The following is a 55,698-nucleotide window of genomic DNA, read 5'->3' on the forward strand; positions in this document are numbered from 1 at the left end:
TGGCAATTGCCATCGCTTTGTCCTTTCGCTTCTGAAGCCAATTTCGGGCCGGTTTCCCACATAGTGGGGCCAGGTTCACAGCTTCGACAGTACACCAAGAACTCAGAATGCGCTCACGCCAATGACGTTCCGCAACTCGCTGATCGGACGAGCACTCCGCGCCAGCACTGAGCCAATTTTGCCATTGCCGGGGCCGAACCCATCGAGTTCCAAGCAGCCTAATAGGAAAGTCGCAGCGGCTGTCGCTTGTGTCGGCTGGGCTTGTCCCAGGCGGAAGGGCGTCCGATTCCGTGGTACCGAAGCGACAAAACGTTCAAGTCCAACTTCTGAGAGTCCATCGAAAAAAACGTTGAACAAAACGACAAGATTGCGATAAGACAATTTAAAGTTGGTGTTATGCCACATGTACACCCTTACGTCGTATCCAAACAGGGACCGCGTATCTGTCCGATGGAACCTGACCTGCCCCTTGAACTGCTTGTTCGCGGATACCCTGTCAGTCATCAGGCCAAGCGCAAGAAAGCCCTTGAAAATTGGAAAAACGATGTGCGCCGTCAAGCGCGAGCTCAAATGGAGCCCGGTCACTTTGCGCTTCAGCGTCTTTTGAAAGCGACGGTGTACTTCTTTCCTCAAGCTGAACTCGAGCCCGACCTCGACAATGCGACCAAGCCCGTGCTGGATGGCCTTTCCCAGTGCGTATATATTGATGACAGGCAAATCGAGCGGTTGATTATTCAACGGTTTGAGCCTGGGCGGGTGATTCCGCTGTTGGACGACAGTCCTCGTTTCAACGAGGCAGTCGCATCGGACGAGCCCATTATCTACATTCGGCTAGAGGCTTTCGGAGAAGACGCAAGATGAGAACAAGTCACTCTGAACTTGAGCGACTGGCGCTGGATCAACTCGAGCCACAACTCGTGCGTCGCGGCTACCAGTTAATACGGAACCCGTCCAGAGCGGACCTGCCTTCGTTTGTCGAGGGCTATATTCCGGACGCGATTGCGATCGGACGAAATCCAAAGATCGCTTTGGAGATCAAAGGGCGGGGAGGTTTCGATATGGAGCGCAGCCTAGCCACGATACGGAAGCGCTTCGAAGGTCAAGACGATTGGGTTTTTCAAGTCTTCTATTTCAACTCGCTTGAGCCTCTTGTCATGAAGCTTCCTGCCGATACAATCGATGAGCAAGTAAAGAGAGTTGCAGGCTTGGCCAGAACAGATGCTCAGGCGGCATTCGTGCTAGCTTGGTCAGTGTTGGAAGCGAGCGCTCGTGAATCTGGATTACTCGATGATCGTCCTGGCGGGGCGAATAGGATTGTTAGCCTTCTTGCTTCCGAGGGTTATATAGGACGTAGTCAAGTATCGGACTTTCTTGATTTAGCCAATCTCCGCAATCGCATCGTCCACGGCCAGTTAGACATTGAGCCATCTGAAGCCGATGTCGAACGCATTCTAACACTAGTCTCGATAATTAGAACTTCTGATGAAGATAATACCCCACATTGAGTTGTCTTGGCTCAATAAGTTAGTTTCATGTAAAGACACTCGGCGCGAGGATTTGCACGGAATTTCTCGGCAGGGTTTGTAAGATATGCGAGAATTCTGGCTATGGTTGGTTCGACCGCCGCGATCTCGTCATACTCACCCGAGCCGATTTCCCCATCGCTCGTTTGAAGGCCCGGGCGGCGATGGCCGCCGAGGCCGCCATGCCCGACCGGAAATCCATCAGGCGAAGCCATAGCCCGAGCGCATCCAGGAACTGGTTCGGGCTTCCCGAGCGGATGCCGTCCTTCATCTGGTGGAGCAATGGGCGTCCCAATTCTCCCGCGATCCCGCTTTCTTGCGGACGGGAACGGCCGATCTTACGAAGCCGGCTAATGATATAGGGCTTTCGATATACTTCCTCTATGCCGTAGCGGCATCCGAGGAAGCGCGTCAGGATGTGAAGCTCAAGCGGTGTAAGCGCAACGTCCTGCTCGATCCAGAACGCTTCGGACAGGTCCTGAAGCGCCCTGTCCCATAGCTGCTTGCGGGCGGCGATCGCGGCTCGCTGGATCAGGCAGGCGCGGCGCGCCAAGGGCGAGGCCGTCTTGCCGCAGCCGGGATCGAATGCCTGGAGTTCCATGCGGTCCAGCAAGCTCTCGACCAGTATCCTGTCGCTCTCCTTCCAGCGCTGCACTCTCTCACTCTCCTCGTATCGGGCCGCAGCCGGGCCACGTTCCCCGCCATGCTGGCGCTGCAGCAGGACGATCTCGTCGACGCATGCCGCCGGTCCGACTTGCGCCATGTGTAGATGGAAATAGTAATCGACCGACGAGGTGATGGTGCGGTCGAAAGGGAGCATCGCTTCGTAGGCCGTCCTGCGGGCCAGGACGCAGGGATGGCCGGTGATGAAACAATCCTCCATCAGCTTTACCAGAAAGGGGCGCGTATCCTCGCTCGGATAGACCGACTTTTCGCCTTCGGCGATTTCGCCCTCGTCGGTCGCCGTGAACTTGACCAGGTGGCCATAGGAGAAGACGAGATCTGGATCGCGTCGATGAGGTTCGGCCAGGGCGGCAAGCGCGTTCGGAGGAGCGATATCGTCGTCATCCATGATCCAGACGAGATCGCCGCTGGTTTCGGCAAGCGCCCGTTCGATCGCGGCAACCTTGCCCTGGTTCGCCTGATGGAGGTAGCGCAGCCGCGGGCGGTAGCGCTCTATAGCCTCATTTGTCCCGTCGTCGGAACCATCGTCGACGACGATGAAGTCATGGATCGGCGTCGTCTGGGCGAGGACGCTGTCGATGGCGGCCGTGACATAGGCAGCGCGGTTGAACGTCGGCAGGATGACCGATATGCGCGGTTCCGCTACTCGCTCCAGCGGCAGGGGCCGTGGCGCCGGGTCGCCCTGTCCTGTGTTCGCCGGAATCCGTTCGGCTCCACGCCGGCCCTCCCTCGTGCTCATGCCCCTCCCACCCTGATATTCCTGCGCCACCGACACAGGAGGCCGGTCGCCAGCCCCACGGCCCTTGGCAGTTGGCGAAAATTGAGTGCGGCCCAGAAGGCGACGTACAGGATCACGCCGCAGGCGATCAGGATCAGGGCGAGCAGCGGCGCCCCCAGCAGCCCACCCAGGCTTCTGCGCAGGATCTCGATCGACAAGGCCATCGCCACTGCGGGAACGGCGCTGACGGCGGCGATCCGGAATTGCTGCTTCGCGGCGAAGCCCGTGAGGCGCTCGACATAAGCGGCGCCGACCGGCCACGAAATGAAGGCGCGAACCAGCATCGCGGCTGCCACACCCTCAACGCCAACCAAGGCGCCGAGGGGACAAAGCAGCAGACCGAGCAATGCGTTGATGAGGTTCAGGCGCATCCTGAGATCGGCGCGGCCCAACCCCAGGATTATGGCGCCGTTGAAGCCGCTGGCCGACGAGCGGAGCGCGGTCAGCGTCAGGATCTGGACGGTCACCACCGCGCCGACCCAATCCGGACCCAGCAGCAGGGGGACGGCAATCGGCGACACGACGACAAAGCCGAGGATCGCGGGCCATGCGATCGCGGTGGAGGTCGCGATTGCGCGCGCCAGGAGACCACGCAACTGCTCGAGATCGTCCTTGGTTCGTGCCGCGGCGGGAAAGGCAATGGCCACCAGCGGCCCGGTGATGAGGCCTATCGCCTGGTCGAGAAGGCGAGAGGCGACGGCAAAATAACCGAGGGCCTGCGTGCCCAGCATCACCTGGATCACGAGCCGAGGCGTCGCCTGAGCGAGATATTGAAAGAAAGCGCCAAGCAGCCTGGATCTGGCAAAGGTCCAGAGCTCGACGACATCGTGCCGGCGGAACGAAATACCCGGCACCCATTTGGCCGCGATGGCGACGAATAGCAGGCGCAGGCTGCGTCGGGCGATCTCCATCGAAAGGAGGCTCCATATCCCTGCTCCGGCATAGGCGAGCGCCGTGCCCAGGATGAAGGCGGTGAGCCCGGTGGCGGTGTCGATCCGCGCAAGGACGTTGAAATTCATCCCGCGGACGAGCAGATTGGTCGGAACATTGGCCGCAGCCGTCAGCACGATCAGGACCGCGACCGCCGGCATGAGCTCCGCGATGTCGGGGTGGCCCAAAATCGTCGTAATGAGCGGCGCGGCAGCGACCAGCGCGGCAGCGATCGCCACGGCAAGGGACAGGGTCAGCACGAAGGCCGCATTGCGATCCCCGTCGGCGACCGTCGGCTTCTGCACCAGAAAGTCGGTGACATGGCCCCCGACAGCTATCTCGGCCAGGCCGGCGATCAGCATTGTCAACGTGAAGACGCCGTAGACCTCCGGGCCGAGAAGGCGTGCTATGACCGCGATGCTGGCCAACGCGAGAAGCGTTTGCGCCACCTGGCCGGAGAAGGCCCAGGCGTATTGCGTGACAAGCGATCGCCGGGAGAGACGCGCCATGGGATCAGGAACGCGTCACAAGATCCGGACTTTTCGAGCGTCCACTGTTGCGGGCGTGCCGGCTTGCCAGTCGCCCGCTCCACCATTCCAGTGCCGGCAACAGCACTCTGCTGCCGGCTGCGAGCCATTTATGCCGACGGCCGATCAAGGGAACCTTGCGCAAGAGCGGTTCCGCGATGCTCTCATAGTGGCGCCAGCGCAGCATCGACGTCCGCTTGGCGAAATAGGGGTCGTTGGGGAGCTCCCACTTGCGCTGGAAATGCGCGAGGCTGCTGCGCTGCCAGGCGGGGGACCATCGCAGCGCGAAGAACTTCAAGTCGCGGGGCTCGATCGCCCCGGCATGGCCGAGGAAGGTTACGATCGCCGTGGGCTCGAACATGACTCGGCCGCCGGCCTGCCAGACGCTCAGGCAGAAATCGAGGTGCTCCTTGGTGGCCAGCAGCTCGTCGAGTTCGCCGATCTTCGCGAACACATCGCGCCGGACCAGCGCACAATGGAACTCGCAGCACTGCGTCTCGCCGCGCACCAAGCTCACCTCATGAACCTTCTTCCCCTGCAGCAGCTCGACTTCCTTCAAGCGGCGATCTTCGGGACGTGCGGCGAGGAAGGCCTTGACGTCCTCGGTGAACAGACCGCCGGCCTGATGGATTTCACGGTGCAGGGGGATTTTCTGACAGGTCAGGGGGGCAATGACTTCCGCGCCGGTTTCCTCCGCGCATGTGACCATGGCCGAAAGCCACCCCGGTGAAACGACGACGTCATTGTTGAGAAATGCGATGTAGGGCGTCCGCGCGGCGCGTATGCCGAGGTTTCTCGCCTCGTTCGGATTGAGGATCCCCGGGTGGCCGATATAGACGAAGCCATTGTCGGAGCAGATCTTCTTCAACTCGCGGGCAAGAGCGGCAGGCCCACCGGCATCGACATAGATGAGTTCGTAAGGCCGGCCGGTATAGGCGATCACGCTCTTGAAGGACTCCAGTGCGACGCCGAACCGGTCACGCGGCGTGATGACGATGGTGACCTTGGCTTGCGAAGTCTTGTCCATCTCTTCCACTTCCCCCTCGGTGCAAAACGGGCATGCGACCAGGCCCCAACCGACGCCCAGGCTCGCCTCCCCAGGACAGAGCTTTTTCGTAGACATTCAGCAGGCGCTCGTTGGTGACGGCGATCGCGAAGTTCTCCTCGACCCGACTGCGGGATCGGCGCGCGACGGCGTCCCAGCTCTCGGCACCGCCGAGCAGACGGCGCACCGCCTCGGCGAGATCGCCGGGATCGTTCTCGCGGCACAGAGTTCCCGTCTGCCCTTCTTCGACAAGTTCCGGAATTCCACCATGCCGGGTGCCGACGACCAGGACGCCGACTGCCATCGCCTCCTTCACCGTGTTGACGGTAGCATCCTGGCTGCCGTCGGCCGGGGTCAACGAGGTCGCCAGCATGATGTGGCAGTCCTCGAGAATGCCGAGGATTTCGGAATGCGTCCTCGCCCCATGGAAGGTGACGCGGTCGGAGAGCCCGAGAATGCGTGCCTTCCTTTCCAGTTCGAGCCGCATGGGGCCATTGCCGACGACGTCGAACTGGAATTGCATGCCTTCGCGGGACAGCAAGGCGAGCGCGTCAAGCGCGACGTGAACGCCCTTTCGCTCGATCAGCCTGCCGATGCTCACGAACCGGACAGAGTTCTCGCTCACCTTCTTCGCGCCGCGAAACGGGAAATTGGCGAGATCGATACCGGAACCCACGACATCAATGCGTTCGGCCGGGCAGCCCAAGGCAACCGCCTTGCGGCGAAAATGCTCGCAATTGGCTATGAAGTAGTCGGCCGTTGCAAAAAGACGGTCGTAGACATGAGGCCCGCATGTCTGGACGACCTCGGAAATGTCGTAGCCGCGGAAATGAACGACGAGCTTGCCGCTGAGCAGGCCGGCCTGCTTGTGCTTGAGCACGAACTCGCCGAGGGTGGCAAATTGGCAATGGAGGATATCGTAACGGCCGCCATTTTGCAGGATGGCGGCCTGGTACAGGGAAGCCAGATTCTCGATCGAACGGCGATAGACGATCGGATTGAAAGCGCCGAATGCACGCAGGCCGAAATTTCGAAGCGCGAAGGCCAAGGCGCGAGGCGCCGTGACGAGGTGTTCGGATAGCGACGATGGAGTTGCCGCATTCCACGCGCGGCCCTCCAGCCTTGCTTCGGTTGCCGCATCGACGGCGGAACCCGTCGCCTCGCCGCCGCCGAATCCGTAGATGTGGACGAGGTTGCCCTTTTCCTGAAGCGCGCCGGCACTTGTCGCGACGAAAGCTTCGGACATGATCGGAAACTTGTTGACGAAGAACGCAACCTTCAGGCCTCTGACGTTCAAGGAAGTTCGCTCCCTCGCCCTTCAACGCGTGCTTGCAGTCGCGACTGGAATACTGTCTGCAAGAAGAAGCCCGACCTCTCGGGGAAGCCGGGCTCCAGATTTAGGAAGACGTAATCGCCACCTACGCAGACATCACCTACAAGCCCACGCCACTATATCTGGAGTTGCGAGGGTAGCACTTCGGCATAAACGGTGCCTGTAGCCCACCGAAAGCCCTAATGGCCGCGAAGTGTTCTTCTATTTAGCTAAATCGATGCGGCTATCGTTTGTGGCGGTTAAACGATTATCATTGCCAAGTGTCGGACGGTTGTTTGGCGAAAGGCGCCGAGGCCGATCCGCAGCTCGCCGAGAAGATTGAGAGAAGACTCCACGACGTGCTGGTCGGTTCCGGGCGAGTGGGCCTCGTGCCGTGGGAACGCTCCAGCGCAGCGAATACAAGTCGAAACTGATAGAATGGTTACGCCGAAACAGGGAGGACTGCGATGCGAAAACTTCAATCGCAGGGAGTTCATCATATCACGCTGGTTGGCGCCGGCCGGCAAACGTCGATCGATTTCTGGGAAGGCATACTCGGCATGCCCTTCGTCTTCGAGCAGCCGAACCTCGACAAGGCAAGCGAAAGCCATCTCTATTTCGATCCTGGCGACGGGCGCCTCATCACTGTCTTCACCGACGAAACTCGAAAGCCCGATCCCGCACGCACGTCGACCGATGTCGGCTGCGTGCATCACATCGCCTTCGCGGTGTCGCGGGCAACGTTCCAGCAGGCAGTTGCCCGCCTCGACGAACGGAAAATCAAGCACAGCGGCGTCAAGGACCGCGGCTTCATGGATTCGATCTATTTCGAGGACCCGCTCGGACTCCTGATCGAGCTCGCTTCCTATCGCTTCGAGCCGCCGGCCGGCTACGGCCATGCCGACGTGTTGACGGAGGCGCACAAGGTCAGGATCGCGCGCGGCGACTACAACATCGCCGAAGTGCACCTAGCCGACGCCATCGAGGCGCTGGTCGAGCGGAGCCGAACCTCGCTGTCGGAGGACAGGTCACCGAAGAACCCATATTGAAATCTACCGCCAAACGGGAGGAAACAATGTCTGCGATAAAGCTCAACGTCATCAAACCGAGCGTCAACAACATGACGGCGCGCATTTTCGTGCGGGCGGCCGGCCTCGATTTCACCGAGCAGGATGTCTACGGCCAGACTCGGACGGCCGAGTATCTGGCGCGTTGCCCGTCGCATCTGACGCCGATGATCGAGATGGAGGATCTGCCGAAGGGCGCGCTCTGGGAGAGCTGCGCGATCATGCAGTATCTGTGCAACAAGCACGGGCTCGAGGAATTCTATCCGAAGGACCCCGAAAAGCGGGCGATGATCGACAGTGCCATGTTCTATCTGATCGGCACATTCTACCCCTATCTCGCCAGATCCACCTACCCGGCGCTCAATTTCCCGCAATATCCAGGCGAAGTCGGCCACAGTGACGCCGACGCCGAGACCAAGGAACAGGCGCGCCTCGCCGCGGTCGAGGCGCTCGCAGAACCGCTCGAGGTTTTCCGCACATTCTATTTGGGCGAAAAGCCCTTCATAGGCGGAGAGAAGCCGTCGATTGCCGACATCCGGCTCGCGGCGACGCTCGAATTCCTCGCCGCCATCGACTATCCCCTGCCTGACTGGGCCACGACCTATATGGCCAAGTTGGAGAAGACCCTCGGCGACGCCTATACCGAACCTGCGGCCGACGTGCGGGGCTATATCGCTTACGTGAAATCGCAGCGGCAGTAGGGCAGATCGGGTGGTGAGAGGCTGTACGCAATAACCGCTCCAAATCCTTTATAGGGCCGCTCCCTACGATACCCCCTCTGTCCTGCCGGACATCTCCCCCACAGGACTACGAGATTCACACATCCGGCGGAGCGTTCTGGAGCACCCCTCATCCGACCGCGCTTGGCGCGGCCACCTTCTCCCACAAGGGGAGAAGGGGGAGTTTTGCAGAAGCGCTCCTGCCAATCGCAAATGCTGGCGATTGGCAGGAGCGCTGCGGCCGTCTTGCCTTCTCCCCTTGTGGGAGAAGGTGGCCGACAAGCTTGTGACGCGGCCAAGCCGCGGCACAAGCCCCGGAGGTCGGATGAGGGGTGTTCCAGAGACCGCCGACGATCCGTGAGATGTGTGAATGTCGTAGCCTTGTGGGGGAGATGCCCGGCAGGGCAGAGGGGGGTGCCTCGCGCAAACGGTCAATCTTCGACACCCTCGGTGTGGTCCCCTACACCCTTTCCCCAGTCGCCCGATTGAAATAGTAGACCGCTTCTTCCCCGAACAGCACCGGCACCCTGTCGCCGGCGCGCATGGACACCCGGCCCTGAATCTGCGCAACGAGTTGTGCGCCGCCAACCTTGAGGAGGACCTGTGTCTCGGCGCCGGTCGGCTCGACCATCAGAACTTCGAGCGAGGCTCCATCGCCGCCGAGACCAACCTTGTCGGGGCGGATGCCGGCGACCACGGGGCCGTCCGGCACGGATGTCCTGATCCTTATTCCCTCAGGCCCGGTAAAGACGCCGTGCTCCGCCATGCCGTCCAAAAAATTCATGGCCGGGCTGCCGATGAAACCGGCAACGAAGATGTTGGCCGGATTGTCGTAGAGATCGAGCGGCGCGCCGACCTGCTCGATGATGCCGTCGCGCATCACGACGATGCGGTCGGCCATGGTCATGGCCTCGATCTGGTCGTGGGTGACGTAGATGGTGGTGGTCTTCAGCCGCTGGTGCAGCGCCTTGATCTCGGCTCGCATCTGCACGCGAAGCTTGGCGTCGAGATTGGAGAGCGGCTCATCGAACAGGAAGACTTCGGGATCGCGCACGATGGCCCGCCCCATCGCTACGCGCTGACGCTGGCCGCCGGAGAGCTGGCCGGGATAGCGGTCGAGCAGTTTGTCGAGGCCAAGGATGCCGGCCGCCAGCTCGACCTTGGCGCGCATCTCCGGCTTCGGCACGCGGGAGAGCTTGAGCGAGAAGGCCATGTTCTCGGCGACCGTCATGTGCGGATAGAGCGCGTAGTTCTGGAACACCATAGCGATGTTGCGCTCTTTCGGCGCGACATCGTTCACCACCTCGCCGTCGATGACGATGTTGCCGTCGGATATGGTCTCCAGCCCCGCGATCATGCGCAGCAAGGTCGACTTGCCGCAGCCCGACGGCCCGACCAGCACGACGAACTCGCCGTTCTCGATCGCGGTCGAGACCCCGTGCACCACCTCGACGGCGCCGTAACGCTTGACGACCTTCTCGATCTCGACCCTGGCCATGGCCGGACCTATCGCCTCTTGCCGGCTTCGACCGCCGCCCAGTTGTGATAGGGGCGGCGAAAGGTCGGAATGCGCTCGGCAACCTCGGGCAGCTTACCGAAGGGCTTGTGCGGCTCGGCCTGGTACCAGAAGGCGACTGAAGACATGTCGTCGAAGCGGCGGTTGGCATGGCCCCGCTCGAGGGTGACGCGGATGTCCTTGTGGAAGATCACGGGATCCTCGATATGCCAGCGATAGAGCGTCACCGGCTCGGTCCAGTTCGGCCCGCCGGCGGCGATGATGCCATGATAGGGCGCGTCGTAATCCTGCGTCGGGCACCAGGCCGTGTTGAAATAGTCTTCAGTGCCGGTGCCGTGTAGCGTGGGCGGCCAGGCGTCGTTGGCGCCAGGTGCGGATTCCGGCCTGTCCTCGATGAGCGCGGCCTTCGGACCGATGCGAGGATCGGGCTTGCGAACGGCGTCGGGAACGGAAAGGCCGCGCTCGCCGTCGATGAAGATCATGTCGTCACCCTCGCCGTACCAGTCCCACACTTCGGCGCGGCGGCGCGAATAGACGCTGTAGAGCACGCCGACATAATGGCCGTGCCCGGAGGCTTCGAGGATGGTGTAGTTGTCCTTGCCGTCGACATTTTCGCCGCCGAACAGCACTTGCTCGTTGGTAAGCCCGGTCTCGTCGAAGGGCGCGCGGCGTTCTTGCCGGTATTGCGCGTGGAAGCGGCCGAGCCCGCCTTCAAGCGCATCGTGCAGCTCGAGGTCGATATAGTAGTAAAACAGCAGGTCGTGCTCGGCTTCGTTGGTGATGGTGAACTTCATGCCGGAGCCGAAGGGCATCGGGAAATAGCAGTTGAAGGCCTTGCCATCCTCCGGGCTCGCCTGCATGGGCAGGCTGGCATAGTTGCGGGTGAGGCCATGTCCCATGCCGAAGAAATCGCCGATCGGCGCCTCGATAGAGGGCTCGGCCTCGCCGTCCCACCAGGCGCGCAGTACGGCCTTTCTCAGGTAGTTCTCGCTTTGGCATTGGATGGTGACCCAGATATGGGTGACGATGCCGGCACCCCGATACTCGGCAATCGTCACCGTCTGCCCGGGCTCGACATGCAGCCGGTCGTCATTGCCGCCGGTCCGGTCGTAGCTCGAAAAGCGTCGGGTCCTTGCCTGGCGAAGCTTGGCGAGCCCGCGCAGCGGTGAAAGGCCGGCATTGGTCATCTGGTTGTCCCTGGATTGCGTGGTCATTTCAGGCCGCTTGTCTTGATCGAATCCATGATCTGCCGCTGGAAGATCAGGAAGAGCGCGAGGGTGGGGATGGCGACCACGGTGGAGGCCGCCATCATGTAGTTCCATGCGGCCGAATATTCGCTCTTGAAGTTGGCGATGCCGACCTGCACGACCCAGAGCTTCTGGTCGGAGGCGACCGTGAGCGGCCACAGGAAAGCGTTCCAATTGGCGAGGAAGAACAGGATCGCCAGCGCCGACAGGATCGGCTTGCTGAGCGGCAGGATGACACTCCAATAGACGCGCCAGTAGCCGGCGCCGTCGACGACGGCCGCCTCCTCGATCTCGCGCGGGATCGACAGATAGTATTGGCGCAGGAGAAAGATGCCGAAGGCGTTGAAGATCGCCGGCACGATGAGCCCGGCATAGGAATTCAGCATGCCCATCGCCTTCACGATGATGAAGAGCGGCACGATGATGACCGGCAGCGAGACGAGAAGGGTCGAGAAAATGGCCAGGAAAATCAGCTCGCGCCCGGGGAAGCGCAGCCGGGCGAGCGCGTAGCCGGCCATGGAATGGAAGAAGAGCGCGACGACGGTCACGGTGACAGAGACGAACAGGCTGTTCAGCATATACCGCACGAAGGGCACGCCGGTCATGACATAAACGAAGTTCTCCAGCGTCGGCGCGTCGGGCAGCAGGTTTGGCGAAAAGGATTCCTGCTCCGGTTTGAAGGCGATCGATACCATCCAGAGCAGCGGAAAGATCGTCATGGCGGCGAGGATTGCAGCCACCGTCATCCAGATCACGCGAACGAGGGTCACCTGGCCTGCGCTGAAATAGGGCTGGGGTCGCTTCCTGGGCGTCGGCCTATTCATAGTTGAAGCGGCCTCCGCGGGTGAGCAGGAACATAATGCCGGTGAGCAGGATGAGCGTTACGACAAGGATCGACGCCATCGCCGCCGCGTAGCCGAAGGCGCCGAAACCGAAGGCCTGCTGATAGATGTAGATGATCAGCACCGAGGTGGCGTTGGCCGGCCCGCCCCCGGTCATGACCCAGATGATGTCGAAGGCCTGCGAGCCGGCGACGGCAGCCACCATCGAGATCATGACGACAAAGAAGCTGGTGGGCCTGAGCAGCGGCAGGGTGATGTACCAGAAACGCGCGATCGGCCCGGCGCCGTCCATCGTCGCCGCCTCGTAATACATGCGGGGGATGTCCTGCAGGCCGCCGAGGAAGATCAGCATGTAATAACCCATCAGGAACCAGACGCTGACCGCGACGACGGTGAAGAGCGCAAAATCGGGATCGCCGAGGAAGGAGATGCCGCCGAGCCCGATAGCCGGGGCGATGCGGCTCAGCACGCCGATCTTATCGACGACGAGAAACTGCCAGACCAGCGCCACGACGACGAGGCTCACCATATGGGGCGCGAAGAACATCGAACGGATGACGCCGTTGAAGCGGTTTGTCTTCTGCACCAGAAGCGCCAGGCCGAGACCGCAGACATAAAGCAGCGGCACCAGCATGATGGCGTAGAGCGCCGTCACCTTCGCGGACTGCCAGAACAGCGGGTCGTTCATCATCTTGATGTAGTTGGCGAGGCCGACGAAGCGGTAGGAGCCGAAGCCGTCGACCTCATAGAGGCCGAGCACCAGGGAAAGCAGCATGGGCAGGCCGAGAAAGACGGCGAGACCCAGCGCATCGGGCAGCACGAAGAGATAGCCGGCCAGCCATTCGCGGTGCTTGGCCGAGAGCCGGCTGCGCCTTCTTTTCGCGGGAACGGATCGATGGACCATGGAGACTGCCTGCAATCAAATGCCCCGCAGGCGGCCGCGGGGGTGGACGCAACCGCCTGCGGACGAGCGCGGGATCAGAGGATCGGCGCACCGGAATAGGACGCCAGGAAGGCGTCGAGCTGCTTCGACGCGGCGGCCGCCGTCGCCTGCGGATCGGCTCCGCCGAGCTGCGTCTGCTGGATGGCGTCGGAGATGATCTTATAGACCTCCGGCGGCACGCGTGGCTCGGCGCGCGTGCCCGGGTGAATCTCCTTGGCGAATTTGCCGATCATGCCCTCGCTGAAGGCGGCTTCGCGCGCCTTGAGCGCGCTGTTGCGCGGCGGCATGTCGGACTTCCCTTCCGTGCACCATGTCGCGACCCGGTCGATCGAACCCTGCTCGGACGAACCCAGCGCCCAGGCGCAGAACTCGGCCGCCGCATCGGGGTTCTGGCCCTTGGCGTTGGCGACGAAGGCCCAGCCGCCGCCGACGGTGACATATTTGCCGTTGGCCGGCGTCGGCAGGCGGAAGACGCCATAGGGAAAATCCTTGCCCTTGAGCTGCGAGATCGCCCAGATGCCGACATTCTGAATGGCGCAATAGCCGGAGGCGAGATTGGCGACGGCGTCGTTGGCACCGTTGCCGAGCACCTGGCGCGGCGCCACCCCGGAATTGACCGCATCCTGCCAGAATTTCAGGGCCTGCACGGTGGCCGGCGAATCGAAGGCGCTTTTGCCGTCCGCCGTCTGGAACTCGCCGCCGCCCTGCCAGAGGAAGGGATACCAGGTGAAGTTCTGATAATATCCCGGCGCGGTCTGGAACAGCACGCCGTAGCGTTCCGGCGTCGTCAGCTTCTTCGCGACTTCGAGCAACTCTTCCCAGGTCTTGGGAACGTCGTTCTCGTTGAGGCCAGCCTCCTCGAAGGCTTTGACCGAATAGTACATCGCCATCGGCTCGACCTCCATCGGCAGGCCGTAGATCTTGCCGTCGACCATGCGGTTGGCGATCACGCTTTCCGGGAAATCGGCTCTCGCCGCCTCGTCGATATGAGGCGTCAGATCCTGCAGCACGCCGCCATTGTAGTAGCGCAGGAAATCGCCGGGCGAGATGATGAAGATGTCGGGGCCCTGGCCTGATGCGAAGGCCGTCGCGAGCTTGGGGCCGTTGATATATTCCTTGTTCGGAATGAACTCGAGCTCGACCTTCTGCTCGTGGCTGTCGTTCCAGTCGGCAACCGTCTTCTCGAACCAGGCGACCTGCGAGGGCACCTGCCCGCCCGGCGCGTAGAATTGCCAGAATTTCAGCGGGGCGTCCTGAGCGCGCACCGCCATCCTGTTGATGAAGGGGAAGCCGGTGATGCCGCCGAGGGCGCCCGCCGCGGCAAAGCTCGCGCCATTCACAAGGAGCCGCCGGCGGCTGATGCCGAAAGGCTTTCCAGAAGTCTTGTCCGTCCTTTTCATGTGCTCTCCTCCCTGGGTGGATCTCTCGAGACGTCGTCCGGCTCCTCCCGCCGACGCCTCATCAGTTCATGCGGTGTCGAAAGGGTGCAGGATGCAGGGAACGATCTCCGTCCGTGGCTCGCCCTGGTAGCTGCCATTGAGGCGCTCCAGCAGCATCTGCGTCGCGCGGCGCGCCAGCTCCGAGGGGGCGTTGCCCACACGGGTCAAGCGCGGCCTGATATAATCGAGCTGCGGCTGGTCGCCGAACACGGCGACGGCGAGGTCATCGGGAATGCGCAGGCCGCGATCGAAGAACTCCGCCAGCGCACCTGAGGCCATCAGATAGTTGGCAAAGAAGATGACCGAGGGCAGGTCGCGGCCATGGGTCTCGATCAGCCACTCTGCCGCCGCCTTGCCGGACGGCGCTAGATAGCTGCCTTCGAAGCGAAGGCAGGGGTCCGGCGCGCCGTTGTCGGCCAGGCCCTGTTCGAAACCTTCGGCGCGCGACATGGCCTCCGCAAAAAAGGACGGGCCGGTGACATGGGCGACGCGGCGATGGCCCTTGGCGGCGAGATAGGCGCCCATCTGGTAGCCGCCGCCATAGTCGTCGATCTTGACGCTGTCGACGGCGTGATTAGGCAGGTTGCCGATGAAGACCGTCGGTATCTCGAGGCGCAGCAGCGCGTCATGCATGCCGTGCAGCGCGAAGTCGCCGACGATCAGGCCATCGACGCGCTTGTTGGAGATCTGGCGCAGATATTCGCGGCCATGGTCCTGCGAATGGCCGCCCGGCACGTCGGTGTTGAAGATCATCATGTCCAGTCCGACCGCCTCGAGCTCCGACTGGGCGGTCTTGACCAGCTCCGGATAGAAGGGGTTACGGATGTCGGGAATGAGCATGGCCACCACATTTGTGCGGCCGGTGCGAAGGCTCTGCGCCTGCGGGTTCGGCACGTAGCCGAGCTCGTCGATCGCCGCCTGGACGCGCTCGCGCAGGCTCTTCGACACGCGATCGGCATGATTGATCACGTGCGACACCGTCGTCGGCGACACGCCCGCCCTCTTCGCAACCTTTGCAATCGTGCTCATGCCGACATGATGTCCGAATGCAAATGCATTTGCAAATCGATTTTCTTTAAATTTTGCATCCAGCAACGACCAGGGGCCCAGTCGTCAGCCGCGGCGGGATGCCGAGAGGATTCGGCGCACGACCAATACCCCGACAGCGATAGCCGTGGCCGAGAAGGGCATCCACGCCTGGGGATCGCCCATCGTGCGCAAGGTTATGCCGCTCAAGAGCAGCCAGAAGACAGGGATTACGAGCAGAGGCAAAGTGAGTCCGCCACCAGCCGTCAACAAGAAGCCGAGTGCCACGACCGCGGTCGGATCTGGAGCCAGGCCGAAGGTCTCCGCCGATGTCCAGGGCCGGCCGAAGAACGACGGTAGTAGCGGATATGCGAAGATGCCGGCGAGCGCGAGCAGGAGTCCGATCCGAGCGGCTATATCCTTGCGGTCGAAAACGAGGCCGCGCGACCACCCACCGATCGCCAGCATCAGCGCCTGCAGCCCAAAGAGCGGCACGACATAGGTGATCGCCCAGTTGATCGCAGCGAAACGGTGCCACAGGAAGGACCAGGCGACGAAGGCCCAGAGCGCTGCGAGAGCGAAGGCGATCCATGGACCGCTGCCGCGCGGCCGGAAGGACACGAGCATTACCAGGCCAAAGCCGATGGCGAGCGTCAGCACATGCAGCGGCCAGAACGCGGCGTTGTGCAGTTCGAACATGCGCCAATAAACGCGCGGCGAGAAAAGAAGCAGATCCTGCGGCCGATACGTCCACCAGTCGGACATCTAGATGTCCCGGACATAGGCGGCCATGCGCTCGCGCATCGCGGCATCGGGAAGGACGCCGGCCGCGGCCGCGACGTTCTCCCGGACATGGTCGACGCGCGTCGTGGCGGGGATAGCCACGGTGACGGCGGGGTGGGCGAGGATGAATTTCAGGATGAACTGGGCCCAGCTCGCAGCGCCGATATCGGCTGCCCATGGCGGCAGCGCTTCGCCTTCGAGCCGCTGCGTGAGTTCGCCCTGCCGGAACGGCCGGTTGACGATGACGGCCATGCCGCTTTCCGCCGCCAATGGCAGCAGCCGTTTCTCTGCCTCGCGATCGACGATGTTGTAGGTGAGCTGAACGAAGTCGAGCGGATACCTACGCATGATCTTCTCGAAGAGGTCGTGCCTGCGCCCTTCGGAAGTCGTGATGCCGACGTATCGGATCCTTCCCTCCGCCTTCATGGCCGAGAGCGTCTCCATATGCGCCTCCCAGGCGACGAGATTGTGGACCTGGACGAGATCGAAGCGCTCGACGCCCCAGAAGCCGCGCGACCGCTCGATCTGCGCGGGCCCGCCCGCAGCGGAGGACGTCCACACTTTCTCAGCCGAAAACAAGGGTCCGGGCCGGCCGAGCTTATCCAGGCCATATCCGATGACGGGCTGCGACGAGCCATACATGGGCGAGGAATCGATCATGCGCCCGCCCGAGGCGAAAAAGGCCTCCATGACGTCGGCGCATTCGTCGCGCAGCGCCGGGTCGTCGCCGACATTGAAGGTGATCCATGTACCGAGGCCGACCGCCGGCAGCATCTCGCCCGACGAAGGGATCGGCCGCATCAGCAGCGGCGAACTTCCGCCACGGGCGATCGTCGGCAGGGCGGAAGCGACGCCGGAAGCGGCGATGCCTTTCACGAATGTCCTGCGGGTAACCGTCATGCTTTGAGTCATCCTTCAGACACGCTGCCGGCCAGCCGAGCCGCCCGAGAGATTGGCCTGAAGATTTCCGGCCCGGAAGGCCTTCGCAATCAAATATCGATGAGTGCCATGGCGAGGCCGCTTCTCTCCGGCTAAGCTCCTTGTACTTCATGACGTCAGGGATGGGCGTGCTTCCGCTTGTCCGTGTATTTGGCTTGCACCTCGTTCTCGACGGGAGTTGCGCGCATGGGTGTTCTTCGCTCGGATGCGACCACCTTCACCCTGCGGCCATCGCCGCGTAGAGCTCGGGCACGCTTTCCGCCTGCCTGAGCTTCTTCAGCGTGTCGGGCGAGCGAAGCTGGCGGGCGACCGCCGCAAGGACGTTGAGGTGGTCCTTCCCGCCGGCGGAGGGAACGAGCAGAAGGAAGAGAAGATCCACGGGCGTCTCATCGATCGCCTCGAAATCGATCGGTTTCACGAGGCGGGCAAGCAGGCCGAACGGTTTCTCCAGTCCGGCGACGCGCGTGTGCGGGATGGCCGCGCCTTCGCCGATGCCAGTGGAGCCGAGTTTCTCCCGTGCATAAAGCGGTTCGAAGATCGCCTGCTGTGTAATGCCCAGCGTCGTCGCCGCCCGCCGCGACAGGAGTTGCAGCGCCTCCAGCTTCGTCTGGACGTCAAGGTCGACGAACACGTCGCCCGGCTGGAGGAAATCCGCTACCTGCATGTTCTACTCGCTTCTGTCGCCGCGTTTCACGCTCTTGTTTGTCTGTGGACCCAGGCCTTTGCACCGTTCGCGTTGCCCCTCATCGGCCTGCCGGTCACTTCTCCCGGTAAGAAAACGGGGAGAAGGACGCTGTCATCTCCACTTTCGCCTGTCGCCAGTGTTTCGCGACTGGCCTTCGGCCATTCTCACTCCGCCTCGCGGAGCCGGTAACCAACCCCCGTCTCGGTGGTGATGTATTGCGGCTGGTCGGGAGTACGCTCGATCTTCTGGCGAAGCTGACGCACATAGACCCTGAGATATTGCACGTCCGTCGAGCCGCCCCACACCCGGTCGAGCAGGAATTGGTGGGTGAGCACCTTGCCTGAATGCTGCACCAGGAGCCGCAATATGTCGTACTCCTTGGGTGACAGTCTCACTTCCCTGTCGGCGACCTTGACGATGCGCTTGACGAGGTCGACCGACAGATCGCCGGTATGGAAGACCGGCTTCTCGCCTTGCTGCTGCAGCCGATGCCGCAAAGCCACGCGGATGCGCGCCACCAACTCGTTCATGCCGAAAGGTTTCGTCACATAGTCGTCGGCGCCAAGCTCCAGCGCCTTGACGATACCGGCCTCGTCGGTGCGGCTGGAGAGGATCACGACGGGCAGGTCGAGCCCCTCGTCACGCCATTGGCGGAGCAGGTCGTGGCCGGCCATGTCGGGCAGGCCGAGATCGAGCAGGATCAGGTCCGGCCGCTCGCGGATACGTTCGTTGGCCGCCCTGGCATTGCCGGCTTCGTCGATCGCATAACCTTGCGTTCCCAGCCCCACCCGCAGCAGCTTGCGGATGGGCGGCTCGTCGTCGACCACGAGGATCCTGACATTCGAAGTCGTCATGTCGGTTCTTCCAGTTTCGGAGCGCCGGCCGGCACCGGCAGTCGGATCGTGAAGACGGCGCCGGGGCGGTCCGTACGATTGCTCGCAGCGATGGTCCCCCCCATGGCTTCGACGAACCCCCGGCAGATGGAAAGGCCGAGCCCGGTGCCAGCCCGGACATGGTCGCCTTTCCGGACGCGGTAGAAAGTGTCGAAAACCCGCTCGAGGTCGGCGGGCGGAATGCCGGGACCTTCATCCATCACCTGGAGCACCACCCAGCCGTCGTCGCGCCAGCCCTGGATGCGGATGGTGGAGCCCGCCGGCGCATATTTCGCAGCGTTGTCGAAAAGATTGAAGAGCACCTGCTCGAACAGGACGGGATCGAGCCTGAGCATCGGCAAGTCGGGAATATCGACTTCGGTCTTGTGCGCCGCCGTCATCTTGGCGGCACGGCGAAGCGCAGAGCCGACGATGTCGCCGACATCGAGCCAGGCATAATTCGGCTCCATCGCGCCGGATTCGATCTTGGTCATATCGAGCAGGTTGGCGATGAAGCGGCTCAGCCTTTCCGACTCGTCCACCACGGTGGAGAGCAGCTCGGCGCGCCCCTCCTCGGGCAGCGAGGCGCCGAAATCGCGCAGCGTGCCGGCCGCGCCCATGATGCCGGCGAGCGGCGTCTTCAGGTCGTGCGAGATCGAGGTGAGCAGCGCCGAGCGCAGCCGGTCGGCCTCGGCGGCGAGCTTCGCCCGGTCGACATCCGCGACGAGCTCGATGCGTTCGATAGCGACCGCAGCCTGGTCGGCCAGGGCATCGAACAGGCGTTGTTCCTCCGGAGTGAGCAGCGGCCCTTGCTTGTCGTTGTCGAGGCCTATGACGCCGATAGCGGTGCGCGCCGTGCGAAGCGGCAAATAGAGGCGCCGCGCTCCAGGCAGCGTGTCGGCGCCCCGGCCGGCGGGACGGTTGTGCTCCCACGCCCAGCGCGCCGCGGCGATGTCGGCATCGGCCAGCGTGTCGTCCGGCGGATAACCCGCCTTCACCGCGATCGTATCGCCCTCCGGCAGAAGCACCACGACACGCAGCTTGAGCATCGAGGCGATCTGGTAGACAGTCGCCCACAGGACGTCGTCGAGCGTGCCGGTGCCGGCGAGTTTCTTGCTGAAAAGATAGAGATCTTCCGTGGCCCGCGCGCGGGCGCGGGCGCTCGCCGCCTGGCGCTGGACACGAGCCGTAAGATTGGAGGCGATCACCGCCACGACCAGGAAGAAGGCGAGCGCGACCACGCTTTCGGGCTCGCCGATGTCGAGCGTGTAATAGGGCGGCAGGAAGAAGAAATTGAAGGCCGAGGCGCTGAGCACCGAGGCGAAGAGCGCCGGCCACAGGCCGGAGCTCACGGCCGAGGCGAGCACCGCCATCAGGAAGACGAGCGCGATGTTGCGCACGTCGAGGACCTGCTGCAGGAGCATGCCGACGCCCAGAGCGCAAATGACGAAGACCGTCGCCAGCATGTAGGGCCAGGGCTCGAACCGACGCTGCCGGGCCGCCGTCTTGACGCCGCGCGATCCGACGCCAGCCTCCTTCTCGACGCCGGCGGTGACATGAACATTGAGGTTGCCGCCATGGCGGATGAGGTCGTGCGTGACCGAACCCTCGAAGAACTCCCGCCAACGCGGCTTGGTCGGCTTGCCGATGACGATGTGGCTGAAATTGTTGGCCGACGCGTGACGGACGATCTCGCGCGCGACGTCCTGCCCCGGCACGACGATGGCTTCACCGCCGAGTTGTTCGGCCAGGCGCATGGTGGCGGCGAGCCGATCCTTGTCGGCCTCGGACAGGCTCGCCGAATGCGAGGTCTCCACATGGATCGCCGCCCAAGGCGCGCGCTGCCTGTCGGCGAGGCGTCTGGCATAGCGAACAAGCGACGCCCCGCGCGGATGCGCGTCGACCGCCACAAGCACGCGCTCTCCCGCCGCCCAGGGGCCGGGAATGGCGTGGGCCTGCATGTGGCTCAGCAACTGCTCGTCGACACGCTGGGCGGTGCGGCGCAGCGCCAGCTCGCGCAGGGCAGTCAGGTTTCCGGGCGAGAAGTAGTTCTCGATGGCGCGGCGCGCCGTATCGGGTACATAGACCTTGCCTTCGTGCAGCCGGGTGATCAGGTCGTCGGGCGTGAGGTCGATGATCTCGACGTCGTCGGCCCGGTCGATGACCGAATCCGGAACCGTCTCACGCACGCGGATGCGGGTGATCTGGGCGACGACGTCGTTCAGGCTCTCGACATGCTGGATGTTGAGGGTGGTGTAGACGTCGATGCCCTGGCCGAGAAGCTCCAATACGTCCATGTAGCGCTTGGGGTGACGGCTGCCCGGCGCGTTGGTGTGGGCAAGCTCGTCGACCAGCACCAGGGAAGGCCGGCGCTCCAGCACCGCGTCGATGTCCATCTCCTGCAGCCGGCGGCCCTTGTAGTCCGCCTCCTTGCGCGGGATGACCTCGAGTCCCTCGACAAGCGCCTGGGTCTCCTTGCGCCCATGGGTCTCGACGACGCCGATCACCACGTCGCGGCCCTCGGCCTTGCGGGCGCGGCCGGACATCAGCATCTCGTAGGTCTTGCCGACGCCGGGAGCAGCGCCAAGGAAAATCTTCAGCCGGCCCCGCCCCTCGCGCTCGGCATTCTCGAGAAGCGCGTCCGGCGAGGGCCTGACATCGATATCGCGATCGTCATCCGGCATCGGAGCGCCTTTGGGGGAGCGACGTTCTGGCTGACGAGGCCCTATCTGACACCCCCCTCTGTCCTGCCGGACATTTCATCCTCAAAGGGCGAGATTGGCCTTCGTTCTCGCTTTCGCCAATCGCAACAGAATGGGTGCCGTTATCGATGAAAGCTCGAAGAGCGGGACGGTTGCTGGTGCCGGTTCGGCTGCTTCGTCCAACACCGTCGGGCGGCCGGCCGCTCAGGAACGGAATGGATCCTCGGGTCAGCTCGCCCGCTGGCGCGGGCTCACGCCCGAGGATGACGATTCGCGTTGAAGGCTTGCCCAAGGCGCCAACGTTTGTGATTGGCATCGACATAGAAGCTTCGTCATCCTCGGGCCGGCGTCGAGCGAAGCGAAGGCGACGTGACCCGAGGATCCATTCCGTTCCCGAGCGGCCGGCTGCCGCCCGGCGGCGCTGAACGAAGCAGCCAACGCAAGCGATAGCAGCTATCATCCGCTCCTTCCGTGCCGCCCGAGATGCGTGAATCCGGTAGCCTTGAGGGGGAGATGTCCGGCAGGACAGAGGGGGGTGCGAGCGCAACGTCCAGCTCTCTTGTGTCAACGTCACCGACCATAACCTTCCGCTCTTCCCCTGTCAGCGCGTCTCCCCGGCATCGAGCGCCATGTTCAGCGCCAGCACATTGACCACCGCCTCACCGATGAAGCCGAACAGGCGTTCGTCGGTATTGCCGTCGATAAGCCGGCGCAATGTCTCCTCGTCCATGCCACGAGCAGCGGCCACGCGCGGCACCTGGAAATAGGCGGCCTCCGGCGAGACATGCGGGTCGAGGCCGCTGCCGGAGGCGGTGACCAGCTCCATCGGCACAGGCACGCCGGGATTCTCGGCTTTCAGCTTCTCGGTCTCGGCCTTGATCCGGTCTATCAGCTTCGGATTGGTGGGGCCGAGATTCGAACCGCTCGAGGAGGCGGCATTGTAGCCGTCGCCCGCGGCGGAGGGGCGCCCGTGAAAATAGCGCGCGTCGGCGAACGCCTGGCCGATCAGCATGGAGCCGACCACCTTGCCGTCGCGCTCGATCAGGCTGCCATTGGCCTGGGTTGGGAACAGCACCTGCGCCAGACCTGTCATGCCCAGCGGATAGATGAGGCCGGTGATGACCGTCAGGCCGACGATCATGACGATGGCGGGTCGCAATTGTTTGAGCATCGGATTGTTTCCTTAAGCGAGGCCGAGCGCCGTGATGGCGAGGTCGATGGCCTTGATGCCGGCGAAGGGCACGATCACACCGCCCAGGCCGTAGATCAGGAGGTTGCGGGAGAGCAGCGCGCCGGCGCCGACCGGCCGATACTTCACGCCCCTCAGCGCAAGCGGGATCAGCGCGACGATGATCAGTGCGTTGAAGACGATCGCCGACAGGATCGCGCTTTGGGGCGTCGCAAGTCCCATGATGTTGAGCACGCCGAGTTGCGGGTAGAAGGCCAGGAACATCGCCGGGATGATGGCGAAATATTTGGCGATGTCGTTGGCAATCGAGAAGGTGGTGAGCGCCCCGCGCGTCATCAGGAGCTGCTTGCCGATCTCGACGATCTCGATGAGCTTGGTCGGATCGCTGTCGAGATCGACCATGTTGCCGGCCTCGCGGGCGGCCACCGTGCCGGTGTTCATGGCGACGCCGACATCGGCCTGCGCCAAGGCGGGAGCGTCGTTGGTCCCGTCGCCGCACATAGCGACCAGCTTGCCCTTGCCCTGCTCCTCGCGGATCAATGCCAGCTTGTTCTCAGGGGTGGCCTGGGCGAGGAAATCGTCCACGCCGGCTTCCGCGGCGATGGCTGCAGCCGTCATCGGATTGTCGCCGGTGATCATCACGGTGCGGATGCCCATGCGGCGCAGCTCCGCGAAACGCTCGGAAATGCCGCCCTTCACGATATCCTTGAGATGGACGATACCGAGCAGGCGGCCCTCGCGCGCCACGGCGAGAGGGGTGCCGCCGGCTTTGGCGATCTCGTCGGCGATCGCCTGGATCTCGCGCAGCGTGTCACCGGCGGGGCGGGCGCCGGCCGAAGTCGCCGAGGCAGCCGAATTGACATAGGCCAGCACCGCATCGACTGCGCCCTTGCGGATGGAGGAGCCGTCGAAATCGACGCCGCTCATGCGGCTTTGTGCGGTGAAGGGCACGAAGCTGGCGTGCAGCGCGCCCATGTCGCGGGCACGGATGCCGTATTTCTCCTTGGCGAGCACGACGATCGAGCGACCTTCCGGCGTCTCGTCGGCCAACGAAGCAAGTTGCGCGGCGTCCGCGAGCTCCTGCTCGGAGACACCCTTCACCGGACGGAAGTCGGTCGCCTGACGATTGCCCAGTGTGATGGTGCCGGTCTTGTCGAGGAGAAGCGTGTCGACGTCGCCCGCCGCCTCGACCGCGCGGCCGGACATGGCGAGCACGTTGAAGCGCACCAGGCGGTCCATGCCGGCGATGCCGATGGCCGAAAGCAGCGCCCCGATCGTCGTGGGGATCAGCGTCACGAAAAGTGCGACCAGCACGATGACGGGGATCGAGCCGCCGGCATAGGTGGCGAAGCTGGGAATGGTCGCCACGGCCAGCACGAAGATCAGCGTCATGCCGGCAAGCAGGATGTTGAGCGCGATCTCGTTGGGCGTCTTCTGGCGTTCCGCCCCCTCGACCAGCGCGATCATGCGGTCGAGGAAGGTCGAGCCGGGAGCGGCGGTGATACGCACGCGGATCCAGTCGGAGAGCACCTGCGTGCCGCCGGTGACGGCCGAGCGGTCGCCGCCGGATTCGCGGATGACGGGGGCGGATTCGCCGGTGATCGCCGCCTCGTTGACGGAGGCGACACCTTCGATGACCTCGCCGTCGGACGGGATGATATCGCCGGCCTCGACCAGCACGACGTCACCGACCTTCAGGCTGGTGCCCGGCACCATCTTGAAGCGGGTGCGGTCGTCGCCGGAAAGGAGCTTCGCCTGGGTCTCCGTGCGGGTGCGGCGCAGCGAATCCGCCTGCGCCTTGCCGCGCCCCTCCGCGACGGCCTCGGCGAAGTTGGCGAAGAGCACGGTGAACCAGAGCCACAGGATGATCTGGAAGGAAAAGCCGAGGCTTTCACCGCCCGTGACGACGTCCTTGACGAAGAGGATGGTGGTGAGCGCAGAGACCACGGCGACGACGAACATTACCGGGTTTCTCGCGAGGCTGCGCGGATCGAGCTTGCGGAAAGCGTCTCGGGCCGCCGGAACGAGGATGCGGGCATCCATGATGCTCGCGGATCTGGGATGGCTCATATCGAAAACTCCGGCTGTATCAGGCCGTGAAGAAATGGGTGAGCGCGTAAGCGACGAGCACGACGAGGCCCATCACAAGCATGACACCAAGGATGATGTCGGAGGCGCGGATGGGATTGCCGGGCCCCCGCGCCGACCATGCGGCGCGGGGATTGATCTGCTTGCGCAATTCATGGAGCAGGCTGGACATGGCGCACCTCAGAAGGTCTGCCCCAGCAGCATGGCGAGGTGCTCGACAATCGGGCCCACTGCCAGAGCGGGGAAAAAGGTCAGGCCGCCGACGATCAGGATAACGCCCACCAGCAGGCCGACGAAAAGCGGACCGTCCGTGGGAAACGTTCCTGCCGAGGCGGGCACCGTCTTCTTGGCCACCAGCGAGCCCGCTATGGCGAGCGCGGGGATGATCACCAGAAAGCGCCCCATCAGCATGGCGAGCCCGATGGTGATGTTGTACCAGGGGGTGTTGCCGGTAAGCCCGCCGAAGGCCGAGCCGTTATTGGCGGCCCCGGACGTGTAGGCGTAGAGGATCTCCGAGAAGCCATGCGGCCCGGGATTGCCGATCGAGGCGACGCCGGTCGGCAGAAGCACGGCGATAGCCGTGAAGCCCAGCATGGCGAGCGGGAGACACAGGATGGCCAATACAGCCATCTTGACCTCCTTCGCCTCGATCTTCTTGCCGATATATTCCGGCGTGCGGCCGACCATCAGGCCGGCGACGAAGATGGCGATGACGACGAAGAGCAGGATGCCGTAGAAACCGGCGCCGACACCGCCCACGATCACCTCGCCAAGTTCCATGTTGATGAGCGGGATCATGCCGCCAAGCGCGGTGAAGGAGCCATGCATTGCGTTGACGGCGCCGCAGGAGGCCGCGGTCGTAACGACCGCGAAGAGCGAGGAAAGCACAATGCCGAACCGTGCCTCCTTGCCTTCCATATTGCCGCCTTCCAGGCCAAGCGCATGGACAATCGGATTGCCGGCGGCTTCAGCCCAATAGGTCACGGCGACACCCGCCACGAACAGCACGCCCATCGTGGCGAAGATCGCCCAGCCCTGGCGCTGGTTGTCGACCATGCGGCCGAACACATTGGTCATGGCCGCGCCGATCGCCAAGATCGAGACCATTTGGAGAAGGTTCGAGAAGGCGCCCGGGTTCTCGAAGGGATGGGCAGAGTTGGCGTTGAAGAAACCGCCGCCATTGGTGCCAAGCATCTTGATGGCGAGCTGCGAGGCGACGGGGCCGAGCGCGATCGTCTGCTTTGCGCCTTCCAGCGTATCGGCCTCGGCATAGGCGCCGAGCGTCTGCGGCACGCCAAGATAGACATAAGCGAGTGTCAGGAGGACACAGAGCGGCAGGAGCACATAGAGAGTGCCGCGGGTGAGATCGACCCAGAAATTGCCGACGGTGCGGCCGGAGGCACGCGCGAGCCCGCGGATCAGCGCCATGGCGATGGCGATGCCGGTGGCCGCCGAGACGAAGTTCTGCACGGTCAATCCGGCCATCTGCACGAGGTAGGACATGGTGCTTTCGCCGCCGTAGTTCTGCCAATTGGTGTTGGTCATGAAGCTGGCGGCGGTGTTGAAGGAGAGCTCGGGCGGGACGGCGCCCATGCCCGCGGGATTGAAGGGCAACACGCCCTGCAGCCGCTGCATCGCATAAAGAAGCAGGAAGCCGGCCAGATTGAAGAGCAGCATGCCCACGGCATAGGTCGTCCAGTGCTGTTCTTCGCGCTCGCTGGTGCCCGCCAGCCGGTAAAGGCCGCGTTCGACGGGAACGAAAAGCGGCGACAGGAAGGTGCGCTCGCCCGAGAAGACGCGCGTCATGTAGCCGCCGAGCGGCTTCACGAGCAGAATGATGATCCCGCAGAAAAGGAGGATCTGAAGCCAACCATAAAGTGTCATGGGAAAAGACTTTCCGAACCGCGCGATCAGAAACGCTCGGGGCGAACCAGCGCGTAGGTGAGATAGACAAGAAGGAAGAGCGTCACCGCCCCGCCGAGGAAATAGTCGAGAAGCATCGCGCGATCCTTTCAGAGGCTATCGCAGGCTTTGACGTAGGCGAGGCTCAGCGCGAAGAAGACGACGCCGATCGCTAGAATGACGATATCCATCGTTACGGCTCCTTTGTTCTGCCGGTGACGCACGACGATCCGCCGCCGTGATCGACGGCGGCGCTTCATTTTCGAATCCAGGTGGGAATATGCGCCCGCCTCCCATAAAGGTTCGAGAGAGGGCGGCGCGGAAAGATATAAGAATCCTATAGGAATTTCTGGGTCTCGAAGCCGCGAGGCGCCTCACCCAGGAAGCGAGGCGCCTGTCGGCCCCGCCGAAGCTAGGCGGCGGGGCGGAGTCTCGCCCTGGCAGACACCGGCTCGACAACGGGATCGGACAGCGCGCCGTCAGGCACGCAAGAGACCGCGCCAGGCACGTAGTCGCTCTCGAACATGGCGAAGCGGACCGCCGATGCGCGGTCGGCGAAGAGGCCCCCGACGAGACCCATTTCGTCGCGCACGATCCAGCGCCCCCGACGATCGCGCCCCACCATGAAACGGCCGGTATGAGTGGGACAAAACGGGAAACGGCTCATCGCAATACTCCTGGCCCAATCGGATCGCGGATCATGCGCCGGCCGAAAGGACGACGGCGGTCATGACCGTCACGGCCGCAACGACGGCGGAAAGCCTGAGCAGCATGGCAACTTCCCGGGGAAAGCGTGGGACGCTGACTGCGTGAGGGATGCGGCGTGCGCTCATAGACGAGCGGATCGCGGGAAACGGGCCGAAACGGTCGACGCCCTGGCGAGGAAACATAGCATTGATCCTTTCCTGTCACGTGCGGCGCGGGGCGACACATGACGGAACCTATCGCTGGACGCATAGGCTTTCGATTGAGAGGCCAGCGCAAAGAAATAGGAAAGTCATAATCAGGTGGGCCGGGCAGGCCGAAAAGGCGTCTTTATTTCTTTAGCCGGATTCCCGTCTCGAAATCCTATGCCCGCGGGCCCTATCTCCCTGGCGAGAACAAGGCTTGCGTCGGAGGCGACGCCTTCATGACCATAGCATCCCTCGACGAATTGGCCGGCGCGCTGGCCAGGAACCGCATCGCCGGCGACGTCGGCGACCTGCCGATGTCGCTCCTGCAATCCTCCGACCAGGCGGAAGACGTGCAGACGGCGGCACTCGATGCGTTCGACAGCGATTTTCGCGGCTATGCGCTGGTCGGCACCAGTCGGCAGGCGCGCAGCACGCTCGGGCTGGAGCAGCCGATCTTCTCGGCCATTCCCAAGAAGAGCTTCCATGAGGGCAAGCATCGCTTCAGGCTTCCCAACGGCATGATCGGCGCGCAGTGTGAGTTGGTCTTGACGATCGGAAGGACCTATCCCGCCATGGGCGAGAAGATCGACCGCCTGTCGGCAAGCGCCGCCGTGATTGCTTGCCAGCCCGCGATCGGTCTGATCGGCCGGCGCGCACGGCCGGGCGCGGACATCAGGCTCGCTGCAATCGCCGATTTCGCCTTCCATGTCGCCACCCTCTGCGGGCATTCGGCTCGGCATGTCGACCCGCTGGAGCTGGACGGGATCGGGATCGTCGCTCGGATCGACGACAGGCCGATCGCTTCGGGTCGTACCAACCTTGTTCTCGGCCACCCACTGGAGGCCGTCGTCTGGCTGGCGGAGCGCCTTGCCGCTCAAGGCAAGACGCTGAATGCCGACGATGTCGTGGCCACGGGGTCGTGCACCCCCATCCTCCAGGTGCTGCCCAGCCAGCTCCTCATGGTCGATTTCGGGCAGCTTGGAACCGTGGGCTGCGCATTCGACTGAACGCCGCCGCGTCCGCGAGCGCGCCGGCGTCCAGAGCTGCCAGTGCCCGTCCGATCGCTTCTCCGGTCCTCCCTTCGACCGGCACCATGGGCAGGCGCAAATCGGGCGAGACGCCGCATGACAGATGGAGCGCATGCTTGACCGGCGCGGGGTTGGTCTCGAGCTCCAATGCCGAGACCAACGGGCGGAGCCGATGATTGAGCACCCGCGCCGTGCGGATGTCGCCGCTGCGCAACGCGCCCTGCATCTCGACCATAAGGCGCGGCGCGACATTCGCGACCACGGAGATCGTCCCGCTTCCGCCCATGGTGTTGAACCCGAAGGCCGTTGCGTCATGGCCGGAAAACTGGAGGAGGCGATCGCCGAGAGCCGCAGCCAGCGCCATCGGCCGCGAGAGGTCGCCGGTCGCATCCTTGATGCCGATGACGGAAGGGATGGCTGCCAGCCGGGCGATGGTCGCAGGCGTCAGGTCGACGCCGGTGCGCGACGGTACGTCGTAGACGATCAGGGGAATGTCGACCTTGGCGGCCACCGCCTCGAAATGCCTGGCAATGCCTTCCTGGCTGGGTCGGTTGTAATAGGGCACCACGACAAGCGCCGCATCGGCGCCGAAGGCGCGCGCCGCTTCGGTGAAGGCGATCGTGGCTTCGGTATTGTTCGTGCCCGTGCCCGCAATGACGGGGATGCGCCCCGCCGCCCGCTCGATGCAGCTTCGGATCACGCCGATGCGCTCCTCCCAGGTAAGAGTCGGCGCTTCGCCGGTCGTTCCGCAAGGTACGAGCGCCTCGATACCCTGGCCGATCTGCCAGTCGATAAGGGAGGTCAAGGCAGGGTAATCGACCTCTCCGTTCCTGAAAGGCGTGACGAGTGCGGTCATCGCGCCCTTCAATCGGCGGCGTAGTTGGTCGAGGCTCATATCGGACTCCGTTCCATCAGGATGCAGATAGAGCCAGGTAGAACGATGCCGCATATGGATTCGAGATGGCCGGCCGCACGGTTTTATAAGAGCATCATGTTCGGTGCACTTTGCACGCGTCGCTACCGTCCAGACGGCCCACATCGTACCGGCGCCGCTTTCAGCTGCGCTTGTCAAGAATGGACCGCCGGTCCTAGAACTTACATTGTATGAACGACAAATTCGCCCTGACGCTGTTCACCGGCGCCAGCCGGAAGCGCAACCTTTTCGCCCAGGTTGTCGAGGAATTGGGGATTCGTATCGTCGGCGGGGACCTTAAGCCCGACGAACCGTTTCCCAAGGAAGCCGATCTTGAGCGCGAATATGGCGTTAGCCGCTCGGTGATCCGCGAAGCCGTGAAGACGCTTGCCGCCAAAGGCCTGCTCGAATCGAAGACGCGCACCGGCATACGCGCCCTGCCGCCCGTCCATTGGAACCTGCTCGACGCGGAAGTGCTGAGCTGGCGCTATGGCGCCATGCCGCCCGTGCAGTTCTTCGCCGAGTTGTTCGAGGTGCGCAAGATGATCGAGCCGGAGGCGGCGGCGCTCGCCGCTATGCGCGCAACCGGGGCAGACATCGAGGAGATCGAGACGGCGTATGCCGCCATGGTGAAGGCGAGCCAGGCGACCGTGCCCGGCATCGGAGCGGATCTGCGTTTCCACCGAGGCATCCTTGCCGCCGGGGGCAACCCGCTGCTCCTCCAGATGGGCAATCTGATCGGTGTCGGACTGCTCATCAGCCATCGCTTTTCGCACGAAGCCTTCGTCATTTTCCTGCCCGGGCACCATGCCGTGATGAACGCGATCAAGGCGGGCGATGCGGAAGGAGCGCGCGCTTCGATGCAGCGGCTGCTCTGCGAGACATTCGACTACATGAAGGGTCATATCCGCAATGATTGAGCGGCCAATCCTGACCGCCGAGTGCCTCGATCCCGGACACAAACGAGGCGCCGCCGGCGCGCTTTCACACGCCGGCGGCAACATTCGCACCCGACCTGGCTAGCGCACACGCCCAGCTGATGCCACGCGAAGCGCCGGTGACAAGCACCACCTTCCCCGCAGGTCGAATCTCGGTGGCCACGGGCTTGGAGGCATCGTGATCTCCGAGCACGCCCCAATCATCAACTTATCATATTATATGAACTTCTCAAGAGTTGTAACGGATATACTTCGATACTGAGGCCTTACTGTATCAATGCCTGTATTCGACGTCGCATCCGAAGCAACGGACCGGCGAGCTCGATGCCGGCCGGGGTCAGCCAATGCGGATTGCTAAATTACGGAAGCTCACGCGACCGGTCGCTCACCGCTTGTCGACGCTCTCCAGGAAACGGGCGAAGATCGGATCGAACTTCTCCGGCGCGTCCCAGAACGGCGCGTGGCCGGAATTCTCGATCAGGTGGGCTTTGCCCTCCCACAGATTGGCATAACGCGCCGCCGCCACGAAGTCGGTGTTCACGAACGGCTCGTCGGCGCCATTGAGGACAGCCAGCGGAATCGATGCGGTTGCGACGATCTCGGCCTGGTTCCCGCCGCTGCCGGACACGAACTTCTCGAACATCAGCCGACGCGCCCTGCCGTCGGTGCGCGCGACGGTGGTGTGCAGTCCGGCGTCGTAAGGCTCGCCGCAGGTGCTGCGGGCATAGGCCTCGACATCCTCGGGGGTGAAATGTTCCTTTGCCGCCAGCCCCATATGCGGGCTCGGCCGGAAGCCTTCGCCCACCGTCTCGATGGAAACTGGCGGCGTGCCGGTGATCATCAGCCCGAGCATGCCGGGGACGCGATCGATCATCTCGAGGCCGATATGACCGCCGAGCGACCAGCCGAACACGATCACCCTGTCGACGCCGAGCAGGCGCAGCACCTCCGTCATGACATCCGCGTAACCCTCCATCGAGTAGCTGCGCTCCGGATCGAGCGCGTCCGCGGATTCACCATGACCGGGCAGGTCGGGCGCGATCATTCTGTAGCGCTGCCCGAGCGCACCGTTCATCTGGTTGCGGAAAACAGAGCCGTTGCTGGAATTGCCATGGATCAACAGGACCGGCGTGCCGGGGCCCGCCGTCTCCCGAATCGCGATCAGGCCATGGCTCGTCTCGATCGCTCTCTGCCTCGTCGCCATACCTTCCCCCTCGCGGCCAATTATCCAAGCTCGTGACTATCCAGGCCGTCCCGCTTCGTGAAGGTCATGGGCCGCGCTTTTTCTGATCAAGAGCGAGAAGCCTCCGGGGAAACCCTCGCACAGAAGGGCCAAGTCTCGTTTAGCGCGACGATATGTCGCTATCATCGGTCGAAATGACGCGCTTCGTCGGCGCGGCGACGTACTGGCGTTCTACTTCAAGTTCACGCATGATGGGAACCGGCATTCCCCAACGGAAACACAAACATTTCCGAAGGGCAAGCCGGGAGGAACGAAGCATGGCCATGGCGCTTGTACTCGTTCTTGTTGTCGTGGGCTCGGTTCTCTTCCACGCCCTGAGCCCATGGTGGTGGACGCCTATTGCATCCAATTGGGATTATATAGACCACACCCTCGTCATCACCTTCTGGATCACCGGCATCGTCTTTTCGGCCGTTGTCCTGTTCATGGCCTATTGCGTATGGCGCTTCCGCCACCGGGAAGGCGCCGAGGCGGCCTATGAACCGGAAAGCCGCCGGCTCGAATGGTGGCTGACGGTCGTCACCGCGGTCGGCGTGGCGGCCATGCTGGCGCCCGGCCTTTACGTCTGGGCGCAGTTCATCAGCGTGCCCAAGGACGCCACCGAGGTGGAAGTGATCGCTCAGCAGTGGCAATGGAGCTACAGGCTGCCCGGCAAGGACGGCAAGCTCGGCACGTCGAACAGCACGCTCATCAGCCCCGAAAATCCGCTGGGCGTCAGTCCCGACGATCCCAATGGCCAGGACGACCTCGTCATCGAGGCGGCCGACCTGCACCTGCCGATGGGCAAGCCGGTCAAGATGGTGCTGCGCTCGATCGACGTGCTGCACGATTTCTACGTGCCGGAGTTTCGCGGCAAGATGGACATGATCCCCGGCTCGGTCACCTATTTCTGGTTCACGCCGACGCGGACGGGGAGCTTCGAGGTGCTCTGCGCCGAGCTTTGCGGTGTCGGACACGGCTTCATGCGCGGCGTCGTCGCGGTCGATTCCGAGGAGGACTATCAGGCCTGGCTGCAGGAGCAGTCGACCTTCGCGCAATTGTCCGCGCCCGACCAGGTCGGAACGGCGGAGGCGCCTCGGAAATGAGGGAGGCGGCGACTTAGGAGACGCATCTGGACGGAGACCGGGCCGCCCCGGGCTCCGCCGGCAGGAACAGAAAGGTGAAGCGATGGTCGATATCACGCCGCGTGGGCCCGAAGCCATTCCGCCCGCCGAAGTCCCCGATGTCGAGCTCTATCATCCGCATAGCTGGTGGACGACCTACGTCTTCTCGCAGGACGCCAAGGTCATCGCCATCCAGTATGCCGGCACGGCGATGGCGATCGGCCTGGTGGCGCTCGTGCTTTCCTGGCTGATGCGCCTGCAGCTCGGCTTTCCCGGGATCTTCTCCTTCATCACGCCCGAAGCCTATTACCAGTTCGTGACCATGCACGGCATGATCATGGTCATCTATCTCCTGACCGCCTTGTTCCTCGGTGGTTTCGGCAACTACCTCATCCCGCTGATGGTGGGCGCCCGAGACATGGTGTTCCCCTATGTGAACATGCTGAGCTACTGGATCTATCTTGTGGCGGTGCTGGTGCTGGTGGCGAGCTTCTTCGCGCCCGGGGGCCCGACCGGCGCGGGCTGGACGCTCTACCCGCCGCAGGCGATCCTGTCGGGCACGCCCGGCGGCCAGCAGACGGGCATCATCCTGATGCTCGCCTCGCTGATCCTGTTCATCATCGGCTTCACCATGGGCGGCCTCAACTATGTGGTCACCGTGCTCCAGGGCCGCACCCGCGGCATGACCCTGATGCGCATGCCACTGACGGTCTGGGGCATCTTCACGGCGACCGTGATGGCGTTGCTCGCCTTCCCAGCGCTCTTCGTGGCCTGCGTCATGATGATGTTCGACCGCCTGCTCGGCACCAGCTTCTTCATGCCGGCGCTGGTCGAGATGGGCGAGCAGCTCAACTATGGCGGCGGCAGCCCGATCCTGTTCCAGCATCTCTTCTGGTTCTTCGGCCATCCGGAGGTCTATATCGTCGCCCTGCCCGCTTTCGGCATCGTGTCCGACCTGATCAGCACCCATGCCCGCAAGAACATCTTCGGCTACCGCATGATGGTGTGGGCCATCGTCGGCATCGGCGCGCTGAGCTTCGTGGTCTGGGCACACCATATGTATGTCAGCGGCATGCATCCCCTGTTCGGCTTCTTCTTCGCCACCACGACGCTGATCATCGCCGTACCCACGGCGATCAAGGTCTACAACTGGGTGCTGACGCTCTGGCGCGGCGACATCCACCTGACCCTGCCGATGCTGTTCGCGCTCGCCTTCATCGTCACCTTCGTCAATGGCGGGCTGACCGGCCTGTTCCTCGGCAATGTGGTGGTCGACGTGCCGCTCTCCGACACGATGTTCGTGGTCGCGCATTTCCATATGGTCATGGGCGTTGCCCCTATCCTCGTGATCTTCGGCGCCATCTATCACTGGTATCCCAAGATCACGGGGCGCATGCTCAACCAGGCGATGGGCCAGTTCCATTTCTGGGTTACCTTCGTCGGCGCCTACGCCATCTTCTTCCCGATGCACTATGTCGGGCTGGTCGGTGTGCCGCGCCGTTATCCCGAACTCGGCGAGACGGCCTTTATCCCCGATTCCGTGCACACGCTGAATGCCTTCATCACCGTCGCCGCACTCGTCGTCGGCGTCGCCCAGATGGTGTTCCTGTTCAACCTCTTCTGGAGCCTGCGCTACGGTAAGGATGCCGGCGGCAATCCGTGGCGGGCGACGACGCTGGAATGGCAGACGCCCACGACGCCGCCGCCGCACGGCAACTGGGGCAACGAACTGCCGGTAGTCTATCGCTGGGCCTATGACTACAGCGTGCCCGGCGCGAAGGAAGACTTCATCCCGCAGAACGACCCCGGGCCGGTCGGCATGAGGGCTGGCGCATGAGCGTCATCCTGGTCTTCCTGCTCGTCATTGCCGGCGTCTCCTTCTGGTGGCTGGCCCAGCAGCGGCTGATGTCGAAGCCCTGGCTCGAGCATGGAGCGCCGCTTCCGGGCCTCGAAGACACAGGCGTGCCGACGACCAAGCTCGGGCTCGCCGTTTTCCTCGCGGTGGTCGGCGCTCTCTTCGCCCTGTTCGCCAGCGCCTATGTCATGCGCATGGCGCTGTCCGACTGGCAGGCGCCGCCCATCCCGCGCCTGCTCTGGCTCAACACCGGCATACTCTGCCTGAGCAGCGTCGCCCTGCAATGCGCGGTTTCCGCGGCACGCCGGTCCCAGGCCGAAACGATGAAGCTTGCGCTGGTCACGGGCGGGCTGACGGCGCTCGTCTTTCTCGGTGGACAATTGCTGGCGTGGCGAGAGCTCTCAGCCAGAGGCTTTCTGCTCGATTCCAATCCTGCCAACAGCTTCTTCTATCTGCTGACCGGCATGCACGGACTCCATATCGCGGGCGGCCTCCTGGCGCTCGGCGCAACGACGGCCCGAGCCTTTGCCGGCGAGGGCCAGGAGCGGCTGCGCAACAGCGTCGAGCTCTGCGCCATGTACTGGCACTTCCTGCTCTTCATCTGGCTCGGCCTCTTCGTGCTCATGGCCGGCTGGGCCAACGACTTCATCGATATCTGCCGGCAATTGCTGAGTTGAGGACAAGCTCCATGGCCGAGGCGACGCTCCACACGACAGAAACGAGACCGGGAGGGCTGCAAGGGGTCGCCGCCGATTGGTCGTCCGACCAGCGCGCGTTCAAGAACGTGTCCTGGGGCAAGGCCATGATGTGGATCTTCCTGCTTTCGGACACCTTCATCTTCGGCTGCTTCCTGCTCTCCTACATGACGGCACGCATGTCGACCACGGTACCCTGGCCCAATCCAAGCGAAGTCTTCGCGCTTCATATGTTCGGGCAGGACATCCCGCTCATCCTGATCGCCATCATGACCTTCGTGCTGATCTCGAGCAGCGGCACGATGGCGTTGGCGGTCAATTACGGATACCGGCGCGACCGCACGAAAACCGCCGTGCTGATGCTGCTGACCGCCGCGTTGGGCGCGACCTTCGTGGGCATGCAGGCCTTCGAATGGACAAAGCTGATCACGGAAGGCGTGCGGCCCTGGGGCAATCCTTGGGGTGCGGCGCAGTTCGGCTCCACCTTCTTCATGATCACCGGCTTCCACGGCACCCATGTCACGATCGGCGTGATCTTCCTCCTGATCATCGCGCGCAAGGTGTGGCGTGGCGACTACGATCGGGGCGCGCGGGGCTTCTTCACGAGCCGGCGCGGCCACTACGAAAGCGTCGAGATCATGGGCCTCTACTGGCACTTCGTCGATCTCGTCTGGGTTTTCATCTTCGCGTTCTTCTATCTGTGGTGAGGAAGGAACATGGCTGAAGCAGTGGTTCACGGGGACAGTCATGCGCATCAGGCGCATGCGACCGTCTCCACGGAGGTCCACCAGCAGCATCCGCTGAAGGTCTATTTCGTGGTCTGGGGCTGGCTGTTCGTGCTCAGCGCCTTCTCCTACCTGGTCGACTATATCGGCATCCAGGGTCATCTGCGCTGGTCGCTGATCCTGCTCTTCATGATGCTGAAGGCAGGGCTGATCGTAGCTGTGTTCATGCATATGGCATGGGAGCGGCTGGCGCTCGCCTACGCCATCCTGCTGCCGCCGCTCGCCATCCTGGTCTTTGTAGGAATCATGGTTGCGGAGTCCGATTATACGCTGCTCAGCCGCCTGACATTCTTCGCGCAATAACCGACGCCCTTCGGCGGTCCATCCCCCTCTGTCCGGCCGGACAGTGGGGGATGCGGCCCGACGGAGACGGACATCGACGCCGTCAGGCGCCCACTCCGCAAATCACCGAAGCCAAGGCGGAAACCGTGGTTCGCGCTGAGGGGGGACAGGTGCCCGGCGGTTCTTCTTGCCGGCCGGGATCTCCACCACCTTGCGATAGAGATGCCAGGTGCCGTGGCCGAGTACGGGAATGACCACCGCGAGACCGGCCAGAATTGGCAGCGAGCCGATCAGCAGGGCTACCGCTACGATGAGGCCCCAGAGCAGCATCGGCCCCGGATTGGCAAGCACCGCCCGCGCCGAAGTCTCGATCGCCGCATAGGCGCCGACGTCGCGGTCGAGCAGCAGCGGAAAGGCGATAACCGTCGTGCTGAGCACGACCAGGGCGAACAGGAAGCCGATGAGATTGCCGAGGATGATCAACGTCCAGCCCCGCTGGGTGGTGAAGAGATCGTTGACGAAGGCGCCGACGGACAGGGGAGCGGCGTCCCCGTAAAGCCAGGTGTAGAGTGCCTGGGCCGTCAGGAGCCAGGCTACGAAGAGCACCAGCAACATGCCGCCGATTGCCGCTATGGCCGGGATTGCGGGCGACTGCCTGACATCGAAGACATGCCACCAGGACGTATCCTGGCCCTGCTCGCGCCGACGGCTGATCTCATAGAGGCCGAGCCCGAAAAAGGGACCGAGGAGCGCGAAACCGGACATCAGCGGGAAGACCAGCTGGAACGCGCTTCCGCCGGACGTCCACGTGATCAGGAACACGCCGACGATCGGGTAGATCAGGCAGAGGAAAACATAGTGCGAGGGCTTGTCCCAGAAATCCTCGAAGCCTCTTCGCAGCGCGTCGAAGACATCCTGAACCGTTATGTGACGAACGGCGGGATGCTCAAGAGTGCTGTTGGTGCCCGCATACACATGGAAGCCTGCCATGACCTATCCTCCTGGATTCGGATTCGGCGGGTCGAGATCCGCGGCATCGGCATTCCTGGCCGCCAGCCACGACCTGCCCCACGGTCACCATAGCTTGCTTGCGGCGTTTTGTCGCCCCCCCTCTCCTCGCCGGCGGGGATGCGAGGGCGGCTTCAGGCACAGCGCCAAAGGCAGGTCCGATCAGCGCTCTTTGCGGTCACTGGTTCGGAATCGAACAGGCTTTCCGCTCGCGCCTCAGACCTTGAGGCGCGTCAGGAGTTTCCATGCTCAAGCGGCTTCTTCCATCTGTCCGCCGCGCGGCAGCAGGATGATCGCTTCCGGCGGAATGGATATCCAAAGGCTCGATCCCGACGCCCTGTGCTCAGCGGGGCTCAATTGCGTACGGATGTCGATGCCCTCGACGGTCAGGATCAAATCCTCGATATTGCCGAGGAAATAGGATTCCTTGACCGTCGCCCGCAAAGCGTTCGTGGCATCCGCCGGCTGCTCGCTGCTGACGCGCACCTGTTCGGGTCGGAAAACGATATCGACCGCACCGGACGCGGCCCCGGACGACTTCAGGACCGGCCCATTGGCGATGCGAACCTCTCCCCCGCGTGCCTCGCCGGAATAGATGTTCGCAAGCCCGACGAATTCGGCCGCGAAGAGCGTCTTCGGACGGTGATAGAGGTCTTCCGGCGCGCCCATTTGCTCGATCACGCCGTTGCGCATCAACACGATCCGGTCCGCGATGACCATCGCCTCCTGCTGGTCGTGCGTCACATAGACCGAGGTGATGCCGAGCCTCTGCTGGATCTGCCTCAGTTCGAAACGCATTTTCTCGCGCAGCTTCGCATCGAGATTGCTCAAGGGCTCATCGAAGAGGAGGATACGGGGCTCCAGCGCCATGGCGCGTGCCAAGGCGACCCGCTGTTGCTGGCCGCCGGACAACTGGCTCACATGCCTGGAGGAATATCCCGTCAAGCCGACGAGTTCGAGCGCAGAACGAACGCGCGATTCGATCTCCGGCTTTGGCAGGTTCTTCAGTTTGAGGCCGAAAGCCACATTCTCCGCGACGGTCATATGCGGCCAGATGGCATAGGATTGGAAAACCATCCCGATCTCGCGCTGCTCGGGCGGCAACGACCGACCTTTCTCCGACACGACCCGGTCGCCGATCGAGATCGATCCATCGGTGATGTCCTCCAGGCCGGCGATACAGCGCAGAGTCGTGGTCTTGCCGCAACCGCTGGGCCCCAGCAGGACGACAAGTTCGCCCTCGCCGATCTCGAGGTCGACGCCTTTGACTGCCGTCACGGCTCCATAGGCCTTGTAAAGCTTCCTGATTGATAGACCGGACATGCGCTCGCTCCTCCTCCAATTCGGTTGCATTCAGGCTATCGCCAGAGGGGTCAGAGGGCTACCGAGCCCCCCCACGATACCGAGAGGGCCGGCCACGAAGAGGAATTCGTGCACGCCGGCCTCGGCCAGTTCGTCCAGCTTGAACAATTCCATGAGATACATGCCGCAATCGCGGATGAGAAACCTGTGGACCGGGGCCGGGATGCCGCTCTCAGTCGGAATCACCTCCACGGCAAAATTGTCGAGCGCGATCGCGACCGCGTCATGGTCCGCTAGCCAGCGCGCCGCCTCCATGCCGATGCCCGGCTCCGAGGCGAAAAATGTCTTGCTGCCTTCGCTGGCGAAGACCGACATCCAACCGGTACGGACGAGGACAATGGTTCCGGGCTCTACCGGCGTTCCCTGAGCCCGCGCGCAGTCTTCCAGCATAATGTCCGTGATGACTTCGCCGCCCTGCAATCGTTCGACGCCGAGATGGCGGCACAGATCGAGGAGCACACCGCGGCCGACGAGCGGCGGACATTTGTCTATCCCGAGCCGGCTGGCACCGTTGCTGCGGATCGCCGCGATCGGGACGTCGTTGAACAATCGGCCCTCGTCGCCGACATGGGCGAGCGCGTCGACATGAGTGGCTCCGTGGGTGGCGAGCATGATGACGTCGTCCATGGCTTCGAAGCCGCCCTTGCGCTTCACGCCGGCGGCATAGTCCGTCCCTGTTCGCCGCAGATAATGCTGTGGCGCCGGGCGGCCCGGCAGCACGGGCAGGCTGCGGTCCTCCACCGGCAACGATAGATTGAAGACCCTGCCGGTCCTGACCAGCCTGGCGGCAGCCGCTACCCGCTCTGGCGTGAGAAGATTGGCAAGACCTTGCTCGTCTTCCGAGCCCCAGCGCCCCCAGTTGCGCTGCCGCCCCTGTTCGGCGGTCGTGGCCCTTCCAGTCTCTCGGTCCATGGATGCTCCATCCCTCGGCAAGGCGCTCCCCGCCTTCGCCCACGTCTCCATCCCGGCCAGGCCGATCAAGTCGCACCAGCTCTCAGTTGGGAAGGCTATTGCCAGAAGAACCCCTGGTCCAAGACCGATTGACGATATGAATTATATCTTGGCGGCATAGCACGGCGGGTTCGAGACCATTATTGTTTACCGTCCAGCCGCTTCGATCCGATCCAGACGCCGGTACGCACGAGCTCCTGGACCTCCTCCTCGATGATGCGAATCAGTTCCCGAGCCGCTTCGGATGGCTGCCGGTCGCGCCGGCATGCTATGTCCAGATCCCAGCGTATGCTTGGCGATCGTATCGGTATGGCCCTCAACATCCCGTTGGCGACCTCACGTGTCACCGCAGGCTGTGTGAGCGTCGTGAAGCCCAGTCCGCGTTCGACCATCGCCTTGATGATCGGCAGTCCATCGACTTCGATTGCCGGCTCGAGCGCCCGCTCCGTCTTGGCGACCGCGACCTCGATCAGCATGCGCAGACTGTGCGGCTTGCTCGGAAGGATCAACGGGAGGTCGGCAAGGTCGCTCACGGAATAGCTATCGGCAGCCGGGAGGGGACGAGGGCATTTCGGTCCCGGCGCGATGACAAACATCTCTTCCGAAAGCAGCGGCCGGATCGCGAGATTTCTGCCCTGCATGGGATTGTGAAGCACTGCCACGTCGATCCGGCCGGTATTGAGCCATTCGTGGATGTAGCCGCTGAAGCCCTCCAGGATATGAAGGGAGACCCTGGGATAGAGCGCGCGATAACGCTCGATGACGGGCGGCGCGAGGATCTGCCCGGTCGCCGGCGGCATGGCGAGATAGAGATGCCCGAATGGCGTGCCCGAGGAAGCGACCACCTCCTCCTGCACGATTCGCATTTCCCGCATGAGCCGCTGCGCATGGTGATAGAGCTTCTCGCCCGCCGCCGTCGGCGTGACGCCACGGCCATGGCGAGCCAGCAATTCGACCCCGAGTTCGTCTTCGATCTGCTTCACGCACCGGCTCAGCGCCGGCTGGGCGATGCGCAACTGGTCGGCTGCAGCCGAAAAGCTTTTCATTTCCGCCACGCAGGAGAAGTACCGGAGTTGCCGCAAATCGAGCATGTGCACCTATACCTCAACGGCATAATTATTATGCTGGTTATGTTTTGGAAATGAAGTCGTGTATCACCTAATGTCAATGTCGGAGCCGGCATTATCGCCGGACCGTGGAGGAGACGACCATTTCGCCACGCGTCCTTTTGCGGATGTCGGGCCGAGAATATTGTGCGCCAATTGAAGCCGCGCCGGCGGAATCGCCGACCCCTCCCAACACTGAAGCGCGCAAATTCTTCTCGGGAGGAAGAACAATGGCCAGCATTCGGAATAAATCCGGCGCTCTCGCCAGGATCGCAGGCGCGGCATTCGCGTCCATGCTCGTGGCGTCGTCGGTTTTTGCCCAGGACTATCCGTCCGATGAGGCGGCACTCTACGAGGCGGCGAAGAAGGAAGGCACCGTCGTCTGGTACGAAAGCGCCCCGCTGGAGCCGATGAAGGCGATCGCTCTCGAATTCGAGAAAAAGTATCCGGGCGTGAAGGTCGAGGTGCTGCGCATCGTCGGCGTGCAGCAGTACCAGCGCTTCATGGAGGAGGTGCAGTCGGGGCAGCACAATGTCGACATCCTGCACATCAGCGACCAGCCGAGCATGAAGGTACTGATCGAAGAGGGCCATGTCGCCGAATGGCAGGTCCCCACGCATGACCGGTTCCCGGCGGAATTCCACCTCGGGGCGCATTCCTACGCCAACTACACCACCGACAACGCGATCATCTACAACGTCAACAAGGTGACGCCCGAGGAGGTCGAAATCCTCGAGAAGAGCTGGAAAGGGGTTCTCGATCCCCGTTTCAAGGGCCGCTTCGCGGTCACGACCATGAAGTGCGGAGCCTGCTATGCCGGTATCCACATGTTCATGGATCCCAAGCTCAAGGACGAGTATGGCGAGGAGTTCCTGAAGCAGGTCGCGGCCCAGGAACCCGCCGTCTATTCCGAGGTCCTGGTCGGACTGGACCGCGTCATCGCTGGCGAGCACGACTTCACCTACTGGACCTGGGAAGGCATCGCGATGACCAAGTGGCAGCAGAGCGCCCCCATCCGCTGGCTGCATCCGAAGCCGACCCCCGTATTCGGCAATTCCTGGCAGGCCGTCTCCAAATATGCGCCGCATCCGAACGCGGCACGGCTCTTCCAGAACTGGTCCATGAGCGAGGAAGGGGCAGCTGCCCTGCAGCAGCTTTACGGCTCGGCGACCGTCCTCAAGGACATGGCTGACACGCGCGCCGTGACGAAGGAGGACTGGTACAAGCCGATCGAGGAACCCTACGCGATCGACTTCGACCGGTGGAACGAGAGCTTCCATTCCGATCTCGACACCTGGATCAATATCCTCAAGACAGCGCAGCGATAAGCGCCATGTCCGCGGTCCAGCACGCTCATGTGGCGGTGGGTGCCGGCAAGAGCCGGTCCCCGACGGCAACGAACTCCTTCCAGGCCTTGATGTGGCGCTGGGGCGGCGAACGTCTCGTATGGGCGCTGCTCGCGATCGCCGTCTTTGTCATCGCAATCGTTCCGTTGATCTATACGGTCAATGCTGCCTTCTATGGAGAGACCCGAACAGGTCTCTCCAACGAGCGCGACCTGACCGCGATCCTGAACGTCTATTTCGGCGCCGAGTATCTCGGCTATCTCGCCAACGCGCTCGTCCTTGCGGTCGTCGTGACCGCGCTTTCCCTGTTCGTCGGCGTGGGCATGGCCATCCTCATGGCCAGGACCGACCTTCCGTTCAAGAACACGCTCGACCTGCTGATCATCATGCCGCTGTTTCTGTCGCCTTTCACGGGGCTTATCGCGTGGATCACGCTGGGATCGCAGAAGACGGGCTTCGTCAACGTCGCCTACAAGACGCTTTTCAACACGTTGGGCATCGACGTCTCGCCACTGATCAACATCTGGTCCTATGGCGGCGTGGCCTGGGTCATGTTTCTCTTCTTCTGCCCGTTCGCCTATCTGTTCACCGTGGGCAATCTGAGAGCGATGGATTCTTCGCTCGAGGAGGCCGCCCGGATGTCCGGCGCCACGCCGTTCCAGGCGCTGACGCGCATCACCCTGCCAATGGCGCTGCCGGCGATCCTCGCCTCGGGCCTGCTCATCTTCATACTCGCCGCCGAGATGTACACGATCCCCGGCATCATCGGCGGGACGGCCGGCTTCACGACACTCCCTTGGAAGATCTTCCAGGACTCCACCGTGTTCCCCGTGCATCGCGCCCACGCCGCGGCCGCCGGAACGATGCTGCTATGGATCACCATTCTCGGCGTCTGGCTGCAGCGCCGAATCACGCGCCGCTCGGAGAGGTTCGTCACGGTTTCTGGCAAAGGCTTCCGAGGCCGTCCCCTTTCCCTCGGGAGAAAGCGCTGGCTCGCCCTCGCCGCGATCGGCGTATACGTGCTGTCCGCCGATATTCTGCCGTTTGGCGCGCTGATCCTTTCCTCCTTCATGAAGTACAGCGCCCCGACGCTCACCAGTGACGTCTTCACCCTCACCCACTACCAGCAGATCTTCACGCTGCAGGACATGCGTGCCGCGCTGTGGAACACGACCTGGCTCGCTGTCCTCTGCGGGACGATCTGCGTGCTGGTCGGCCTGCTGATCAGTTTCATGGAGGTCCGCAGGCCGAGTCACGCGACCCGAGTGGTGGCCTTCATGGGCGTGTTGCCTGTGGCGGTGCCCGGCCTCGTCTACGGCATCGGCCTGCTTTGGGCGTATATCCAGACGCCGATCTACGGTACGCCCTGGATCCTGCTTCTCGCCTTCGTCGCGAAGTTCCTGCCCTACGGCATCGTGGTCAGCCGCTCGGCGGTGATCCAGCTCCATCCCGAACTGGAGCAAAGCGCGCGAATGTCCGGCGCCACGGGCCTCGTCGCCTTGCGAAAAATCACCATGCCGCTGCTCAAGCCCACTCTGATCGCGATCCTGTTCTTCGTGATGCTCATGAGCATCAAGGAATTGTCGGCCTCGGTGCTTCTCTACAGTCAGAAGAGCCAGGTCCTCTCGGTCCTCACATGGCACTACATGGACGCCGGCAACTACCAGTTCGCCGCGGCCATCGGTGTTCTCCAGACAGTCATGATGATCGGGCTCGTGATCTTCACGCGGGCAATCTTCCGGGTCCAGATGGAAAAGGCGCTGTCGAAATGAGCGTTCTGTCCTCATTCACCTCTCTTCGTGTGGTGGAATTCGCCGAAGGTGTTGCCGGTCCGGCAGCCGGCATGCTGCTTGCCGATCTCGGCGCTGACGTCGTCAAGGTGGAGACTCCCGACGGCGACCGGTCCCGTGAATGGGGCCTTCCGCTGGAGGGCGGCGACGCCGCGATCTTCCACCACCTGAACCGTGGCAAGCGGAGCATCGTTCTCGACTTGACCGATACCGAGGATACGGCCGTGTTCGACAGGCTGGTGGCGGCCGCGGACGTTTTGATAGCTCATGACGATCAGGGCGCCCCAAGCGGAATCGACTGGCGTGGCATCGCACGACTCTATCCGAGGCTTGTCGTTTGCGAGATCGACGACATCGGCAGCCAGGGTCGCTTCGCCGGCCTGCCCGGCTCCGAGCTGACGATCCAGGCAATGTCCGGTTTCACCCGCTATGTCGGGGACCGCGACGGACCGCCATGCCGCGTCGGTTTCGAAATCTCAGGACAGGCGGCGGCCATGCATGCCTATCAGGGCATCGTCGCGGCGCTGATCGAGCGCGAGGCGAGCCGCAAGGGGCAGCACCTCTCCGTCAGCACGCTAGGCGCATTGCTGTCGATGAAGACGATCCTGCTGGCGGCCCAGAGCGGGGACACGGACGACTGGTCCGGTTTCCATCTCAACGGTCCGCGCTGGCCTGCCGATACCGGCTGGGACGCCAGCGACGGCCAGGTGACGTTCGACTTCAGGCACGGCCAGAGAGATGCCTGGGCGAAGTTCTGCGAGGCGATCGACCTGGGCCGCCTCGTCGATGATCCCGAGTATGAAGATTGGCGTTCAACGATCTATCTCGGCGACCGTCGCTTCACCCATGGTGGCCCCTACCGCGAAGTATTCTCACGCATGACCTGCGCCGAGATCAGCAAGCTGATCAACGAGCACGACGGCATTTCGGTGAAGTTCCAAAACTATGCCGAAGTGCTCAACCACGAGCAGGTGCGGATTCTGGAGCCCCTCGTCGAGGTGGAAGGCGGACCGGAACCCGCCCGAAGCCAGATCGGCATTCCGTTCCGCTTCGGCGATGAGCCGCGGCGCGAGGTCTACGCAAGCGCTCCACGCCTGGGCGAGCACCGGTCGGCGATCCTCGCCGAACTCAACCGGTCTCCGCGGCCCGTGGCAGCCGCAGCCAGCTGAGAAGGATTTTTCCATGACCGAGAAGAAAGGTCCCTTGGCCGGACTACGCGTGCTCGACGCCAGCATGGGTGCCGTCGGCCCCTGGGCGGGTGTCCTGCTCGGCCAGCTCGGGGCCGATGTGGTCAAGCTCGAATCACCGCAAGGCGACTTCATCCGCAACATCACGCCCCGTAAGAAGGGCCTGAGCACAACCTACATTTCGATGAACTTCAACAAGCGCGGGATCGTCCTCGATCTCAAGCGCGAGGAGGAGCGCGAGACGGTCCATAAGCTCGCCGCCCAGGCCGACGTCTTCATCGAGAACTTCCGCCCTGGCGTGGCTGACCGGATCGGCGTCGGCTACGCCCAGCTGTCGGCCATCAACCCGCGTCTCATTTATGCCTCGGCCTCTGGCTTCGGCCGCAAGGGCCCCATGGTCGGGATCGGCGCGACCGACCCTCATCTCCAGCCTTTTACCGGGTCGTGCTCGGTGAACGGCACGCTGGGCGGCAAGCTGCAGAGGTGGCGCTGGTACGGCCATTTCGACTGCACGACAGCGATGTGCATCACGCAAGGGGTACTGTCGGCGCTGCTGGAGCGAAAACGCACCGGCAAGGGCAAGCTGGTCGAGATCACGATGATAGAGGCGGCCCTCACCCTGCAGCGTGTTCGGTTGGCCGAACACCTTTCCGGCGCCACGCCGGTGCCGATGGGAAGCGCCATCACCTATCTGGTTCCCGACCAGGCCTTCCAGACCGAGGACATCCCGCTGGCCGTGACCGCCAGCTCGCGCCGCGAATGGCGTGCCTTATGCCAAGCGATCGGTAGGCCGGAACTGACGGACGATCCCCGCTTCGCGCGCAATCCGGACCGCATCCGCAATCGCGAGGCGCTGCTGGAGATCCTCGACGCCGTATTCGCGAAACGGCCGGCCCAGTTTTGGCTGGACGTCTTGCGGCGCGCCAAGGTGCCTTGCGCGCTGTTCACCAGCTACGACGAGTTCCGCCACAACGTCCACTATCTCGAAAACAAGATGGTGACGACGTTCCGGACCGAAGATTGGGGCGCGATCGACATGGCAGGGGTGCCGTGGCGCTTCGACCGGACGCCGGCCGAACTCAGGCCAGGCACACAGCCCGGCGCACATACGGCAGCATTCGCCGGCGGCGACTGGCCAGCCCAAACGGAGGCGTGATCGGATGGACCTTCCACAATCGCGGCCATACGGGAGGCTGTCATGAGCTATCTTCCCGCCGGCACGCCCTTGCCGCAGCCGACGCCGGACGATCAGGCTTACTGGGATTTCATCCGCCAGCGGCAACTGCGCATCCAGCGCTGCACCTACTGCGCTCGCTTCCGGCATCCTCCCATGCCGAACTGCCCATCCTGTCGCAGCGCCAGCGCAGAATGGGCAGCCGTTTCCGGGAATGGAGAGGTCTTCAGCTACACGATCGTGCGGCATGCCGCGCACCCGGCACTGAAGACCGCACTTCCCTTCAATGTGGCAGTCGTGATGCTCGACGATGCCGGCGACGTTCGCCTCGTCTCGAACGTCGTCGACGCATCGCACGAGGAGATGCGTATCGGCCTGTCGGTGAGCCTTGTCTGGGAAGCCACCGAGGATGGCGGCTGGCTGCCGCGCTTTTGCAAGCGCGCGGATGCGACGCAATGAGCGAGCCCCAGGGAATCCGGGCCGGCTTGACCGACAGCACGGCGATCGTCGGCATCGGCGTAACCGAGTTCGCCAAGCATGGGGACATCAAGGACAGGAGCGAATTCGCGCTCTGCTGCGAGGCGATCACCCAGGCAGCCGACGACGCAGGTATCGACGTCTCGGAGATCGACGGCTTCTGCTCCTACGCCGCCGAGCGACATGAACCCGTGCTCATCCAACAGACGCTCGGCATTCCGGAGCTCCGTTTCTCCAACATGGTCTGGGGCGCCGGCGGGGGCGGTTGTTCCGGAGCGGTGATGAATGCCGCGCTCGCCGTGCACGCCGGCATCTGCAGGAACGTCGTCGTCTATCGCTCTCTTTGCCAAGGGCAATATGAACGATACGGACAGTATCGCGCCCGGCCAACCGGCGGCGCATACATGGCGCCCTTCGGATTGATGACACCGGCTCAGATGGTGGCGCTCACCTTCAGACGCCACATGCATAGATATGGCACACCGGCCGAAGCGCTCGGCCACGTCGCCGTCACCTTCCGCGAACACGCGCAGCGAAACCCGGCCGCGCTCCAGTACAACAAGCCGCTGACGCTCGCCGAACATGCCGGCGCGCGGCGCATCGCCGATCCCTTCGGCCTCTACGATTGCTGCCTGGAAACCGATGGTGCGGGCGCGCTGATCGTCACATCGCGGGAGCACGCGCGGGACCTGAAACAGAGGCCTGTCCGAATTCTCGCCGCAGCGCAGGCCAGCGGCCCCGGCTGGGGTCTCGGACCGACGGGCTCGCACAACATGCCGGTTGACGACTATCACACCACGAATTCCCGGGCGCTCGGCAAGGCATTGTTCGGCATGGCCGGCATATCGCCTTCCGACCTCGACTGCGCGCAGATCTACGACGCCTTCAGCGGCCTCGCCATCATGGCGCTGGAGGATTTCGGCGTCTGCGAACCCGGCGAGGCGGCCCGCTTCATCATGGACGGCAATCTGAGCTGGGAACGCAAGGGCAGGCTGCCGACGAACACCGCCGGCGGCCTGCTCTCGGAAGGTTACCTCCAGGGCCTCAATCTGGTGTTCGAAGGCGTTCGCCAAATGCGCGGCACCTCGACCGCCCAAGTGGACGGGGCCGAGACATGCCTCGTCACGAGCGGCGGTGCCCTGGCTCACAAGAGCGCACTGATCCTCGCCAACTGAAAGGACGACTATGGCGCCCAACATTTCGCGCATGCGACAGATGAAGGACAAGGCGGCCGTCGTCGGCGTCGGCGCCTCACCGCAGGGGACATTCCCCGACAGCGATGCCTACACGCTGGCCCTGCAAGCGTTCAGCAATGCGCTGGACGACTGCGGCCTCACCCGCCACGACGTCGACGGGCTGATCGTACAGGGGCCGGGCAATATCAGCTTTGTGCGGGTCGGCGAGATGCTTGGCATCAACCCCGTGGTCGGCGCAAATTTCGACATTGGCGGCCCAGGGACCGGTCCACTCATCCAATACGCGACCATGCTGATCGCGACCGGCATGTGCGAAACGGTAGCGCTGATCTACGGCAACGCCTCGCGCACCGAGGGGCGAAAGTTCGGCGGCGATACCAACGTCACGCCGGGCCGGGAGTATTCCAGCGCCTATTATTATTACGGCCTCACGTCACCCGGCGCTGCCAGCGCTTTTCAGGCGCGTCAGCACTTCAATCTCTACGGCACGACGAGCGAGCAGCTCGCGGCAGTGCCGATCGCCCAGCGCAAGCACGCCATTCTCAACCCCGACTCCATCAAGAAGGAACCGCTCACCGTAGATAAGTACATGGGCGCCCGCTTCGTATGCGAGCCGCTGAGGCTCTACGACTACTGTCTGATCAACGACGGCGGCGTCGCCCTTATCGTCACGACCGCTGAGCGTGCCAGGGATCTGAAGAAGAGGCCGGTCTACGTCGCCGGTATCGGCCGGCAGGATACGTATCGCGGCTCCTCCCTGCCGAATACCAATTTCTGGCAGGACACGATGCCGAAGGCCGCCGAGATGGTCTACGGCATGGCGGAGGTCGGGCGCGAGGACATGGACGCGCTGATGATCTACGACAGCTTTTCCATCAACATCTGGATATCGCTCGAGAATTTCGGCTTCTGCAAGCCGGGCGAAGGCGGCGACTTCACTCAGGGCGGGCGTATCGAGCTTGGTGGCGAGCTTCCCGTCAACACGCATGGAGGTCACCTCTCGGACAGCTACATGCAGGGCTGGCTCCATCAGGTCGAGGCGGTGCGGCAGCTGCGCAAGGAGTGCGGCGCCCGGCAGATCAACGACGCCGAGCTGATCCAGTACATCTGCCGCGCCAATGTGGCGACTTCAATCATCTACCGGAACTGAGCCATGACGATGCAGAAGCCCCTGCCGCAGATCACCCCGCTCGACCGCGAATATTGGGAGCATGCGCGCAACCACCGCCTGCACATCCAGCGCTGCAAGGACTGCGACACCTATCGCTATCCCGCCTCGCCGGTCTGCGCCCAATGCGGAGGTCCGAACTGGGCCTACTCCCCCGTCAGCGGCCGAGGAGAGGTCCTCTCCTGGGTGGTGTTCCACCGCTGCTACTTCCCGTCCTTCGAGGCCGACATTCCCTACAACGTCGCGGGCGTGCGTCTCGAGGAAGGCGTCATGATGATGAGCAACATCCTCGCTCCCAACGACTCCCTCCATCACGGGATGAAGGTCGAGGTCGTGTTCGAAGACATCACTTCCGACATCTCCATCCCGAAGTTCCGACCCGTTCAGGAAGACAACGCATGACCGAACTCTACTCTTTGCCGCTCGAGAAGCGCGTGCTGGGGCCGATGCTCGCCGAGCGAGCGCGCGAGCACGGCGACCGCGTCTATCTGCGCTTCGATGACCGGAGCTGGACCTTCCGCCAGATCGACCAGGACGCACGCGCAGTCGCGCGCGGCCTCAAGGCACTGAGCGTCGGCAAGCAGGATACGGTGGCGCTGCTCCTGCCCAATTGCCCCGAATTCGTACTGGCCTGGTACGGATGCTGCGTCGCCGGCGCCGTATTCGTTCCCGTCAATCCGACCTATACCGGTCCGCTCCTGGACTACATCTTCAAGGACAGTGGGTCGCGAGGCGTCATCGTCGACCGCAGCCTTTTTGGGCAACTCGCCACGGTTCCACGCGAGACGCTCAACCAGCTCGAATGGGTCGCGGTCGTCGGCGGGATCGACGGACTGCAACTCCCCGAAGGTCCGAACCGCTATCTCTCCTACGACCAGCTGCCGGTCACGCAGGGCGAAGATCCGGAAGTCCCGTGCAGCTTCCGCGACGTCCAGAGCATCATGTACACGTCGGGCACTACCGGGCCTTCCAAGGGCGTCATTATCCCGAACGGTCACTTTTTCGCCTCTGCGACAACTTTCGTCCGCGCTCTCCGCCTGACCAGCGACGATGTATTGTTTACGCCGCTCCCGCTTTTCCACGGCCTGGCGAGCCGGCTGGGCGTGCTTCCAGCCCTCATGGTGGGCGGTGAGGTCGTGATCGCCGAGAAGTTCAGCGCCGGGCAATTCTGGCGTCAGGCCGCGGCATGCGGAGCGACGGTCGGGCATACGATCTTCACCTTGCCGACGATCCTCAAGGCGCAGCCGCCATCGGAATGGGACAAGGCGCACAAGATGCGCGCCATGTACAACGCAAATTATGATCCGGAGTTCGAGTCCCGGTTCAATGTGAGGCTGGTGGAAGCCTATGGCCTTACCGAGACCGGCCTCACCGTCTATACGCCCTGGCCCGACCGGCGTGACGGCTCGTGCGGCCGCGCGCATGAGGATTTCGAGATCGCCCTCATCGGCGACGATGGCCTTCCCGTGCCGGACGGAGAGCCGGGCGAACTGGTCGCACGGCCGAAACTGCCTTCGATCATGATGGACGGCTACATCAACAAGCCCGAAGAGACATTGAAATCGCTTCGCAATCTCTGGTTCCACACCGGAGATTACGCCCGTCGCGACGCCGACGGCTACTTCTACTTCGTCGGCCGCAAGAAGGAACGTATCCGCCGGCGCGGCGAGAACATTTCGGGCTTCGAGGTCGAGCGGATCGTCGGGATGCATCCGGAAGTCTCGGAAGTCGCTGCTGTCGCGCATCCGGCCTCGGTGGGCGAGGACGACGTCCGTTGTGTCATCATCCGTTCCGAGAGATCTTCGCTGACGCCGGCGGCGCTCATGGACTGGCTGCAAACACGCATGCCGCGCTTCATGCTGCCTCGATACATCGAATTCGTCGCCGACATGCCGCGCACCCCGAGCGCGAAGGTGGAGAAATACAAGCTCGTGGAGGCTGGTCTCGGCCCGACCGCCTGGGACCGCGAAGCCGCCGGCTATCGCCTGGAGCGCGCCACGCCGAACACGGCCGCACCTGCGCTTTCAAAGGCGAGCTGAGATTTCACCATGCCGACCGAATTCTGCCGACAACTGGGCATCCGGGCGCCCATCATCCAGGCGCCCATGAACTGGGCGACCGACGCGCGGCTCGTCGCGGCCGTTTCCGAGGCGGGCGGCATGGGGACGATCGGCCCCAATGCGGGCCGTGAAATAGTTGCCCCGTCCTCGGACCCGGCCGTTACCGGCGAAAGGTTGCGACGCGAAATCCGCGAGGTGCGCCGACTGACCGCGAAGCCGTTTGCGGTGAACTTCCCGATCGGTCACGGCGCGGCTCGGGCCTTCAGCGACCGCGCCGTCGCGGTGGCGCTCGAGGAAGGGATTTCCGTCGCGATCGTCGTCATGGGCAGCCCCGAAGTCTACACGGAGAAACTGAAGAAGGCGGGCGTCTTCGTCATCCATGCCGTGGGCTCGGCGAAGCACGCCCGCAAGGCAGAGGAGCATGGCTGCGACGCCGTGGTTGCCGAGGGCTTCGAAGCGGGCGGGCACAGCGGCTTCGACGAACTGCCCATGAACGTGCTGGTGCCGCAGGTGGTGGAGGCGGTTTCGATCCCGGTGATCGCCGCCGGCGGGATTGTCGACGGGCGTGGTCTCGTCGCCGCACTCTCGGCCGGGGCCGGCGCGGCCTATATGGGCACGCGGTTCATGGCAACCACGGAATCCCCGATCCACGAGGCGGTCAAGCAAGCAATCGTTGGCGCGGAGGATACATCCACGGCGTCCTGGGGCCGCCGCATCGGCGTCGCACGCACCCTGCGCAACGCGTTCACTATCCGGTTCCGCGAGATGGAGCTGACTGGCGCCAGCGCCGACGAGCTGCGCGCGCTCATCGCGGACTACGACCTGCCGGGCGGCCGCAGGGTCGGCGGCTTGCGCGTCGGCGATCTCGACCAGGGTGAGGTCTACATGGGAGCCGGCGCGGGCATGATCCGCGAGGTGTTGACCTGCGCCGAAGTCATTGAACGGACGATGGATCAGGCGCGCGATATTCACGAAAGGATTGGCCGGGTGCTCGCGCAGCCGGGCACGGGACCGGCACTGGGCGACGCTGCCTAGCGTTTATCGAGGAGGAAAGACGAACGCATGCAAAATCTACGCAACAAGATCGCGGTCGTCGGGGTCGGCACGACGAAGTTCGGCCGTCTCCCGGACAACGATTCCTATGATCTCGGCGTCATGGCACTCAAGTCGGCGCTCGACGACTCCGGTATGAAGATCGGGGATATCGATGGTCTGATCGTCAACCGCATTCCGGACTATCAGCGTTTCGCGGAGATCACTGGTATCAATCCGAGGGTCGCCCTGGTGACACCCGGGCAAGGGCGCATGTCCGGCGCGACGATCGCGGCGGCGGCGGGGCTGATAGCGGCGGGCCAAGCGACGACGATCGCACTCGTCTATGGCAACAACGGCCGCTCGGCTGGAGCCACCTATGGCGGCAACGGCGACAGCTATGGCGGGGGAGGCGTAGGACCATGGTTCCCCTACGGGATGACGTCGCCGGGTGCGGCGCACGCCATCATGTTCCAGCGGCATGCACACCTCTATGGCACGAGAAGCGAGCAGCTGGCGGCGGTCTCGGTCGCGTTCCGCAAGCATGCGATGCTCAACCCGGACGCGGTGATGCAGACGCCGATCACGGTCGAGGACCATCAAAGGTCGCGCTTCATCGCCGAACCGTTGCACATCCTCGACTACTGCCTGATCAACGATGGCGGCGTGGCGATCATCCTGACCGCGGCCGACCGCGCGCGCGACTACGCCAAGCCGCCGGTCTACATACGCGGCTTCGCGCAGGCGACCCGCCTCAAGGGGTCGTCCCTGCCGCCCAATGATTTCTGGTACGAGCCGATGCAGAAGATCGCCGGCGACATCTACCGGATGGCGGACGTCAAGCACGAGGATCTCGATGCGTTGATGATCTACGACAATTTCTCGCCGACCGTGCTCTTCTCGCTCGAAGGCTTCGGCTTCTGCAAGCCAGGCGAAAGCGGCGATTTCGTGCAGGGTGGCCGCCTCGAGCTGGGCGGCCAGTATCCCTCCAACACCGATGGCGGCCATCTTTCCAATTCGTACATGCAGGGCTGGGCGCTGAATGTCGAAGCGGTGCGGCAGCTGCGCGGCGAAGCCGGAAAACGCCAGGTCAAGGACGCACAGCTGATCCAGTACATGTGCGCCGCGCCTGTCTCCTCCTCCGTCATTTATGGGAGCGAAGCATGAACGCCGCCTATCTCAAGCCGGTTCCGAAGATCGACGACAGCAACCGCGAGCATTGGGACGGCGCCAAGGCCGGCAAGCTGCGCGTCCAGCGCTGCGTTTCGTGCGGGACGCATCGTTATCCGCCCGCTCGCTGGTGCTCCGAGTGCCTCGGGGAAGACGTGGAATGGGTGTCGGTCAGTGGCAAGGGAACCGTCTGGTCGTGGTGCGTCTTCCATCGCCAGTACTTCAAGGGCTTCGACGAGGAAATGCCCTATGCGGTCGTGCTGGTCGAGCTCGACGAAGGTCCGCGCCTCTACAGCAATCTCGTAGGCGTGGCGAAGGAGGACATCAGAATCGGTATGCGGGTTCGCGTTGCCTTCGAACCAGCGACGCCCGACCTGACGCTCGTGAAGTTCGAGGAGGACAAGTAATGCGCGCCATGGTCGTCAGCTCGCCGGGAGAGGCTGAAGCCCTCGTCCTCACCGACGTCCCCATGCCGGAACTGCGTGAGAACGACGTGCGCATCAAGGTCGAGGCGTGCGGCGTCTGCTTCCACGACGTCGTGACGCGAAACGGCGTGCTCAAGCGTGGCATCAAGATGCCGGTGATCCCCGGCCACGAGATCTCCGGCATCGTTGAATCCGTGGGACCGGCGGTGCGCGGCTTCAAGCCGGGCGATCGCGTCTGCACCGTGCAACGGCGCCATATCTGCGGCCACTGCAACTATTGCCGTTCCGGTCGAGAGACGTCCTGCGACGAACGGGAGTTCCTCGGCGACTGGGGTCTGAACGGCGGGTATGCGGAGTATGTGTGCGTCGAGGAGGACAATGTCGCCCACGTCCCGGAAGGCATTCCGCTCGACGAAGCGTCTGTGGTCGCCTGCGTCATCGGCACCGAACTCAACGCCGTGCGCGACGTCGCCGCCGTCAAGCCCGGCGACAACGTGCTTGTCACCGGCTCCGGCGGCGGACTGGGCATCCACGGGGTGCAGCTCGCCCGCGCGTCGGGAGCCTACACGATCGGCCTAACGACGACCGAGAGCAAGGCGCAGCTGATCCGCGATGCCGGCGCGCATGAGGTCGTGATCTGCGACCGGGGAGAGGATTTCTCCGGCGCCGTCAAGGCGCTGACCGGGGGCGAGGGTGCCGACGTCGTCATCGACAATGTCGGCAGTTCGCTGTTCCAGCCGACCCGCAAGAGCCTTGCGATGGGAGGGCGATGGATCTTCGTAGGCCAGCTCACCGGCGAATTCGTCCAGCTCAACCCGGCCCAGCTATTCATGCGCGATATCTCCATCCGAAGCGTCAAGAGCACGTCGCTCGCCCAGCTCAAGGATTCACTTCGGATGGTGGAGCTCGGACAGGTCCGGCCCATCATCACGGATCGGATGCCGCTCGAGAAGGCGGCCGAAGCGCACCGCCTGGTCGAGAGCGGCCGTTCGACCGGTCGCATCCTGCTGATGCCCGGCCTGTGACGACGACGCCCGGCACGACGGCGGCTTCTTCCCATCTCGCCGTCGCGATCCGTGTCGGCGTGATGGGTATGGTCATCACGATGTCGAGCCAGTTCTACCGCAACGCCCATGTCGTCGTTGCGCCGGACATAATGCGCGACATCGGCGTCTCGGCCCAGTTGCTCGGCATGCTGAGCGCGGGCCTCTTCCTGATGGCCGCCCTGACGCAACTCCCGGCCGGTATGCTGATCGATGTGCATGGCCCGCGGCGCACCATCCCGATGATGCTGCTGACGGTCGTCGCCGGGTCGCTCATCTTTGCGAGCTCGACCAGCGGTCTGGGCCTCGTCGTGGGCCGCATGCTCATGGGGATCGGCGTCGCCGCCCTCGGGATGGCCTCGCTCGTCGCTTGCGCCCGCTGGTTCCGGCCCGAACAGTTCGGCACCGTCGTCGGCGCGGTGATCGGGCTGAGCCAGATCGGCAATGTCGTGGCGACATATCCGATGGCGCTCGTGTCCGACGCCATAGGCTGGCGCAACAGCTATTATCTCATGACGGCCGTAACTGCCCTGCTGGGCTTGCTGAGCTATTTCTTCATCCGCGATGCGCCACCAGGCCATCCCTATCACCTGAGAAGCCCGGAGCGCCTAAGGGATGCGCTGAAGGGCGTTCGCGAGGTGTTCGGGACCCCTGGCGTGCCGCGCCTGCTCTGCATGGCTTTCGTCGCCTATTCGGTGGTGAGCTGCTTC

Annotated in this window: 55 protein-coding genes and 1 pseudogene (2 of these 56 only partly in view); 25 read left to right on the forward strand and 31 right to left on the reverse strand. The window is 63.5% G+C overall.

What is annotated here, in order from left to right; genetic code table 11:
* Positions 1-7: the 5' portion of a VOC family protein gene (locus ACCO56_RS28855; protein WP_433644475.1), read on the reverse strand. The gene continues 467 nt to the left of window position 1, outside the view; 7 of the gene's 474 nt are visible here — the first part of the coding sequence; it begins with the start codon at positions 5-7; its stop codon lies beyond the left edge, outside the window.
* A gap of 443 nt (positions 8-450) precedes the next feature.
* Between ACCO56_RS28855 and ACCO56_RS28860 the strand changes: the two genes are divergently transcribed.
* Together ACCO56_RS28860 and ACCO56_RS28865 are read left to right on the forward strand one after the other, a co-directional pair.
* Entirely contained in the window at positions 451-861 is a 411-nt protein-coding gene (locus ACCO56_RS28860) for a RusA family crossover junction endodeoxyribonuclease (RefSeq protein WP_433644385.1), read from the forward strand.
* Entirely contained in the window at positions 858-1,505 is a 648-nt protein-coding gene (locus ACCO56_RS28865; protein ID WP_433644386.1) for a hypothetical protein, read from the forward strand. Before ACCO56_RS28860 ends, ACCO56_RS28865 begins: the two co-directional genes overlap by 4 nt.
* A gap of 100 nt (positions 1,506-1,605) precedes the next feature.
* Here the strand turns inward: ACCO56_RS28865 and ACCO56_RS28870 are convergent, their stop codons facing one another.
* From ACCO56_RS28870 to ACCO56_RS28885, 4 genes are read right to left on the reverse strand one after another with little or no spacing between them, the layout of a single operon-like run.
* On the reverse strand, positions 1,606-2,946 hold the full coding sequence (locus ACCO56_RS28870) for a glycosyltransferase family 2 protein (RefSeq protein ID WP_433644388.1): 1,341 nt from the start codon (positions 2,944-2,946) through the stop codon (positions 1,606-1,608).
* Positions 2,943-4,424, reverse strand: coding sequence for an oligosaccharide flippase family protein (locus tag ACCO56_RS28875; protein WP_433644389.1), 1,482 nt, complete (start codon positions 4,422-4,424; stop codon positions 2,943-2,945). The genes ACCO56_RS28870 and ACCO56_RS28875 overlap by 4 nt, the downstream gene beginning before the upstream one ends.
* Before the next feature lie 4 nt (positions 4,425-4,428).
* Positions 4,429-5,469: a glycosyltransferase family 2 protein gene (locus ACCO56_RS28880; protein WP_433644390.1), complete on the reverse strand. Its 1,041-nt coding sequence runs from the start codon at positions 5,467-5,469 to the stop codon at positions 4,429-4,431.
* Complete coding sequence (locus ACCO56_RS28885; protein WP_433644391.1) at positions 5,420-6,784, reverse strand: glycosyltransferase; 1,365 nt, start codon at positions 6,782-6,784, stop codon at positions 5,420-5,422. Before ACCO56_RS28885 ends, ACCO56_RS28880 begins: the two co-directional genes overlap by 50 nt.
* A gap of 482 nt (positions 6,785-7,266) precedes the next feature.
* Here ACCO56_RS28885 and ACCO56_RS28890 point away from each other — a divergent pair, with 482 nt between their 5' ends.
* Complete coding sequence (locus tag ACCO56_RS28890) at positions 7,267-7,848, forward strand: VOC family protein (protein WP_433644392.1); 582 nt, start codon at positions 7,267-7,269, stop codon at positions 7,846-7,848.
* A gap of 26 nt (positions 7,849-7,874) precedes the next feature.
* On the forward strand, positions 7,875-8,567 hold the full coding sequence (locus ACCO56_RS28895; protein WP_433644393.1) for a glutathione S-transferase family protein: 693 nt from the start codon (positions 7,875-7,877) through the stop codon (positions 8,565-8,567).
* Positions 8,568-9,045: 478 nt separating this feature from the next.
* On the opposite strand, the gene ACCO56_RS28900 is transcribed toward ACCO56_RS28895, so the two are convergent.
* The 19 genes from ACCO56_RS28900 to ACCO56_RS28990 all read right to left on the reverse strand — a co-directional run bounded on the left by ACCO56_RS28900 (position 9,046) and on the right by ACCO56_RS28990 (position 27,648).
* On the reverse strand, positions 9,046-10,083 hold the full coding sequence (locus ACCO56_RS28900) for an ABC transporter ATP-binding protein (protein ID WP_433644394.1): 1,038 nt from the start codon (positions 10,081-10,083) through the stop codon (positions 9,046-9,048).
* An 8-nt stretch (positions 10,084-10,091) separates the two neighbouring features.
* Entirely contained in the window at positions 10,092-11,288 is a 1,197-nt protein-coding gene (locus ACCO56_RS28905; protein ID WP_433644476.1) for a glycoside hydrolase family 172 protein, read from the reverse strand.
* 23 nt (positions 11,289-11,311) lie between these two features.
* Positions 11,312-12,172 carry a carbohydrate ABC transporter permease gene (locus ACCO56_RS28910; protein WP_433644395.1) on the reverse strand — a complete coding sequence of 287 codons (861 nt, stop codon included), beginning with the start codon at positions 12,170-12,172 and terminating at the stop codon, positions 11,312-11,314.
* The gene (locus ACCO56_RS28915) at positions 12,165-13,094 is read right to left on the reverse strand and encodes a carbohydrate ABC transporter permease (protein WP_433644396.1); all 930 of its coding nucleotides are present in this window, start codon (positions 13,092-13,094) and stop codon (positions 12,165-12,167) included. Before ACCO56_RS28915 ends, ACCO56_RS28910 begins: the two co-directional genes overlap by 8 nt.
* 74 nt (positions 13,095-13,168) lie before the next feature.
* Positions 13,169-14,533, reverse strand: a complete 1,365-nt coding sequence (locus tag ACCO56_RS28920; RefSeq protein WP_433644397.1) for an ABC transporter substrate-binding protein — start codon at positions 14,531-14,533, stop codon at positions 13,169-13,171.
* Positions 14,534-14,599: 66 nt separating this feature from the next.
* Positions 14,600-15,601 carry a LacI family DNA-binding transcriptional regulator gene (locus ACCO56_RS28925; RefSeq protein ID WP_433644398.1) on the reverse strand — a complete coding sequence of 334 codons (1,002 nt, stop codon included), beginning with the start codon at positions 15,599-15,601 and terminating at the stop codon, positions 14,600-14,602.
* A gap of 84 nt (positions 15,602-15,685) precedes the next feature.
* On the reverse strand, positions 15,686-16,363 hold the full coding sequence (locus ACCO56_RS28930) for a DUF6064 family protein (protein ID WP_433644399.1): 678 nt from the start codon (positions 16,361-16,363) through the stop codon (positions 15,686-15,688).
* The gene (locus ACCO56_RS28935; protein ID WP_433644400.1) at positions 16,364-17,281 is read right to left on the reverse strand and encodes an aldo/keto reductase; all 918 of its coding nucleotides are present in this window, start codon (positions 17,279-17,281) and stop codon (positions 16,364-16,366) included. It abuts the gene before it with no gap.
* Between the two features lie 256 nt (positions 17,282-17,537).
* Entirely contained in the window at positions 17,538-17,984 is a 447-nt protein-coding gene (locus tag ACCO56_RS28940) for a PTS sugar transporter subunit IIA (RefSeq protein WP_433644401.1), read from the reverse strand.
* Between the two features lie 185 nt (positions 17,985-18,169).
* A complete protein-coding gene (locus tag ACCO56_RS28945; protein ID WP_433644402.1) occupies positions 18,170-18,859 on the reverse strand; it encodes a response regulator transcription factor in 690 nt (229 codons plus the stop codon).
* Positions 18,856-21,561, reverse strand: a complete 2,706-nt coding sequence (locus ACCO56_RS28950; protein WP_433644403.1) for a DUF4118 domain-containing protein — start codon at positions 21,559-21,561, stop codon at positions 18,856-18,858. The genes ACCO56_RS28945 and ACCO56_RS28950 overlap by 4 nt, the downstream gene beginning before the upstream one ends.
* Before the next feature lie 619 nt (positions 21,562-22,180).
* Positions 22,181-22,750 carry a potassium-transporting ATPase subunit KdpC gene (gene kdpC / locus ACCO56_RS28955; protein WP_433644404.1) on the reverse strand — a complete coding sequence of 190 codons (570 nt, stop codon included), beginning with the start codon at positions 22,748-22,750 and terminating at the stop codon, positions 22,181-22,183.
* Positions 22,751-22,762: 12 nt separating this feature from the next.
* Complete coding sequence (gene kdpB / locus ACCO56_RS28960; RefSeq protein ID WP_433644405.1) at positions 22,763-24,838, reverse strand: potassium-transporting ATPase subunit KdpB; 2,076 nt, start codon at positions 24,836-24,838, stop codon at positions 22,763-22,765.
* Between the two features lie 19 nt (positions 24,839-24,857).
* Positions 24,858-25,028: a hypothetical protein gene (locus tag ACCO56_RS28965; RefSeq protein ID WP_433644406.1), complete on the reverse strand. Its 171-nt coding sequence runs from the start codon at positions 25,026-25,028 to the stop codon at positions 24,858-24,860.
* An 8-nt stretch (positions 25,029-25,036) separates the two neighbouring features.
* On the reverse strand, positions 25,037-26,740 hold the full coding sequence (gene kdpA / locus ACCO56_RS28970) for a potassium-transporting ATPase subunit KdpA (protein ID WP_433644407.1): 1,704 nt from the start codon (positions 26,738-26,740) through the stop codon (positions 25,037-25,039).
* Positions 26,741-26,766: 26 nt separating this feature from the next.
* A complete protein-coding gene (locus tag ACCO56_RS28975; protein WP_433644408.1) occupies positions 26,767-26,856 on the reverse strand; it encodes a K(+)-transporting ATPase subunit F in 90 nt (29 codons plus the stop codon).
* A 12-nt stretch (positions 26,857-26,868) separates the two neighbouring features.
* Entirely contained in the window at positions 26,869-27,018 is a 150-nt protein-coding gene (locus ACCO56_RS28980; RefSeq protein WP_433644409.1) for a hypothetical protein, read from the reverse strand.
* Between the two features lie 152 nt (positions 27,019-27,170).
* Positions 27,171-27,425, reverse strand: a complete 255-nt coding sequence (locus ACCO56_RS28985) for a hypothetical protein (protein ID WP_433644410.1) — start codon at positions 27,423-27,425, stop codon at positions 27,171-27,173.
* A gap of 31 nt (positions 27,426-27,456) precedes the next feature.
* Positions 27,457-27,648, reverse strand: a complete 192-nt coding sequence (locus ACCO56_RS28990) for a hypothetical protein (protein WP_433644412.1) — start codon at positions 27,646-27,648, stop codon at positions 27,457-27,459.
* 239 nt (positions 27,649-27,887) lie between these two features.
* Here ACCO56_RS28990 and ACCO56_RS28995 point away from each other — a divergent pair, with 239 nt between their 5' ends.
* A complete protein-coding gene (locus ACCO56_RS28995) occupies positions 27,888-28,658 on the forward strand; it encodes a 2-keto-4-pentenoate hydratase (RefSeq protein WP_433644413.1) in 771 nt (256 codons plus the stop codon).
* On the opposite strand, the gene dapA is transcribed toward ACCO56_RS28995, so the two are convergent.
* Complete coding sequence (gene dapA, locus ACCO56_RS29000; RefSeq protein WP_433644414.1) at positions 28,609-29,574, reverse strand: 4-hydroxy-tetrahydrodipicolinate synthase; 966 nt, start codon at positions 29,572-29,574, stop codon at positions 28,609-28,611. The two genes, ACCO56_RS28995 and dapA, sit on opposite strands and share 50 nt — an antisense overlap.
* 209 nt (positions 29,575-29,783) lie before the next feature.
* On the opposite strand from dapA, the gene ACCO56_RS29005 reads away from it, so the two are divergent.
* Positions 29,784-30,512 carry a FadR/GntR family transcriptional regulator gene (locus tag ACCO56_RS29005; RefSeq protein WP_433644415.1) on the forward strand — a complete coding sequence of 243 codons (729 nt, stop codon included), beginning with the start codon at positions 29,784-29,786 and terminating at the stop codon, positions 30,510-30,512.
* Between the two features lie 67 nt (positions 30,513-30,579).
* On the opposite strand, the pseudogene ACCO56_RS29010 reads toward ACCO56_RS29005, so the two are convergent.
* Together ACCO56_RS29010 and ACCO56_RS29015 are read right to left on the reverse strand one after the other, a co-directional pair.
* A pseudogene (locus ACCO56_RS29010) lies at positions 30,580-30,693 on the reverse strand (3-oxoacyl-ACP reductase); the annotation flags it as partial.
* Positions 30,694-30,915: 222 nt separating this feature from the next.
* Positions 30,916-31,734 carry an alpha/beta fold hydrolase gene (locus ACCO56_RS29015; protein WP_433644416.1) on the reverse strand — a complete coding sequence of 273 codons (819 nt, stop codon included), beginning with the start codon at positions 31,732-31,734 and terminating at the stop codon, positions 30,916-30,918.
* 296 nt (positions 31,735-32,030) lie between these two features.
* On the opposite strand from ACCO56_RS29015, the gene coxB reads away from it, so the two are divergent.
* From coxB to ACCO56_RS29040, 5 genes are all read left to right on the forward strand, one after another.
* A complete protein-coding gene (gene coxB / locus ACCO56_RS29020; RefSeq protein ID WP_433644418.1) occupies positions 32,031-32,858 on the forward strand; it encodes a cytochrome c oxidase subunit II in 828 nt (275 codons plus the stop codon).
* An 82-nt stretch (positions 32,859-32,940) separates the two neighbouring features.
* On the forward strand, positions 32,941-34,713 hold the full coding sequence (gene ctaD, locus ACCO56_RS29025) for a cytochrome c oxidase subunit I (protein WP_433644419.1): 1,773 nt from the start codon (positions 32,941-32,943) through the stop codon (positions 34,711-34,713).
* Positions 34,710-35,408 (forward strand): cytochrome c oxidase subunit 3, encoded by a 699-nt coding sequence (locus ACCO56_RS29030; RefSeq protein WP_433644420.1) that lies wholly within the window; start codon positions 34,710-34,712, stop codon positions 35,406-35,408. The genes ctaD and ACCO56_RS29030 overlap by 4 nt, the downstream gene beginning before the upstream one ends.
* A gap of 11 nt (positions 35,409-35,419) precedes the next feature.
* Complete coding sequence (locus ACCO56_RS29035) at positions 35,420-36,133, forward strand: heme-copper oxidase subunit III family protein (protein WP_433644421.1); 714 nt, start codon at positions 35,420-35,422, stop codon at positions 36,131-36,133.
* Positions 36,134-36,142: 9 nt separating this feature from the next.
* Positions 36,143-36,514, forward strand: coding sequence for a cytochrome C oxidase subunit IV family protein (locus ACCO56_RS29040; RefSeq protein WP_433644422.1), 372 nt, complete (start codon positions 36,143-36,145; stop codon positions 36,512-36,514).
* A gap of 102 nt (positions 36,515-36,616) precedes the next feature.
* On the opposite strand, the gene ACCO56_RS29045 is transcribed toward ACCO56_RS29040, so the two are convergent.
* The 4 genes from ACCO56_RS29045 to ACCO56_RS29060 form a co-directional block, all read right to left on the reverse strand.
* A complete protein-coding gene (locus ACCO56_RS29045; RefSeq protein ID WP_433644423.1) occupies positions 36,617-37,483 on the reverse strand; it encodes a DUF2189 domain-containing protein in 867 nt (288 codons plus the stop codon).
* Positions 37,484-37,750: 267 nt separating this feature from the next.
* Complete coding sequence (locus ACCO56_RS29050; protein WP_433644424.1) at positions 37,751-38,824, reverse strand: ABC transporter ATP-binding protein; 1,074 nt, start codon at positions 38,822-38,824, stop codon at positions 37,751-37,753.
* A 30-nt stretch (positions 38,825-38,854) separates the two neighbouring features.
* Entirely contained in the window at positions 38,855-39,775 is a 921-nt protein-coding gene (locus tag ACCO56_RS29055; protein WP_433644425.1) for a cyclase family protein, read from the reverse strand.
* A 179-nt stretch (positions 39,776-39,954) separates the two neighbouring features.
* Complete coding sequence (locus ACCO56_RS29060) at positions 39,955-40,905, reverse strand: LysR family transcriptional regulator (protein WP_433644427.1); 951 nt, start codon at positions 40,903-40,905, stop codon at positions 39,955-39,957.
* A gap of 245 nt (positions 40,906-41,150) precedes the next feature.
* On the opposite strand from ACCO56_RS29060, the gene ACCO56_RS29065 reads away from it, so the two are divergent.
* The 14 genes in view from ACCO56_RS29065 to ACCO56_RS29130 are tightly spaced (at most 42 nt apart) and all read left to right on the forward strand, a layout consistent with a single transcriptional unit that may run on beyond the window.
* The gene (locus ACCO56_RS29065; RefSeq protein ID WP_433644428.1) at positions 41,151-42,248 is read left to right on the forward strand and encodes an extracellular solute-binding protein; all 1,098 of its coding nucleotides are present in this window, start codon (positions 41,151-41,153) and stop codon (positions 42,246-42,248) included.
* A 5-nt stretch (positions 42,249-42,253) separates the two neighbouring features.
* The gene (locus tag ACCO56_RS29070) at positions 42,254-44,038 is read left to right on the forward strand and encodes an ABC transporter permease (RefSeq protein WP_433644429.1); all 1,785 of its coding nucleotides are present in this window, start codon (positions 42,254-42,256) and stop codon (positions 44,036-44,038) included.
* Positions 44,035-45,225: a CaiB/BaiF CoA transferase family protein gene (locus ACCO56_RS29075; RefSeq protein ID WP_433644430.1), complete on the forward strand. Its 1,191-nt coding sequence runs from the start codon at positions 44,035-44,037 to the stop codon at positions 45,223-45,225. The genes ACCO56_RS29070 and ACCO56_RS29075 overlap by 4 nt, the downstream gene beginning before the upstream one ends.
* A gap of 13 nt (positions 45,226-45,238) precedes the next feature.
* The gene (locus tag ACCO56_RS29080; RefSeq protein ID WP_433644431.1) at positions 45,239-46,399 is read left to right on the forward strand and encodes a CaiB/BaiF CoA transferase family protein; all 1,161 of its coding nucleotides are present in this window, start codon (positions 45,239-45,241) and stop codon (positions 46,397-46,399) included.
* Positions 46,400-46,441: 42 nt separating this feature from the next.
* The gene (locus ACCO56_RS29085) at positions 46,442-46,876 is read left to right on the forward strand and encodes a Zn-ribbon domain-containing OB-fold protein (protein WP_433644432.1); all 435 of its coding nucleotides are present in this window, start codon (positions 46,442-46,444) and stop codon (positions 46,874-46,876) included.
* Positions 46,873-48,069: a thiolase C-terminal domain-containing protein gene (locus tag ACCO56_RS29090; protein ID WP_433644433.1), complete on the forward strand. Its 1,197-nt coding sequence runs from the start codon at positions 46,873-46,875 to the stop codon at positions 48,067-48,069. Before ACCO56_RS29085 ends, ACCO56_RS29090 begins: the two co-directional genes overlap by 4 nt.
* Positions 48,070-48,079: 10 nt before the next feature.
* A complete protein-coding gene (locus tag ACCO56_RS29095) occupies positions 48,080-49,240 on the forward strand; it encodes a thiolase family protein (protein WP_433644434.1) in 1,161 nt (386 codons plus the stop codon).
* Between the two features lie 3 nt (positions 49,241-49,243).
* Complete coding sequence (locus ACCO56_RS29100; protein ID WP_433644435.1) at positions 49,244-49,660, forward strand: Zn-ribbon domain-containing OB-fold protein; 417 nt, start codon at positions 49,244-49,246, stop codon at positions 49,658-49,660.
* Positions 49,657-51,297, forward strand: a complete 1,641-nt coding sequence (locus ACCO56_RS29105) for an AMP-binding protein (protein ID WP_433644436.1) — start codon at positions 49,657-49,659, stop codon at positions 51,295-51,297. The genes ACCO56_RS29100 and ACCO56_RS29105 overlap by 4 nt, the downstream gene beginning before the upstream one ends.
* A 9-nt stretch (positions 51,298-51,306) precedes the next feature.
* Complete coding sequence (locus ACCO56_RS29110) at positions 51,307-52,353, forward strand: NAD(P)H-dependent flavin oxidoreductase (RefSeq protein ID WP_433644437.1); 1,047 nt, start codon at positions 51,307-51,309, stop codon at positions 52,351-52,353.
* Positions 52,354-52,380: 27 nt separating this feature from the next.
* Entirely contained in the window at positions 52,381-53,517 is a 1,137-nt protein-coding gene (locus tag ACCO56_RS29115; protein ID WP_433644438.1) for a thiolase family protein, read from the forward strand.
* Positions 53,514-53,927: a Zn-ribbon domain-containing OB-fold protein gene (locus ACCO56_RS29120; RefSeq protein WP_433644439.1), complete on the forward strand. Its 414-nt coding sequence runs from the start codon at positions 53,514-53,516 to the stop codon at positions 53,925-53,927. The genes ACCO56_RS29115 and ACCO56_RS29120 overlap by 4 nt, the downstream gene beginning before the upstream one ends.
* Positions 53,927-54,970: an alcohol dehydrogenase catalytic domain-containing protein gene (locus tag ACCO56_RS29125; RefSeq protein WP_433644440.1), complete on the forward strand. Its 1,044-nt coding sequence runs from the start codon at positions 53,927-53,929 to the stop codon at positions 54,968-54,970. The genes ACCO56_RS29120 and ACCO56_RS29125 overlap by 1 nt, the downstream gene beginning before the upstream one ends.
* Positions 54,967-55,698, forward strand: the 5' portion of a protein-coding gene (locus ACCO56_RS29130) for an MFS transporter (RefSeq protein WP_433644441.1). It continues 540 nt past the right edge of the window; only the first 732 of its 1,272 coding nucleotides appear in the window; it begins with the start codon at positions 54,967-54,969; the stop codon falls past the right edge of the window. Before ACCO56_RS29125 ends, ACCO56_RS29130 begins: the two co-directional genes overlap by 4 nt.

Source organism: Mesorhizobium sp. 1B3 (assembly GCF_050958605.1).
Taxonomy (GTDB): Bacteria; Pseudomonadota; Alphaproteobacteria; order Rhizobiales; family Rhizobiaceae.

Coding starts and splice junctions, on each gene's coding strand:
- kdpC (WP_433644404.1), bottom strand. CDS start 22,750: ATGCTCAAACAATTGCGACCCGCCATCGTCATGATCGTCGGCCTGACG.
- ACCO56_RS29115 (WP_433644438.1), top strand. CDS start 52,381: ATGCAAAATCTACGCAACAAGATCGCGGTCGTCGGGGTCGGCACGACG.
- ACCO56_RS28920 (WP_433644397.1), bottom strand. CDS start 14,533: ATGAAAAGGACGGACAAGACTTCTGGAAAGCCTTTCGGCATCAGCCGC.
- ACCO56_RS28860 (WP_433644385.1), top strand. CDS start 451: ATGGAACCTGACCTGCCCCTTGAACTGCTTGTTCGCGGATACCCTGTC.
- ACCO56_RS29065 (WP_433644428.1), top strand. CDS start 41,151: ATGGCCAGCATTCGGAATAAATCCGGCGCTCTCGCCAGGATCGCAGGC.
- ACCO56_RS29015 (WP_433644416.1), bottom strand. CDS start 31,734: ATGGCGACGAGGCAGAGAGCGATCGAGACGAGCCATGGCCTGATCGCG.
- ACCO56_RS28905 (WP_433644476.1), bottom strand. CDS start 11,288: ATGACCAATGCCGGCCTTTCACCGCTGCGCGGGCTCGCCAAGCTTCGC.
- ACCO56_RS28940 (WP_433644401.1), bottom strand. CDS start 17,984: ATGCAGGTAGCGGATTTCCTCCAGCCGGGCGACGTGTTCGTCGACCTT.
- ACCO56_RS29085 (WP_433644432.1), top strand. CDS start 46,442: ATGAGCTATCTTCCCGCCGGCACGCCCTTGCCGCAGCCGACGCCGGAC.
- ACCO56_RS29005 (WP_433644415.1), top strand. CDS start 29,784: ATGAACGACAAATTCGCCCTGACGCTGTTCACCGGCGCCAGCCGGAAG.
- ACCO56_RS28875 (WP_433644389.1), bottom strand. CDS start 4,424: ATGGCGCGTCTCTCCCGGCGATCGCTTGTCACGCAATACGCCTGGGCC.
- kdpB (WP_433644405.1), bottom strand. CDS start 24,838: ATGAGCCATCCCAGATCCGCGAGCATCATGGATGCCCGCATCCTCGTT.
- ACCO56_RS29075 (WP_433644430.1), top strand. CDS start 44,035: ATGAGCGTTCTGTCCTCATTCACCTCTCTTCGTGTGGTGGAATTCGCC.
- ACCO56_RS29125 (WP_433644440.1), top strand. CDS start 53,927: ATGCGCGCCATGGTCGTCAGCTCGCCGGGAGAGGCTGAAGCCCTCGTC.
- ACCO56_RS29095 (WP_433644434.1), top strand. CDS start 48,080: ATGGCGCCCAACATTTCGCGCATGCGACAGATGAAGGACAAGGCGGCC.
- ACCO56_RS29090 (WP_433644433.1), top strand. CDS start 46,873: ATGAGCGAGCCCCAGGGAATCCGGGCCGGCTTGACCGACAGCACGGCG.
- ACCO56_RS29105 (WP_433644436.1), top strand. CDS start 49,657: ATGACCGAACTCTACTCTTTGCCGCTCGAGAAGCGCGTGCTGGGGCCG.
- ACCO56_RS28990 (WP_433644412.1), bottom strand. CDS start 27,648: ATGTTTCCTCGCCAGGGCGTCGACCGTTTCGGCCCGTTTCCCGCGATC.
- ACCO56_RS29100 (WP_433644435.1), top strand. CDS start 49,244: ATGACGATGCAGAAGCCCCTGCCGCAGATCACCCCGCTCGACCGCGAA.
- coxB (WP_433644418.1), top strand. CDS start 32,031: ATGGCCATGGCGCTTGTACTCGTTCTTGTTGTCGTGGGCTCGGTTCTC.
- kdpA (WP_433644407.1), bottom strand. CDS start 26,740: ATGACACTTTATGGTTGGCTTCAGATCCTCCTTTTCTGCGGGATCATC.
- ACCO56_RS28915 (WP_433644396.1), bottom strand. CDS start 13,094: ATGGTCCATCGATCCGTTCCCGCGAAAAGAAGGCGCAGCCGGCTCTCG.
- ACCO56_RS29040 (WP_433644422.1), top strand. CDS start 36,143: ATGGCTGAAGCAGTGGTTCACGGGGACAGTCATGCGCATCAGGCGCAT.
- ACCO56_RS28965 (WP_433644406.1), bottom strand. CDS start 25,028: ATGTCCAGCCTGCTCCATGAATTGCGCAAGCAGATCAATCCCCGCGCC.
- ACCO56_RS28975 (WP_433644408.1), bottom strand. CDS start 26,856: ATGCTTCTCGACTATTTCCTCGGCGGGGCGGTGACGCTCTTCCTTCTT.
- ACCO56_RS28925 (WP_433644398.1), bottom strand. CDS start 15,601: ATGAGCACGATTGCAAAGGTTGCGAAGAGGGCGGGCGTGTCGCCGACG.
- ACCO56_RS29120 (WP_433644439.1), top strand. CDS start 53,514: ATGAACGCCGCCTATCTCAAGCCGGTTCCGAAGATCGACGACAGCAAC.
- ACCO56_RS28910 (WP_433644395.1), bottom strand. CDS start 12,172: ATGAATAGGCCGACGCCCAGGAAGCGACCCCAGCCCTATTTCAGCGCA.
- ACCO56_RS28980 (WP_433644409.1), bottom strand. CDS start 27,018: ATGAAGCGCCGCCGTCGATCACGGCGGCGGATCGTCGTGCGTCACCGG.
- ACCO56_RS29030 (WP_433644420.1), top strand. CDS start 34,710: ATGAGCGTCATCCTGGTCTTCCTGCTCGTCATTGCCGGCGTCTCCTTC.
- ACCO56_RS28945 (WP_433644402.1), bottom strand. CDS start 18,859: ATGACGACTTCGAATGTCAGGATCCTCGTGGTCGACGACGAGCCGCCC.
- ACCO56_RS29045 (WP_433644423.1), bottom strand. CDS start 37,483: ATGGCAGGCTTCCATGTGTATGCGGGCACCAACAGCACTCTTGAGCAT.
- ACCO56_RS28995 (WP_433644413.1), top strand. CDS start 27,888: ATGACCATAGCATCCCTCGACGAATTGGCCGGCGCGCTGGCCAGGAAC.
- ACCO56_RS29050 (WP_433644424.1), bottom strand. CDS start 38,824: ATGTCCGGTCTATCAATCAGGAAGCTTTACAAGGCCTATGGAGCCGTG.
- ACCO56_RS28865 (WP_433644386.1), top strand. CDS start 858: ATGAGAACAAGTCACTCTGAACTTGAGCGACTGGCGCTGGATCAACTC.
- ACCO56_RS28895 (WP_433644393.1), top strand. CDS start 7,875: ATGTCTGCGATAAAGCTCAACGTCATCAAACCGAGCGTCAACAACATG.
- ACCO56_RS29035 (WP_433644421.1), top strand. CDS start 35,420: ATGGCCGAGGCGACGCTCCACACGACAGAAACGAGACCGGGAGGGCTG.
- ACCO56_RS29070 (WP_433644429.1), top strand. CDS start 42,254: ATGTCCGCGGTCCAGCACGCTCATGTGGCGGTGGGTGCCGGCAAGAGC.
- ACCO56_RS29110 (WP_433644437.1), top strand. CDS start 51,307: ATGCCGACCGAATTCTGCCGACAACTGGGCATCCGGGCGCCCATCATC.
- ACCO56_RS28880 (WP_433644390.1), bottom strand. CDS start 5,469: ATGGACAAGACTTCGCAAGCCAAGGTCACCATCGTCATCACGCCGCGT.
- dapA (WP_433644414.1), bottom strand. CDS start 29,574: ATGAGCCTCGACCAACTACGCCGCCGATTGAAGGGCGCGATGACCGCA.
- ACCO56_RS29055 (WP_433644425.1), bottom strand. CDS start 39,775: ATGGACCGAGAGACTGGAAGGGCCACGACCGCCGAACAGGGGCGGCAG.
- ACCO56_RS28890 (WP_433644392.1), top strand. CDS start 7,267: ATGCGAAAACTTCAATCGCAGGGAGTTCATCATATCACGCTGGTTGGC.
- ctaD (WP_433644419.1), top strand. CDS start 32,941: ATGGTCGATATCACGCCGCGTGGGCCCGAAGCCATTCCGCCCGCCGAA.
- ACCO56_RS28950 (WP_433644403.1), bottom strand. CDS start 21,561: ATGCCGGATGACGATCGCGATATCGATGTCAGGCCCTCGCCGGACGCG.
- ACCO56_RS28900 (WP_433644394.1), bottom strand. CDS start 10,083: ATGGCCAGGGTCGAGATCGAGAAGGTCGTCAAGCGTTACGGCGCCGTC.
- ACCO56_RS29080 (WP_433644431.1), top strand. CDS start 45,239: ATGACCGAGAAGAAAGGTCCCTTGGCCGGACTACGCGTGCTCGACGCC.
- ACCO56_RS28985 (WP_433644410.1), bottom strand. CDS start 27,425: ATGAGCCGTTTCCCGTTTTGTCCCACTCATACCGGCCGTTTCATGGTG.
- ACCO56_RS28930 (WP_433644399.1), bottom strand. CDS start 16,363: ATGTCCGACTGGTGGACGTATCGGCCGCAGGATCTGCTTCTTTTCTCG.
- ACCO56_RS28870 (WP_433644388.1), bottom strand. CDS start 2,946: ATGAGCACGAGGGAGGGCCGGCGTGGAGCCGAACGGATTCCGGCGAAC.
- ACCO56_RS28935 (WP_433644400.1), bottom strand. CDS start 17,281: ATGACGGTTACCCGCAGGACATTCGTGAAAGGCATCGCCGCTTCCGGC.
- ACCO56_RS29060 (WP_433644427.1), bottom strand. CDS start 40,905: ATGCTCGATTTGCGGCAACTCCGGTACTTCTCCTGCGTGGCGGAAATG.